Annotated in this window: 56 protein-coding genes and 1 pseudogene (1 of these 57 running past the window's edge); 29 read left to right on the top strand and 28 right to left on the bottom strand. The window is 56.5% G+C overall.

Going from position 1 to position 56813, the window contains the following annotated elements; all coding sequences use genetic code 11:
* Positions 1–189: 189 nt before the first annotated feature.
* Positions 190–954 carry a substrate-binding periplasmic protein gene (locus ACZCED_RS00825; RefSeq protein ID WP_462970660.1) on the bottom strand — a complete coding sequence of 255 codons (765 nt, stop codon included), beginning with the start codon at positions 952–954 and terminating at the stop codon, positions 190–192.
* Positions 955–1269: 315 nt separating this feature from the next.
* Here ACZCED_RS00825 and ACZCED_RS00820 point away from each other — a divergent pair, with 315 nt between their 5' ends.
* The 3 genes from ACZCED_RS00820 to ACZCED_RS00810 all read left to right on the top strand — a co-directional run bounded on the left by ACZCED_RS00820 (position 1270) and on the right by ACZCED_RS00810 (position 3961).
* Positions 1270–2016 (top strand): SDR family oxidoreductase, encoded by a 747-nt coding sequence (locus ACZCED_RS00820; RefSeq protein WP_464859996.1) that lies wholly within the window; start codon positions 1270–1272, stop codon positions 2014–2016.
* A gap of 42 nt (positions 2017–2058) precedes the next feature.
* Positions 2059–3003 (top strand): META domain-containing protein, encoded by a 945-nt coding sequence (locus ACZCED_RS00815; RefSeq protein WP_462970658.1) that lies wholly within the window; start codon positions 2059–2061, stop codon positions 3001–3003.
* 187 nt (positions 3004–3190) lie between these two features.
* Positions 3191–3961, top strand: coding sequence for a divergent polysaccharide deacetylase family protein (locus ACZCED_RS00810; RefSeq protein ID WP_464859995.1), 771 nt, complete (start codon positions 3191–3193; stop codon positions 3959–3961).
* Here ACZCED_RS00810 and ACZCED_RS00805 read toward each other — a convergent pair.
* The 6 genes from ACZCED_RS00805 to ACZCED_RS00780 all read right to left on the bottom strand — a co-directional run bounded on the left by ACZCED_RS00805 (position 3956) and on the right by ACZCED_RS00780 (position 8525).
* Positions 3956–4393, bottom strand: coding sequence for a hotdog fold thioesterase (locus ACZCED_RS00805; RefSeq protein WP_462970656.1), 438 nt, complete (start codon positions 4391–4393; stop codon positions 3956–3958). The genes ACZCED_RS00810 and ACZCED_RS00805 overlap by 6 nt on opposite strands.
* Positions 4390–5484: a strictosidine synthase family protein gene (locus tag ACZCED_RS00800; protein ID WP_464859994.1), complete on the bottom strand. Its 1095-nt coding sequence runs from the start codon at positions 5482–5484 to the stop codon at positions 4390–4392. The genes ACZCED_RS00805 and ACZCED_RS00800 overlap by 4 nt, the downstream gene beginning before the upstream one ends.
* Positions 5485–5508: 24 nt before the next feature.
* The gene (locus ACZCED_RS00795; protein WP_462970654.1) at positions 5509–6585 is read right to left on the bottom strand and encodes a DUF1786 family protein; all 1077 of its coding nucleotides are present in this window, start codon (positions 6583–6585) and stop codon (positions 5509–5511) included.
* A gap of 83 nt (positions 6586–6668) precedes the next feature.
* Entirely contained in the window at positions 6669–7397 is a 729-nt protein-coding gene (locus ACZCED_RS00790; protein ID WP_464859993.1) for an enoyl-CoA hydratase, read from the bottom strand.
* Positions 7398–7477: 80 nt separating this feature from the next.
* A complete protein-coding gene (locus tag ACZCED_RS00785) occupies positions 7478–8230 on the bottom strand; it encodes a glycerophosphodiester phosphodiesterase (RefSeq protein WP_464859992.1) in 753 nt (250 codons plus the stop codon).
* Positions 8231–8363: 133 nt separating this feature from the next.
* Entirely contained in the window at positions 8364–8525 is a 162-nt protein-coding gene (locus ACZCED_RS00780) for a hypothetical protein (protein WP_462970651.1), read from the bottom strand.
* Between the two features lie 32 nt (positions 8526–8557).
* On the opposite strand from ACZCED_RS00780, the gene ACZCED_RS00775 reads away from it, so the two are divergent.
* From ACZCED_RS00775 to ACZCED_RS00760, 4 genes are all read left to right on the top strand, one after another.
* Entirely contained in the window at positions 8558–9523 is a 966-nt protein-coding gene (locus tag ACZCED_RS00775) for an ABC transporter substrate-binding protein (RefSeq protein ID WP_462970650.1), read from the top strand.
* Between the two features lie 160 nt (positions 9524–9683).
* Positions 9684–11639, top strand: a complete 1956-nt coding sequence (locus tag ACZCED_RS00770; protein WP_464859991.1) for a methyl-accepting chemotaxis protein — start codon at positions 9684–9686, stop codon at positions 11637–11639.
* Between the two features lie 186 nt (positions 11640–11825).
* A complete protein-coding gene (locus ACZCED_RS00765) occupies positions 11826–12617 on the top strand; it encodes an HAD-IIB family hydrolase (protein WP_464859990.1) in 792 nt (263 codons plus the stop codon).
* 78 nt (positions 12618–12695) lie between these two features.
* Positions 12696–13133: a hypothetical protein gene (locus ACZCED_RS00760; protein ID WP_464859989.1), complete on the top strand. Its 438-nt coding sequence runs from the start codon at positions 12696–12698 to the stop codon at positions 13131–13133.
* A gap of 89 nt (positions 13134–13222) precedes the next feature.
* Here ACZCED_RS00760 and ACZCED_RS00755 read toward each other — a convergent pair whose 3' ends face one another.
* The 3 genes from ACZCED_RS00755 to ugpB form a co-directional block, all read right to left on the bottom strand.
* Complete coding sequence (locus tag ACZCED_RS00755) at positions 13223–14143, bottom strand: ABC transporter permease subunit (RefSeq protein WP_462967821.1); 921 nt, start codon at positions 14141–14143, stop codon at positions 13223–13225.
* A gap of 9 nt (positions 14144–14152) precedes the next feature.
* Entirely contained in the window at positions 14153–15043 is an 891-nt protein-coding gene (ugpA, locus tag ACZCED_RS00750) for a sn-glycerol-3-phosphate ABC transporter permease UgpA (protein ID WP_462967822.1), read from the bottom strand.
* 161 nt (positions 15044–15204) lie between these two features.
* Positions 15205–16527 (bottom strand): sn-glycerol-3-phosphate ABC transporter substrate-binding protein UgpB, encoded by a 1323-nt coding sequence (gene ugpB, locus ACZCED_RS00745; RefSeq protein ID WP_462967823.1) that lies wholly within the window; start codon positions 16525–16527, stop codon positions 15205–15207.
* A gap of 253 nt (positions 16528–16780) precedes the next feature.
* On the opposite strand from ugpB, the gene ACZCED_RS00740 reads away from it, so the two are divergent.
* The 9 genes from ACZCED_RS00740 (at position 16781) to ACZCED_RS00700 (ending at position 24388) form a co-directional block, all read left to right on the top strand.
* Complete coding sequence (locus ACZCED_RS00740) at positions 16781–17878, top strand: ABC transporter ATP-binding protein (protein ID WP_462967824.1); 1098 nt, start codon at positions 16781–16783, stop codon at positions 17876–17878.
* Between the two features lie 142 nt (positions 17879–18020).
* Positions 18021–19082 (top strand): branched-chain amino acid aminotransferase, encoded by a 1062-nt coding sequence (locus ACZCED_RS00735; protein ID WP_464859988.1) that lies wholly within the window; start codon positions 18021–18023, stop codon positions 19080–19082.
* A gap of 82 nt (positions 19083–19164) precedes the next feature.
* Positions 19165–20037, top strand: coding sequence for a UTP--glucose-1-phosphate uridylyltransferase GalU (gene galU / locus ACZCED_RS00730; RefSeq protein WP_462967826.1), 873 nt, complete (start codon positions 19165–19167; stop codon positions 20035–20037).
* A 293-nt stretch (positions 20038–20330) separates the two neighbouring features.
* Positions 20331–21599, top strand: coding sequence for a putative hydroxymethylpyrimidine transporter CytX (gene cytX, locus ACZCED_RS00725; RefSeq protein ID WP_464859987.1), 1269 nt, complete (start codon positions 20331–20333; stop codon positions 21597–21599).
* Positions 21596–21709, top strand: coding sequence for a helix-turn-helix domain-containing protein (locus tag ACZCED_RS00720; protein WP_464860031.1), 114 nt, complete (start codon positions 21596–21598; stop codon positions 21707–21709). The genes cytX and ACZCED_RS00720 overlap by 4 nt, the downstream gene beginning before the upstream one ends.
* Before the next feature lie 254 nt (positions 21710–21963).
* Positions 21964–22326, top strand: a complete 363-nt coding sequence (gene trxA, locus ACZCED_RS00715) for a thioredoxin (protein WP_462967828.1) — start codon at positions 21964–21966, stop codon at positions 22324–22326.
* On the top strand, positions 22296–22871 hold the full coding sequence (locus tag ACZCED_RS00710; RefSeq protein ID WP_464860030.1) for a flavodoxin family protein: 576 nt from the start codon (positions 22296–22298) through the stop codon (positions 22869–22871). Before trxA ends, ACZCED_RS00710 begins: the two co-directional genes overlap by 31 nt.
* Positions 22872–23031: 160 nt before the next feature.
* Complete coding sequence (locus ACZCED_RS00705) at positions 23032–23727, top strand: DUF1638 domain-containing protein (RefSeq protein ID WP_464859986.1); 696 nt, start codon at positions 23032–23034, stop codon at positions 23725–23727.
* 316 nt (positions 23728–24043) lie between these two features.
* Positions 24044–24388, top strand: a complete 345-nt coding sequence (locus tag ACZCED_RS00700; RefSeq protein WP_462967830.1) for a DUF134 domain-containing protein — start codon at positions 24044–24046, stop codon at positions 24386–24388.
* A 169-nt stretch (positions 24389–24557) separates the two neighbouring features.
* Here ACZCED_RS00700 and ACZCED_RS00695 read toward each other — a convergent pair whose 3' ends face one another.
* Entirely contained in the window at positions 24558–24716 is a 159-nt protein-coding gene (locus ACZCED_RS00695) for a hypothetical protein (protein WP_464859985.1), read from the bottom strand.
* Positions 24717–24755: 39 nt separating this feature from the next.
* Between ACZCED_RS00695 and ACZCED_RS00690 the strand changes: the two genes are divergently transcribed.
* On the top strand, positions 24756–25097 hold the full coding sequence (locus ACZCED_RS00690) for a DUF5320 domain-containing protein (RefSeq protein ID WP_462967832.1): 342 nt from the start codon (positions 24756–24758) through the stop codon (positions 25095–25097).
* Positions 25098–25194: 97 nt separating this feature from the next.
* On the opposite strand, the gene ACZCED_RS00685 is transcribed toward ACZCED_RS00690, so the two are convergent.
* Positions 25195–26592, bottom strand: coding sequence for a sigma-54 interaction domain-containing protein (locus tag ACZCED_RS00685; RefSeq protein ID WP_464859984.1), 1398 nt, complete (start codon positions 26590–26592; stop codon positions 25195–25197).
* Positions 26593–26800: 208 nt separating this feature from the next.
* Between ACZCED_RS00685 and ACZCED_RS00680 the strand changes: the two genes are divergently transcribed.
* The 8 genes and pseudogenes from ACZCED_RS00680 (at position 26801) to ACZCED_RS00645 (ending at position 32604) form a co-directional block, all read left to right on the top strand.
* Positions 26801–27064, top strand: a complete 264-nt coding sequence (locus ACZCED_RS00680; protein ID WP_462971178.1) for a hypothetical protein — start codon at positions 26801–26803, stop codon at positions 27062–27064.
* 284 nt (positions 27065–27348) lie between these two features.
* Entirely contained in the window at positions 27349–27747 is a 399-nt protein-coding gene (locus ACZCED_RS00675; protein WP_462971177.1) for an OsmC family protein, read from the top strand.
* A complete protein-coding gene (locus ACZCED_RS00670) occupies positions 27744–29087 on the top strand; it encodes an FAD-dependent oxidoreductase (protein WP_464859983.1) in 1344 nt (447 codons plus the stop codon). Before ACZCED_RS00675 ends, ACZCED_RS00670 begins: the two co-directional genes overlap by 4 nt.
* Before the next feature lie 258 nt (positions 29088–29345).
* Positions 29346–30977 (top strand): bile acid:sodium symporter, encoded by a 1632-nt coding sequence (locus ACZCED_RS00665; RefSeq protein ID WP_464859982.1) that lies wholly within the window; start codon positions 29346–29348, stop codon positions 30975–30977.
* Between the two features lie 273 nt (positions 30978–31250).
* Positions 31251–31568, top strand: coding sequence for a hypothetical protein (locus ACZCED_RS00660; RefSeq protein ID WP_464859981.1), 318 nt, complete (start codon positions 31251–31253; stop codon positions 31566–31568).
* Between the two features lie 55 nt (positions 31569–31623).
* Positions 31624–31997: pseudogene (locus ACZCED_RS00655) on the top strand (thioredoxin family protein).
* A gap of 13 nt (positions 31998–32010) precedes the next feature.
* The gene (locus ACZCED_RS00650; RefSeq protein ID WP_464859980.1) at positions 32011–32343 is read left to right on the top strand and encodes a 2Fe-2S iron-sulfur cluster-binding protein; all 333 of its coding nucleotides are present in this window, start codon (positions 32011–32013) and stop codon (positions 32341–32343) included.
* Between the two features lie 12 nt (positions 32344–32355).
* Entirely contained in the window at positions 32356–32604 is a 249-nt protein-coding gene (locus tag ACZCED_RS00645; RefSeq protein ID WP_462971172.1) for a hypothetical protein, read from the top strand.
* Here ACZCED_RS00645 and ACZCED_RS00640 read toward each other — a convergent pair.
* The 5 genes from ACZCED_RS00640 to ACZCED_RS00620 form a co-directional block, all read right to left on the bottom strand.
* A complete protein-coding gene (locus ACZCED_RS00640) occupies positions 32601–32930 on the bottom strand; it encodes a PilZ domain-containing protein (RefSeq protein ID WP_462971171.1) in 330 nt (109 codons plus the stop codon). The two genes, ACZCED_RS00645 and ACZCED_RS00640, sit on opposite strands and share 4 nt — an antisense overlap.
* Positions 32931–33036: 106 nt before the next feature.
* A complete protein-coding gene (locus ACZCED_RS00635) occupies positions 33037–33840 on the bottom strand; it encodes a carbohydrate ABC transporter permease (protein WP_462971170.1) in 804 nt (267 codons plus the stop codon).
* 23 nt (positions 33841–33863) lie between these two features.
* Entirely contained in the window at positions 33864–34742 is an 879-nt protein-coding gene (locus ACZCED_RS00630; protein ID WP_464859979.1) for a carbohydrate ABC transporter permease, read from the bottom strand.
* 80 nt (positions 34743–34822) lie between these two features.
* Positions 34823–36100, bottom strand: coding sequence for an ABC transporter substrate-binding protein (locus ACZCED_RS00625; protein WP_464859978.1), 1278 nt, complete (start codon positions 36098–36100; stop codon positions 34823–34825).
* Between the two features lie 83 nt (positions 36101–36183).
* Positions 36184–37245: an ABC transporter ATP-binding protein gene (locus ACZCED_RS00620; protein ID WP_462971213.1), complete on the bottom strand. Its 1062-nt coding sequence runs from the start codon at positions 37243–37245 to the stop codon at positions 36184–36186.
* An 834-nt stretch (positions 37246–38079) separates the two neighbouring features.
* Between ACZCED_RS00620 and ACZCED_RS00615 the strand changes: the two genes are divergently transcribed.
* Entirely contained in the window at positions 38080–39129 is a 1050-nt protein-coding gene (locus ACZCED_RS00615; protein ID WP_462971214.1) for a GAF domain-containing protein, read from the top strand.
* 78 nt (positions 39130–39207) lie between these two features.
* On the opposite strand, the gene ACZCED_RS00610 is transcribed toward ACZCED_RS00615, so the two are convergent.
* The 7 genes from ACZCED_RS00610 to ACZCED_RS00580 all read right to left on the bottom strand — a co-directional run bounded on the left by ACZCED_RS00610 (position 39208) and on the right by ACZCED_RS00580 (position 48669).
* Positions 39208–40065, bottom strand: coding sequence for a shikimate dehydrogenase family protein (locus tag ACZCED_RS00610; RefSeq protein WP_462971215.1), 858 nt, complete (start codon positions 40063–40065; stop codon positions 39208–39210).
* A 429-nt stretch (positions 40066–40494) separates the two neighbouring features.
* Positions 40495–40884, bottom strand: coding sequence for a response regulator transcription factor (locus ACZCED_RS00605; RefSeq protein ID WP_462971216.1), 390 nt, complete (start codon positions 40882–40884; stop codon positions 40495–40497).
* 223 nt (positions 40885–41107) lie between these two features.
* Positions 41108–42049 (bottom strand): methylenetetrahydrofolate reductase, encoded by a 942-nt coding sequence (locus ACZCED_RS00600; RefSeq protein WP_462971217.1) that lies wholly within the window; start codon positions 42047–42049, stop codon positions 41108–41110.
* A complete protein-coding gene (locus ACZCED_RS00595; RefSeq protein WP_462971218.1) occupies positions 42046–42714 on the bottom strand; it encodes a methylenetetrahydrofolate reductase C-terminal domain-containing protein in 669 nt (222 codons plus the stop codon). Before ACZCED_RS00595 ends, ACZCED_RS00600 begins: the two co-directional genes overlap by 4 nt.
* 51 nt (positions 42715–42765) lie before the next feature.
* The gene (locus ACZCED_RS00590; protein WP_462971219.1) at positions 42766–43179 is read right to left on the bottom strand and encodes a hydrogenase iron-sulfur subunit; all 414 of its coding nucleotides are present in this window, start codon (positions 43177–43179) and stop codon (positions 42766–42768) included.
* A gap of 92 nt (positions 43180–43271) precedes the next feature.
* Entirely contained in the window at positions 43272–47744 is a 4473-nt protein-coding gene (locus ACZCED_RS00585) for an FAD-dependent oxidoreductase (protein ID WP_464859977.1), read from the bottom strand.
* A 58-nt stretch (positions 47745–47802) separates the two neighbouring features.
* Entirely contained in the window at positions 47803–48669 is an 867-nt protein-coding gene (locus ACZCED_RS00580; protein WP_462971221.1) for a methylenetetrahydrofolate reductase, read from the bottom strand.
* A 405-nt stretch (positions 48670–49074) separates the two neighbouring features.
* Here ACZCED_RS00580 and ACZCED_RS00575 point away from each other — a divergent pair, with 405 nt between their 5' ends.
* The gene (locus ACZCED_RS00575) at positions 49075–50448 is read left to right on the top strand and encodes a sigma-54-dependent transcriptional regulator (RefSeq protein ID WP_462971222.1); all 1374 of its coding nucleotides are present in this window, start codon (positions 49075–49077) and stop codon (positions 50446–50448) included.
* A gap of 54 nt (positions 50449–50502) precedes the next feature.
* Here the strand turns inward: ACZCED_RS00575 and ACZCED_RS00570 are convergent, their stop codons facing one another.
* The 4 genes from ACZCED_RS00570 to ACZCED_RS00555 form a co-directional block, all read right to left on the bottom strand.
* Positions 50503–51423, bottom strand: a complete 921-nt coding sequence (locus ACZCED_RS00570) for an ABC transporter permease (RefSeq protein WP_462971223.1) — start codon at positions 51421–51423, stop codon at positions 50503–50505.
* Between the two features lie 3 nt (positions 51424–51426).
* A complete protein-coding gene (locus ACZCED_RS00565) occupies positions 51427–52509 on the bottom strand; it encodes an ABC transporter permease (protein ID WP_462971224.1) in 1083 nt (360 codons plus the stop codon).
* Positions 52496–54040, bottom strand: a complete 1545-nt coding sequence (locus tag ACZCED_RS00560; RefSeq protein WP_464859976.1) for an ABC transporter ATP-binding protein — start codon at positions 54038–54040, stop codon at positions 52496–52498. The genes ACZCED_RS00565 and ACZCED_RS00560 overlap by 14 nt, the downstream gene beginning before the upstream one ends.
* Positions 54041–54116: 76 nt before the next feature.
* Positions 54117–55295: a BMP family ABC transporter substrate-binding protein gene (locus tag ACZCED_RS00555; protein ID WP_462971226.1), complete on the bottom strand. Its 1179-nt coding sequence runs from the start codon at positions 55293–55295 to the stop codon at positions 54117–54119.
* Between the two features lie 445 nt (positions 55296–55740).
* Here ACZCED_RS00555 and ACZCED_RS00550 point away from each other — a divergent pair, with 445 nt between their 5' ends.
* A complete protein-coding gene (locus ACZCED_RS00550) occupies positions 55741–56151 on the top strand; it encodes an OadG family protein (protein WP_462971227.1) in 411 nt (136 codons plus the stop codon).
* A gap of 18 nt (positions 56152–56169) precedes the next feature.
* A protein-coding gene (locus ACZCED_RS00545) for a sodium ion-translocating decarboxylase subunit beta (protein WP_464859975.1) crosses the window boundary here: on the top strand, positions 56170–56813 show its 5' portion. Its footprint extends 484 nt past the window's final position; 644 of the gene's 1128 nt are visible here — the first part of the coding sequence; its start codon is at positions 56170–56172; the stop codon falls past the right edge of the window.

Raw genomic sequence — 56813 nt, 5'->3', positions numbered from 1 at the left:
GCGCCTGAACGCGAATCCGGTTCCGCATGGCACCCGGGAGGTCGCTAAGGCGGCAAAAGGGAGCCAAGGATGCAGTCAACGCCGGTGGCGCTTGAACCGCGATAACCGGCGAACGGGGAATCGGTTTTCATCCTCAACGGTGAGCCTTCCCCGCGGATTGCCGCGGGGAAAGGTCAATCCAGAGTTGAATCAGTCTGCAGTGGTTCCATGGATGAACGTGTCGAGGATCCGGCTGTAGGTCCCGTTTGCTTTCATTTTGACCAACCCTTGATTGAAGCGATCGAGGATATGGGTCTGTTGCGTGTGCTTGGCGAATACCAGGTGGACACTGTTGACGGCAGCGGGAAGATCGAGCGTTTCCACCTCTTCTCGCCACCCCATCTGGTATAGTATCTGCGAAAGGGACAATTCATCGATAATGATGCAATCCACACGACCCAATACGAGCTTTTTCAGGTTGGCCTGGTTGTCCGTGGCTTCCTCGGCGACGAACAGGCCCGCCTGGCGGGCGCTGTCGAAAACCTCACCATAGCTCCATCCCCGGTTGATGCCTATCCGTTTGCCTGTCAGGTCAACCACCCCGCTATAAGAAAACCCATGGCCGGCTCTAACGCAGACACGTAGCGTTTCCCTGTAAATCGGGTCTGAATAGTCGAATACCGCCATGCGCGCCAGGTTCTGATAGATCCCGCCGATGGCAACCCTCCCCTCACGGCCAAGGCTCAGAGCCCGCTTCCAGGGATATCCGGAGATGGCTACAGGAATGCCGGACAGGGAAAACGCCGTTCTGATAATCTCCGGATAAAGGCCTTTGGCAGGCGCTGTTCCGTACATGTACGGTGGATAGGCCACGTCAACGGCAACATGGATAACCGCTTCCTTGGCCAATAACGGCGTGGGCCAAAAAATCGATATCAGGGCCAGCAATATAATTGCAGGCAGGCGTTTCTTCATGGTTTGTGCTCGGGATCGAAAATCAATCCTTGCGATTCAATGGTTTCCGGTGTCGGGCATGGACGCCTGAAAGTATGAACGATTTGGAAACATCGGGCAAGAGAATTGTCGGCGCCGGCGATCGGTGTCCCAACGACGCAACGTTATGATTGCACGTTGCGCTGCCACGATGCAGGTTTTGGCATGGGCGCCACAATCGACGGAAAAGGCGCCCCCTGTCGCGGTTTTTTTAGGCTTCACTTGTGGGGATAAATGATTACCCTATCGTCATCAGCCGGACGACATCCCACCCATCAATCGTAACAGGAGACCACCATGACCGACGAACTGAACGGAAAAACCGCCATTGTCACCGGGGCCTCCCGGGGTATCGGCAGGGCCATCGCCGCGAAGCTGGGCGCCATGGGTGCATCGGTGGCCGTCAATTATCTCAACGATGAAAAAGCGGCAGCCTTGACGGTATCGGATATTGAAAAGGCCGGCGGAAAGGCTGTTGCGGTGCGGGCGGACATGCGACAGGTCAGCGACATACAACGGCTCTTTGACCGAACCATAAACCATTTTGGCGGGTTGGACATTCTCGTCAACAATGCCGGCATCCGGCTGTTCAAACCGATTGCCTCGGTGAGCGAGGCGGAATTCGACGATATTTTTGACGCCAATGTCAAAGGGGTCTTCTTCGCCTGCCAGATGGCCGCCAGACGGATGAACGATGGCGGGCGCATCGTCAACCTGTCATCCTCGGTGACCCGGGTATTGATGGCCGAATACGGTCCCTACGCCGCCACCAAAGGCGCCGTGGATCAAATAACCCGGGTATTGGCCAAAGAACTGGGCCCCAGGGGCATCACGGTCAATGCCATCTCCCCCGGGCCTACCGATACGGAGCTGTTCAGAAAAGGCAAAACCCGGGAACAGATCGAGGGCTACGCCCGGGCCGCGGCTCTGGGGCGTATCGGTACGCCGGCGGATATCGCCAGCGCCGTGTCCCTGTTGGTTGTCAAGGACGCCGGTTGGATCACCGGCCAGAATATATGCGCCAACGGCGGATTTGTGGCCTGACCGAAAGGCGCTGTCACCGATTGGGGCATAAAAGGGGTCGACGTGCAGACATCGTCGCTGTTCAGACGTATCCTGTTGACAACATTGATCGTCGCCTGTTTGTTCTCTTTTCAATGCAGAAAGGCTCCGCCAAGGGACATCCAGCGCACGACTTGGTCGCTGACGGCACTGAGAAATGCGACCTATTCGGGCCTCAAGGGCTGCCGGTCACCGGTGAAGTTGATGGACGGTCGGTGGGAAGGACCACCCTACGCAACCGGCGGAGCGTCACGGCCGTCGGTGCATTTCGTCGGCAATCTTTTCCACATCGGAAAGATCACCGATCATGAAGCGGATTCCGCTGTGGTCTTCCTCGCTGAATCATCCGGGGGATCCGGCACCTTTCTCTACCTGGCGCTGGTTGAGAAACACAACGGGGAACTGGTCAACACGCACACGGTACCGGTGGGAGACCGGGTACAGATACGCGATGTTCATATTGAAAGGGGGTCGATCGTCGTAGATGTGCTGCAAGCCGGCCCGCGGGATGCCGCTTGCTGTCCGGGAGAATTAGCCACCCGCCGCTGGCAAATGCATGCCGACCAATTGGTTGAGTCAAAAACGCCTGACCGGACAGACCGGTTTTCCCTGGATGCCATCGGCGGCGTCGTCTGGGTGCTTGGCGCATGGGATTGTGATGAACCGGCGCCCGGTGATCCGGAAATCTCGATGGAGTATGAAAACGGCCGCTTTGCCGGTAGGGCCGGGTGCAACCGCTATTTTGTGACGGTCGAAACCGGCGACAACCCGGGTGACCTTCGGCTCGGTCCATCCGGATCTACCCGCATGATGTGCCCAGAAGCCATCATGCTCATTGAGCAGCGTTTTCTCAAACAGCTCAATGGCGCAAAAAAAGTCGCGTTCCTGGCCGGGCAACTCTCTGTGTCATTCGAAATGGAGGGTAGGCCGGGAAGCATGCGCTTCGACCGAAAAAAGGGCGGTCCCTGAGAAAACCATGCAAATTACAAGAATACCTATATATAGCGTAAAAGGTTGATCTAAAACGCAACAAACGGTATAAGGAGGGCCAGGATAAGCACGACAGATCGATTGCTACGATCTGAAAAGGCAAAAAAACATCCCCACCAGAAAGGTGGCTCACCTGGCAGCAGGCTGGAGAAACGCGCAATAACGAATGGATCGACGCACCTTTCTGGCTAAAAGCGCCGCATTTCTCCTGGGCGGCCTGTTCGGTTCCGGCACACCGGTTTCGGCAGAACTTTTTCCCCCCGCCGCCAACCCGCCGCGCATCGCCCTGATCATCGATGATATCGGCTTCAATCTCAAACGCGCCGAACGCTTTCTTGATGCGGAAATTCCCATTACCTTTTCTGTTCTGCCCCGCGTTTGCTGGTCCGTAGAGTCGGCCATTGCCCTACATGCCCGAGGCCACGAGATCATGCTCCACCAACCCATGGAACCGTTCAGCACCGAGGTGGACCCGGGACCCGGTGCCATTTTTGTGGCCGACCGGCCGGAGTGCATTCACCAAGTGGTGGCCGAAAACATTGCCACACTGCCCCATGTGATCGGCGTCAACAACCACATGGGATCCAGGTACACCCAGCAGCCCCAAAAAATGGGGCAGGCCCTGCATGCGGTCAGAAACCGCGGCCTGTTTTTTGTAGACAGCGTGACTACCTGGCATTCCACGGCTTACGCCTGTGCCCGGCAGATGGGTATGTCGACCATAAGGAGGGACCTCTTTCTGGACAATCGGCGGGAGGTTGCATCGGTCATGCGGCAGATGAACCGCCTTAGAAACCTCGCCCACAAGCACGGCAGCGCAATCGGTATCGGTCATCCGCGACCGGACACCGCCGAGGGCATCATGCGCTTTCTCGATACCCCGGAGAGCCGGGATGTCGCTTTCGTCTACATTTCCCAGATGATTGATCGACTATAGCGCATCATCCGGCGTCACGAACCAGGCCTTCTTGCGATACACCAGGTCCTGGCTGCGGGCGATGAGGGTGCCGGTCTCTTCCTCGACCACCGTGATCTCGTAAAGTCCCGTCCGGCCCCCTAAATGGCACTCTTTGGCCTCGGCCACCAAATGATCACCCTCCTTGGACGGGTTGAGAAAACAGATGTTCACATTCAGGGCAACGGCCACCTGCCCACGGGAATTGCTGGCGGCGGCGAACGCCAGGTCTCCCAGGGCGAACACCAGGCCGCCATGGGTCATTCCGTGAAAATTGGTCATCTGCTCGGTGACGGTCAGCGCCACCCGGCTGTGCCCCGGCGCCACGATCGTTACGGAAGCGCCCAGAAACCGGGCAAAGGCATCCTTCTGGATGTGGGCGTCAATAGCTGCCTGGCGTGTTTCATCGGTCATTGGGGCTCTCCTCGGACGGATCGGGCAATCGCCGGCAACTGCATCCGGCAATCCAGAAAAAAAGGTTCGAAAACGCTGCCAATCAGGAGCCGGTCCCGAAAAACCGCACCTACGCTGCATCCGGAAAGCACCGAGCCGTCCTCGAGGTATCGCACCTGCAACGCATAATCGCCGGCCGGCCCGCGAGTGAGCGTGATCACCTCGCTGGGTGATCGGTATCGCTGGGATCTGGCATGCATGACAAATTGAAGCGGTTTGGGATGAGCGCCAATCCATAGCACACCGGATTCATCCAGTTCGACGTTGTCCACGCCGGTGCCACAAGCAACGGTCTGTTCGTGGGCAAGGGCACCGGATGCCGGATCGCGTCGATAAACCCGCAGCGTGCCCTCGGTGGTGGCGCAGACATAAAGCGCCTGTCCATGCGGGTCAAAGGCGATCCCGTTGGCATATCCTATCTGCGAGGCCACCTGTCTGAACCTTTGACCGTCGTAATAAACCACACCGGAACGCTTCAGGTTCAGGTAGTCCTCCAGGGTCTTTACCAGGCGGTTGCGGCTGCCGTGGTCATTGGTCACGTAAAACCGGTCTGCAGCCACGGCGGCCACATCGTTGGGGCTCACCAGTTGCGGGCCGCTGACGGATTGGCGATGCACCAGCGTCAGGCCCAGCAGATCAAAGATTTCAACGGTATGCCGCCCATTGCCGTGGTTGACCACAAACAGAGAAAGCGTATCGTTTTCCGAAGCGAACAAGCAAATCCCATGGGGCTGGAAATCGTCGGGCAAGTCGGCGTCAAGGCGCACCGGAACCGGATTTGGCGCGTTGAGGTCATAGGCGAAGATCGCTCCGGCCGAATCTTTTCCAACGGCCGCCGCCCGGCGGTTGCACACGGACATATAGGCCATGCCCGTTCGTGGATTGACGGTGATGTCCTCGACCCCCACCACACCGGAGACCACCGTGCATCTGCCGTTGAATAGCGGTTCGATGGCCCTGAACTGCCAGGCACGGTTCAGCCGTCCAACCACAAGCACGACTGCCACAACCAGGCAGGTCAGCAATATGATGATCGTTTTTCGCTTCGCCAAGGCAGCCTGCCCTTAAAAAAGCCGTTACAGGTAGTTGATCGGCGGCAGCCCTTCCCGGCGCCTCACCGCCTCCATCAGGCCCACTGTTCCGGTCATCATGTTGTCGCCCCAGGGAGCGCCGAAGGCAATGGGAAGCGTCGATTCCAGTGCCAGTCGCCGCCGGGGTCCAGTGGCCAGGATCCTTTCGACGGCGTCGAAGCCAATAGTTCGGCGGCTGTAGGCGCCGTGTCCGCCCTCGTCTAAAACCCGGCGGTGGGAGAGCGCTCCGTCGGCCAGGTCCATGAGCAACCGGTCCAGTCGTGAAGCGGTGATGTCTGCGGTGTGATACTCAAAAAATCCGCCCAGCATGCCCCCTTCCAAGGCCGCACCCACGGTATGGGAGGTGGCGATGTCCAGCACGAGGAGCCGGTTTCGATTCACGGCCAGCACATCCATGGATGCACCGAGAATGGCGGCCATCCCCGAATCCATTACGTAGACCCGATCGGTGGGCAGGGCCGTGGCATCCTTGGCGATGGCCGACAGCCGGTTCATCTGCGCCGGCACCTGATCACCACGGTAGAGCAGGGTCTCGGGAGCCGGGTGCTGCGCCAGCGCCGCCGTGAACATCCGGTGCCTGAAATCCAGGTGAGAGACCCCGGGCGGCGCCGCCCCATGATCCTGGGCGCAGATGGCCACGGCATCGAACGCGAAGGGGACGCCGATGCCCCGGACGAGGCGCTGCAGGCGATCAGGCTGAAGGTCCCCCGTACGGATGTGGTGAAATCGGGGATCGTGCGTCAACGCCTCCGCTTCTGCCGCGTCCACCACGCGGATGCCATGCGACGCCACCCGTTGCATGTCGTGGTGGATGGTGGCGGCGGCCGGTTCCGACATGTGCACGTCGGCCGTTTTTACCCGATCGATCAGGGCCTGGGAGACCGGGCCCCCGCCCATCTCACAGCCGGTGACCACTAAATTGCCGCGGGTCTGCCGGACCTCGTCAGCCAACACCCGCACCGGCGATCGGACCACCGCTTTGTAGTGAAGGTCATGGTCGGTGTCATAACAGAGCATGTCCAGGGTTCCGGCACCGATGTCCAGCAACAGGTAGCGTCCCATGACGAGATTCCTTTCCCGAAAGCCAATTTCAAAACACCCACTTTCTGCCGGTATCGCCGTTGGGCTTCGCTTTTGAAACGGGCTTAACAGGACTTTAATTTGTTGATCTGCTTCCGGAGAAACTGCTTGAAGCCGCTTCTCTCTTTAGCGAAGGCCTGCTCCAGCGGACTGCGATTGCGGTTCTCGATCAGCGTTTTAATGACGCCCAGAAGCTGAGGATCGGCCTTGACGATCTGGGCCGCAATGGTTTTCGCGCGGTCCAGCAGATGCTCCCGGGGAAGCACCTCGTTCACCAGCCCCCAGGCCAGCGCCGTGTGGGCGTATATGGGCTGGCAGGCAAAAGAGATCTGTTTGGCCCGGCGCTGGCCTACGGTCTGCTGAAGCAGCTGGGTCATTCCCCAGCCCGGATGGATGCCCACCCGGGCGTGGGTGTCCGAGAACTGCGCGTTTTCGGCAGCGATGATAAAATCGCAATTCAGGGCCAGCTCGAAGCCACCGGTAATGGCGTGCCCGTTGACCGCAGCGATGATGGGCTTGTTGCAGGCACGCATCAAATCCGGCAGGTCGCTGCCGTCTCCCCGGGGGTCGAAAAGATTCTCTCTTCCGATGGCACCCAGGTCCAGGCCGGCGCAAAACGAGGGTCCGTTGCCGGTGATGATGATCACGCGGACATCATCTCGGACGGTTACCGCATCCAGCGCGTCGTAAAGACGGATGAGCAGTTGCTGGTTGATGGCGTTACGCCGCTCGGGACGGTTGAGCGTGATCACCGCGATCTGGTGGTCAACGTCTAAAAGCACGGGTGGTGCCATGGTCTTTTCCTTTGCCACCCCGGCAATTATTGAGTTTATTGGCAATCAGACGCTGGCGATGAGCGCCCGGCTTTTGCGGATCAGGGCTGCCGCGCGGTCATCTGCCGGGGGTCGTCGACGATCAACCCGTCCACCCCCATGGCCAGCATCCCACGTGTGTCGATTTTTCCATCCACCGCATAGGGGAACACGCGCGCACCCAGATCGTGGAGGCTGTCCACCTGCTGTTGGGTCAGCACCCTGAAGTCCGGGTGCCAGGAAAACCCCTTGATCCGCCGGTACCAGTGGCGCAGGCTCTCATCCGCGGCAACGTCGGAAAGCAGGCCCAAAGCGATTCCCGGATCGAGTTTGCGGAGATTTTCGAGCATCAGCCATTCGAAGCTGGACACCAGAACCTCATCGAGCATATTTTTCTCACGCACCAGGTCCAGCACCTGCCGCTCCACGGCATCTGCCGGCCCATCCGCTTCGAAGGCTTCCGGCTTGATCTCGATGTTCACCATCAGGCGTCCTTTTACCGCATCCAGCACCTGGGCCAGGGTGGGCAGCCGCTCGGTCTTGAACCGCGGGTCGAACCAGCTGCCGGCGTCCAACCGGCTCAGCTGATCCAGGCTAAGCGCCTTGACCGCACCGGTTCCGTCGGTGGTCCGGTCCACGGTTTCGTCATGGATCACCACCAGCTGTCGATCCTTCGACAGGCAGACATCCAGCTCGATCATGTGGGCGCCGGCGTCGATGGCACCCTTGAAGGCGGCAAGGGTGTTCTCCGGATAGCGGGCGCTGAGCCCACGGTGGGCGATGAACAATGGTTGTGGCAGGTCTTTTTTCATCATGCTTGCATGCGAACGGTTACTTCACGTTGAAGTTTTGGCCCCTTTTCCGATAACGCCGGTAAATGTCCTAACCAAGTTCTGAGAAAACAGCAAGTTTTATTGAAAATCCACGTCAGCAGCCAGAAGCTGGAAATCATCCTACCGCAAATGGGAAGGTGGCGGCACTGGAAACTCGAAAATATTGCTCAGACCAAGCCGGGAATCCAGAAACAATTTTTTCTAAAGAAATTCCTCCAGCCGCCGAAAGCATCCAATCATTCAGGCAATACCCATCAACGCCATAGTTGGATTTCACCACAATCAACTTCAGCAAAGGAATTTATGATCATGCGAAAGATGTTAGTAACCGTAATGAGTTTGGCTTTTGTCCTTTCGATTTGCACACCCGCTTTTGCCGCCGGCGTGGCCGGGAAAAAAGTGCTTTTCATCGACTCCTACCATGAAGGCTATGCCTGGAGCGATGGTATCACCAACGGCATCAAAACCACCCTCGACGGCTCCGGTGTCGAACTGAAGATCTTCCGGATGGACACCAAACGCAATACCGACGAAGAATTCAAGAAAAGCGCCGCGCTCAAGGCCAAGGCGGAAATCGACGCATTCAAACCCGATGTGGTCATCGCCGCGGATGACAATGCCTCCAAATATCTGATCGAACCCTACTTTAAGGATGCCAGTCTGCCGTTCGTGTTCTGTGGCGTCAACTGGGATGAAAAGGTGTATGGCTTCCCGTATAAAAATGTGACCGGAATGGTCGAAGTCACCCCGCTTCCCCAACTGATCGAACAATTGCAGCCGTTTGCCAAAGGCAACAAGATCGGCTTTCTTGCCCCTGAATTAGCTACCGCCAGAAAAGAGGCCCAAAATCTCAAGACGGTTTTTGGGATGACGCTTACCGAGTATTTTGCCAAGGATTTTGACGACTGGAAAAAAGGTTTTGCCGAACTTCAGGGCACGGTGGATATGCTCGTGCTGGACAGTGACGGCGGGCTTTACAAGGATCAGGCCGCTGACATGAAAGCCTTGGTCGAAGGCGGCTCCAAAATTCCCTCCGGATCGACCTATGACTTCATGGCTCCCTATGCATTGATATCCTACGCCAAATTGGCCGAGGAACAGGGGGCCTGGTCAGCTGACGCCGCCCTAAAAATATTAGGCGGAACTTCCCCCGCCGATATCCCGGTTACCAAGAATACCCAGGGCAAGCTGTTCGTCAATGCAAGAATTGCCAAGGCGTTAGGTGCGGAACTTCCCTTCGAGATCATTCAATCGGCCGATCAGGTAATTGAATAACCTGATGTAACAACCATCTTCGCCCACGTTAACCGGCGCTTTCCTCGGTCTGTTTCGGGGAAAGCGCCGGATCGACAGGTCCTATCGGCTGTCTGATCCGCAATGTTGTCAACCAGCGCCGAAAGGACCTGCGAATTTCGGTAAGAAAAGGATTCTACCCATGCGATTTAACATCAGAAACAAATTTCTTGTGCCCATGGTCATCCTGGTCCTTCTCGGCATGGGCGGATCATCGATTATATCTTACACCCTATCCAAGAATTCCCTTAAAACAGCCTTGACCGGCCAGATCAGTCAGCTTGCGGACTCGACCGAGGTCATCATGCAGGCCTGGGTCAGGGACCGTACCCTCGATGTCGCCAACTGGGGGGTGCAAAGCGTTTTCAGCACAGCCCTGAAAGATTCCTTTGTCGGCAAAGCCGCCCGAAAATCCGCCAGCGCGCAACTCGCCGGCATGAAAGAGGACTACCAATACTACGAAAGCATTGGGCTCGCCGATGCCAACGGCGAGATCGTTGCCGCGGCCGACGAAGAGATTATCGGCAAAATAAAAATCGACGACCGCACCTACTTTCAGGAATCCATGCAGGGCAAGACCCATGTCTCCCAGGTTATCAAAAGCAAGCAGAGCGGCAGTCCCGTGTTCGTGATCTCCGCTCCGGTCAAAGACAAGGATGCCGTCACCGGGGTTCTTTTCTCCGTGGTGAACATGTCCGCTTTCAGCGCCAAGTTCGTCGACACCATCAAAGTCGGTCAAACCGGCTACGCCTTTATCTTCAACAAAGATGGTCTGATCATCGCCCATCCCGACAAAGCCAACATTCTCAAGATGAACCTCAACGACCTCGACTTCGGTCCGAAAATGATGGCCATGAAGCAGGGATTGCTTGAATACGAGCATAAGGGAGACTCAAAGATTGTTGCTTTAAAGACCTTCGAGCAGATGGGATGGACCATTGCCGTTTCAGCAATGAGCAAGGAGATCTTCGCATCGGTCGGCCATCTGGGAAGAGTCAATCTGATCATGGTTACGGTGGTCGTACTGGTGGCGGCGGTGATCATTTTTCTGATTGCCAACACCGTGGCCAAGCCGATCAACAATGTGGTTGCCGGACTCAAAGATGCGGCGGAAGGTGAAGGCGACCTGACCAAACGCCTTGACGTGAAGAGCCGCGATGAAGTCGGCGAACTGAGCAAATGGTTTAACGTGTTTATTGAAAAAGTCCAGGTCATCATCAAGGACGTTGCCGGCAATGCCGATCAATTAACAGACTCGTCGCGCAATCTCTCGGCCATCTCGGGCCAGATGTCGGCAGGTGCCGAACAGACAACCCTCAAGGCCCGGACCGTGTCGACCTCATCCGAAGAGATGAGCGTGAACATGAATTCGGTTGCAGCGGCCATGGAACAGGCATCAACCAATGTGCAGCTCGTGGCGTCTGCTGCAGAAGAGATGACCGCAACCATCAACGAAATTGCCGGCAACACCGAAAAAGCCCATACGATTACCAATGATGCGGTGACGCAGGCGGAAAAAGCCTCCAGCCAGGTCGGTGACCTGGGACAGGCTGCACAGGAGATCGGCAAGGTGGTCGAGGCCATCACCGACATCTCGGAACAGGTCAATCTTCTGGCGCTCAACGCTACCATCGAAGCGGCCCGTGCAGGAGATGCAGGAAAAGGATTTGCCGTTGTGGCCAACGAGATCAAGGAGCTGGCCAAACAGACGGCGGCCGCCACCGGCGAGATCAAGCAACGCGTGGAGAGCATTCAGACCTCCACGGATGGGACCGTGTTTCAAATCGGTCATATCACCAAGGTCGTCAACCAGGTCAATGAAATTGTGGGTGTTATCGCCACAGCCGTTGAAGAACAGTCGGTAACGACAAAAGAGATCGCAGGAAACGTGGCCCAGGCCTCCCAGGGGATCAACGATGTCAATGAAAACGTGGCGCAAAGCAACAGTGCCGTCACCCTCATTGCCAAGGAGATTATGGAGGTCACCCAGTCTGCCGACGAAATGTCGAACAGCAGCTCCCAGGTCAACTTGAGTGCTGAAGAACTGGCCGGGTTAGCCGAAAAACTGAATACCATGGTTCGCAAATTTAAAACCTGAAGTGACCCGATTTAGCCTGACCGAATTACCAGCAGGGCCAATTTCGGCCCTGCTTTCATTGGTGCCTTTCATTTTCTCGCCGACTTTATCCCTTCGTTTGACAGTGTGCCCCTTCCCGTTTATATCACCAGAACCGGTTCAAGGCGTAAGATACCATCTGGGACAAACTTGAAAAGAAGGGCTTCGATGAAACCGATCGACACGTTTCGACGGGTTGACAAGAGCGGCATCCGCTACTTGCTCACCGACATTGACGACACCCTCACCGTAAAAGGCCGGCTGCCGTCCGTGGTATTCGCCGCCCTGGAGGACCTTCAGCGGTCCGGCATCCGGGTGGTCCCCATCACGGGGCGCCCGGCCGGCTGGTGCGACCACATCGCCCGGATGTGGCCGGTTGACGGGCTGGTTGGAGAAAACGGCGCCTTCTATTTTCGCTACGATAGCCGCGAAAAAAAGATGACTCGACGCTACTGGAAGTCAAAGGAAGAGAGACGCGTTGATCGGGCCAGGCTCGACGCCATCCGGGAGAAGGTGCTGACCGGCGTTCCCGGCTGTGCCGTGGCTGCCGACCAGGCTTATCGAGAGGCGGATCTGGCCATCGATTTCTGCGAAGACGTGCCACCTCTGCCCATGCCATCGGTACAGGCCATTCAGGCGATTTTCCAGAACGCCGGGGCCACCGCCAAAATCAGCTCCATCCATGTCAATGGATGGTTCGGCGATTACGACAAGCTGTCCATGTCCCGCTTATTTTTCAAGGAGGTCTTTAAGAAGGACTTGGATGCCGTGCGGGACCAGGTGATTTTCTGTGGCGACTCGCCCAACGATGCACCCATGTTCGGCTATTTCCCTCACTCGGTGGGGGTCGCGAATGTACGCGCCTTCGAAGCCCAGCTGGAAGCGCCGCCGACCTGGGTGACCCGATACGAGGGCGGAATCGGGTTTGCCGAAATGGTGAAGATTCTTCTGGATCGATGAGGAAAGATACGGATACTCAATCGCCGAACATTTATCAAAAGGACCCTGCCGGCCGGTGTTGCTTTAGGCAGCGGCGCCATGTTTAATGGCTGCGCGGGGTGGACGCGTAACGATTTCACCGATTTTCAAGAGACCAACGGACCGACAGCCAATCTGGACAACACGGCGTTGACCATCCTCCATCTCGCCGGCCTGGCTCCCAGCGGGCATAACAGCCAACCTTGGCGGGTTCGAATTGAAAGTCCCGACAATTGGATCATTGAAGCCGAACGACATTGGGATGGTCTGTCCACCGAAGGCATGGAGATACGGGGCCTAAAGGGGTGGTTCGTGCGCCAATTTGTTCAGCCCCACGATTTTCTGGAGGAAAATAGCGGCATCGAACAGATCGCGGGGTTTCATGACAGCGGCTTTTTTCTACAGTTTGTCTTGCGCGTCGGTTATCTCAACGCGTATCCGGAACCGGTAAGCCTGCGCGGACCGGTGGAATGGTTGGTAACCCGATCAATGAATTGAGGGCCTTCGAATTGGGGGATCCGGGGATTTCGACCACATGGAATGCCTTCAATTCATTAATTCCAGCATTCCCTATCCCTTAATAGCTGCTACTTTTCCCGTTCGACCAATCCCTTGACAAACCAGCGCTGCATCATCAGTACAACCAGGATGGGCGGCATCATCACCAGCAGCGAGCCGGCCATGGCGACGTTCCAGTAGGGCACGTCGTCCACCTGGGGAATCAGGTGCTGAAGGCCGATGACCGCCGTGGTCATATCCGGATTGGTGGTGATCAACAGCGGCCAGAGGTACTGGTTCCAGCCGTAGACGAACTCGATGACCACCAGGGCGGCAATGTTCGTTACTGAAAGGGGCAGCAGGATCTTGCGGAAAAACATCATGGCCGAAGCGCCGTCCAGCTTGGCCGCCTCGCACAGCTCTTCGGGGACGGTCAAAAAAAACTGCCGGAACAGGAAGGTGCAGGTGGCCGAGGCCACCAGGGGAAGAATCAGGCCCGTGTAGCTGTCCAGCAGGCTCCATTCCAGGGCAATTTCGAAATCGTTGCCCACCCACCACTGAATCAGGCTGTTGAGGTGCAAGGTGTCGATGAGCCACTGCAGCGGGCCGAAAATGTTGGCCGCAATCTCGTAGGTGGGCAGGATGCGAACTTCCACCGGCAGCATCAGGGTGCAAAAGACCGTGGCAAAGGCCACCTTTCGGAAGCGGTAGTCGAAGTAGACAATCGAAAAGGCGCCCAGCATGGAAACGACGATCTTGCCGATGGTGATGCCCGATGCCATGATAAACGAGTTCATCAGCTGGCGCCCCAGGTTCCCCGTTTCCCAGGCCGTGTTGACGTTCACCCAGAACTGGTCGCCGGGGGTAAGGGGCATGGGCACCTTGGCAACCTCTTCTAAGGGCAGCGACGCCGCCACCAGGGTATAGAAAATCGGAAAACCCACGATGCAGATGCCGAGCATCAAAAATGCGTAGGTCAGGGCGTCGAGTATGGGGGTTCGTTCAACCATTTAAATCCATTACACCGTATAGTGGACCTTGCGCTCCACGAAACGGAACTGGAGCACCGTAATCGTGATGATCAGGATCATGAGCACCACGGACTGAGCCGCGGAGGACCCTAAGTTCAAGCCGATAAAACCGTCCTGGTAAACTTTGTATACCAGGGTGTTGGTCGCCCCTCCGGGCCCCCCCTGGGTGACCGTATGGATCACCCCGAAGGTTTCAAAAAAAGCGTAGATCACATTCATTACCATCAGAAAAAAGAACGTGGGCGAAAGCAGGGGGAACGTGATCGTCCAGAAACGCCGAAATGGCCCGGCCCCGTCCATGGCCGCCGCTTCGATGAGTGAGTGGGGAACGGCCTGGAGTCCGGCCATGAAGAAAACGAAGTTGTAGCTCACCTCTTTCCAGGCGCTGGCCAGGACCACCATGATGAAGGCGTCGGTGCCGCTGAGCACCGGGTTCCAGTCGATGCCCATCTTATTTTGAAGAAAATACGCCAGCACACCAAAAGAGGGATGCAGCAGGAAAAGCCAGAGGATGCCTGAAATAGCCGGCGCCACCGCGTAAGGCCAGATCAGCATGGTGCGGATCAGGGCCTTGGCCCGCAGGGCCCGGTTGGCCAGCGAGGCGATGAACAGGCCGAAAACAATGCTGGTAGCGGCGGTCGCCAGGCTGAAACCGAGGGTAATGCCGATGGATTTGAGGTACAGCGGATCGGTAAAGATGGTGATGAAGTTGTCGAACCAGACGAAGCGGCTGCGCTGGCCGAAAGGGTCGCTGAGCATGACCGACTGGAGCAGGCCCTGGGCGGCCGGCCAGTAAAAAAAAGTCAGGGTGACCAGGATCTGCGGGGTAATCAGCAGGTAGGCCAGGGTCCGCGAAGTGAAATGGGATCGTTTGATCATGGTTTCCGGTGTTCGATTCCGGTGTGAGGGCTCGAGCTTGGTTCGCTGATGCCATGGCTGTCATGGCCACTCGGGTCAAAACGTCTTGCGGCGCACCGGAGCGGAGGTTCGCGCATCGGCCGGTGCACCGCAAGGAGTATAGCGTTGTTTTTTGGCAATGTCTACTTGTAGGTTTTTTCGAACTCGCGCAGCTTCTCGTTGCTGCGGGATACCGCGTCGTCCATGGCTTGCTGCGGGCTCTTGGAACCGTTCCAGAGCAGCTCCATCTCTTCGTTGATGATATTGCGGATCTGGACGAAATAGCCCAGGCGGAGCCCCCGGGAGTTCTTGGTGGGCTTGCGGCGGGTCATCTGGTTGATGCCCACCTCCTGGTATGGATTTTCGTTAAAATAGCCTTTTTTCTTCAGGGACTCATAGGCCGTGATGGTGATGGGGAAGTAGCCGGTTTCCATGTGCCACAGCTCCTGCATGTCGTTCTGGGCCAGAAAATCCATGAAGGCGGCCACGCCCTTGTACTCTTTCTTGGGATGACCCTTCATGACCCATAGGGAGGCACCACCGATGATGCTGTTTTGGGGCTCCTTCATGCTGGCTTCCACGGGCAGCGGGGCCAGGTCCCAGGCAAACTGGGCATTTTTCTTGACATTGCCGATGCCGCTGATGGATTCCATCAAGATGGCGGCATCCCCGCCGACAAAAGCGGCCTGCGGTCCCTGGTATTTCTGGCCTTCGTAGGAAAAACGGTTGTCCGCCATCCAGGATTTAAGCCGCGCGAGGTGGTTGACCACCTGGGCATTGTTGATCTGCAGCTCGCAGTCCAGTCCCTCGTAGCCGTTGGCCTTGGAGGCAAAGGCCAGGTCGTGGATGGCGCTGTAGTTCTCCACCTGGGTCCAGGACTGCCAGGAGGTGACCATACCTTTTTTCACACCTGAGGCCACCAGCTTGGCCGTGATGTCGCCCATCTGGTCCCAGGTCAGCGGCTCGGTCTTGGAAGGCAGGTCAATGCCCGCCTTTTTGAACAGGTCCACGTTGTAATACATGACCGGGGTGGACGAGTTGAACGGCATGGAAAGCAGGTTCTCGTTTTCGTCCACGTAATAGGAAAGCACCGGCTGCAGGTAACTGGACCAGTCGATTTTATAGCCCTGGTCGGCCATGAGTTGGTAGACTGGATAAATGGCTCCTGAGAGCATCATGGTGAGCGTGCCCACTTCGAAGGACTGCAGGATGTGGGGGTGCTTTTTGGCCCGGTAGGCCGCCACACCGGCATTGACCGTCTCGTCGTAATTGCCCTTGTTGGTCTCCACCACCACGTAATCGCTCTGGGATGCATTGAAGGCATCCACGATCTTTTTCAGGGTTTCGCCCCGGGCGCCCCGCATGGCGTGCCACCAGTGGATTTCAATGGGTTTTGCAAAAACCTGATCGGCGGCAAACACCGCCAGGATCACCAGTACCATCAACATCATGAGTTTTTTCATCATGGCTGCACGCTCCTCCCAGTTTTATGTAACGGTTTGAAATAGATAGGAAAGTATATATCTCCTCCCGAGATGAAACAAGAGTAATGGGTAAGCTCTCATGAGTCAAGCATTTATTGGAAGGGCGCTGCGAATTGAACGGCGGCACCCAATCGGTTTGTGAAAAACATGGCTGGCGCTTAAAGAGTGCTTGACTTGAACCGGAAAAGCGTGGTCATTTTCTCCTACCCAACTTACCATTCAGAATAGGGATTCCATGGCACAGGTCATTATCAGGGACATCGTCAAAAAATTCGGCAAAACTGAAGTGGTTCACGGCATCAGCCTGGACATCGAGGACAAGGAGTTCGTGGTCCTGGTCGGTCCCTCGGGATGCGGCAAATCCACGGTACTGCGCATGGTGGCCGGGCTGGAGAAAATCACCTCCGGCACCGTCAGCATCGGTGACCGCATCGTCAATGAGATCGCCCCCAAGGACCGGGACGTGGCCATGGTGTTCCAGAACTACGCCCTTTATCCGCACATGAACGTCTTCGGCAACATGAGCTTCGGGTTGAAGCTGAGCAAAACCCCCAAGGCGGAGATTCTCGAACGGGTCAACGAAGCGGCCGCCATCCTGGGTCTGGAAGCGCTGCTGCACCGCAAACCCCACGAGCTCTCCGGCGGGCAGCGACAGCGGGTGGCCATGGGGCGTGCCATCGTGCGCAAACCGTCGGTATTTCTCTTCGACGAGCCCCTGTCCAACCTGGACGCCAAGCTGCGGACCCAGATGCGTGTCGAAATCAAACGGTTGCACCAGAAGGTCCAGTCCACGGCCATCTACGTCACCCACGATCAGGTGGAAGCCATGACCCTGGCCGACCGCATCGTGGTAATGAGAAACGGGAACATCGAACAGGTGGGTCAGCCGATTGAGCTGTTCCAGAACCCGGCCAACACCTTCGTCGCGGGCTTTATCGGCAGCCCGCCCATGAACCTGGTTCCCGCCCGCATCGTCAAGGTCGACGGGGCCCTGATGATCCGCCTGAACGACGAGCTTAGGGTGCCCATCCCCACCAAGGCGGACATGAACGTCCGGGAAGAGACGGATGTGATCATGGGCCTGCGAACCGAGGATTTTACCGTGGACAACGGCAACGGCGACTATCCCGACGAATGGAAGCTGGACGGCTCGGTGGAGGTGGTCGAGCCACTCGGCGGAGAAACCCACATGCACATGAATTTCAAAGGCATCACCTTTATCGTCAAAAGCGAAGGTCGCCGGATCTTTCACCCCGGCCAGCAGTTGCGCATGGGCATGAACCTGAATCATCTTCATCTTTTCGATGCCGGCACCACCCGCTCGATTTATTGATTGGCTTGATTCACGTGTAAAATAGGTGTACCTATAACCGGTCAGCCTGTCTGTCTGTTTTTCCTGAACTGTTTCATTTTATTTTAGTTTTCTTGATCCGGACGCCGGACCGAGACCGTCTTATCCCCGAGGAGGACCCATCATGCAAGTGACCATCACCAACGCCGAACGACTGAAAGCCAAACCGGATGAAAACAAGCTGGGGTTCGGTACGATTTTCACCGATCACATGTTCAACATGGACTACAGCGTGGAAAAAGGATGGTACCATCCGCGTATCGAGCCTTACGCACCCCTGGTGATGGAACCGTCCACCATGGTCCTCCACTATGGCCAGGGGGTCTTCGAAGGCATGAAAGCCTACCGCAACCAACAAGGCGGTGTTCAACTGTTTCGCCCCCGGGAGAACTTTAAGCGCCTCAACGCGTCCAACCGCAAGCTCTGCATACCCGAAATCGACGAAGCCTTTGCTTTAGATGCCCTCAAGCAACTGCTCACCGTCGAAAAGGACTGGATACCCAGCGCGCCGGGAACCTCGCTCTACATCCGGCCGACCATCATCGCCACCGACCCCTTCCTGGGCGTGCGGGCTTCTTTTACCTACCGGTTCTTCATTATCCTCAGCCCGGTGGGGGCCTACTACGCCGAAGGGTTCAACCCGGTAAAGATCATGGTCACCAAGGAGCATGTGCGCGCGGTGCGCGGCGGCGTGGGCGACACCAAGACCCTGGGCAACTATGCGGCCAGCCTGCTTGCCGGCGACAAGGCCCACAAGGCCGGCTACACCCAGGTGTTGTGGCTGGACGGCGTGGAGCAGAAGTATGTGGAAGAGGTCGGAGCCATGAACATCTTTTTCGTCATCGGCGACGAACTGGTCACGCCCATGCTCTCCGGCAGCATCCTGCCCGGTATCACCCGCGATTCGGTGCTCGAACTGGGACGGTCCTGGGGGATGACGGTGACCGAAAGAAAAATCAGCATCGACGAAGTGATCGACGCCCACGCGTCGGGCCAATTGAAGGAGATCTTCGGATCCGGCACGGCCGCCGTTATCTCACCGGTGGGCGAGCTCAAATACGAAGATACGGTCATCACCATCGGCGACGGCCGGGTCGGCCCCCTGGCCCACAAGTTTTTCCAGTCCATCCAGGCTATCCAGTACGGCAGCATCGAAGGCCCGTCGGGCTGGGTGGAGAACGTCTGACGGGTTAGGTCATCGCGTTGAAGGATCCTTTCTGTTGCACCAAAAACCAAACGGTTATTAATATTTCAACCGCGGAGGTTTCATGAAAGTCAGAAAAGCCGTTTTCCCCGTCGCCGGTCTGGGTACCCGATTTCTGCCGGCCACCAAGGCCATGGCTAAAGAGATGCTTCCCATCGTGGACAAACCATTGATCCAGTATGCCGTGGAAGAGGCATATGCCTCGGGCATCAGGGAGATCATTTTCGTCACCGGTGCCGGGAAAAACGCCATCGAGAACCATTTCGACCACTCCTGCGAACTGGAGCACATGCTCATGGCCCGGGGCAAGGACTCCCAGCTGAAAATGGTTCACTCGTTGATCCCCGAATCCGGCTCCATTATCTACACGCGCCAGAACGAGCCGCTGGGGCTGGGGCATGCCATCTGGTGCGCCCGGAACATCGTGGGCAACGAACCCTTTGCGGTTCTGCTGGCCGACGACCTGATCAAAGCGGAAAAACCGGTGCTGAAACAGATGATGGAAACATTTGACGAGCTGCAGTCCTCGATTGTTTCGGTCGTCGAAGTGGACCCTCAAGAGACCAGCAAGTACGGCATCCTGGATGCAGACCCGCTGGTCAACGGCATTACGAAGATTCGTGGTCTGGTGGAAAAACCGAAACCGGAAGAAGCGCCCTCGAACCTGGCCATCATCGGCCGATATATCCTGACTCCGGAAATTTTCAGCATCCTCCAGGGCAAAGAAAAGGGCGCCGGCGGTGAAATCCAGATCACCGATGCCATGGCCCGGTTGCTCAAGACCCAGGATATTTTCGGTTACCGCTACCAGGGCACCCGTTTCGATTGCGGCAACAAGGCCGGCTTTCAGATGGCCAACCTGTCGTTTTCATTGGACCGGCCCGACATGCGGGACCGGCTGCTGCCTTTTATCAGGGATCTGATTAAGAAGTATTAGACCGATCGGCTCGCCCGCAGATTGACAACCCTGTGAGGGGGGACAAACCGTTGGATCTTTTCAACCGTCCGACTGAAGGCTCTGGCGAATTTAGCGACTCGGCAAGATCGTGCTGACCCTCTTTTTTGGTCTTTTGTCCCGCCGATGGCGCTGCACCCTCCGATTCGGAGCCAGATAAGGATCAGCGGGCCTACCTTCTATTTCCAATAAAAGCCGGCACAAAATTATTCACTTTTTTTCCTGCCGCAGTCCTGATTTTCAACCAGCGGTGTCTTTAATGATTGGAAACCATAATGGATATTAAGCCGATTGGTGCATCGGAAAGAAATCTGAACGGCATCGATTATTTTCTCCTGTGGGCGGGAGTGGCGATTTCCCTGGCCGAAATCTGGGCCGGCGGATTTCTGGCACCCATGGGATTTTGGGCCGGCTTTTTCGCCATCGTCCTGGGCCACCTGATCGGCAACACCTTGATGGCCCTGGGGGGCGTCATCGGCTCGCAGTACGGCATCACTTCCATGGTCTCGGTTCGGCCGGCCTTCGGCATCCGCGGCTCCAACCTGCCGGCGATCCTGAACATCATCCAGCTGATCGGCTGGGCCTCCATCATGCTGATCATCGGCGGCCGCGCCGGTGCCATGCTGGGAGCGCCTTTCGGAGGGATCCTGGCTTCCAGCCAGTTCTGGATCGTGCTGATCGGTATAGGGACCTTGCTGTGGGCCCTTGGAACCGGCAGATCGATCTGGAAAATTCTGCAGACGACAGCGGTGATCGCCCTCTTGCTGGTGATCGTCCTGATGAGCGGGGTCGCCTTCGGTGAGTTCGGCAGCGGTGTGACGGCAGCCGGCACCGGCCAGATGCCGTTTATGATCGGCCTCGACCTGGTGATCGCCATGCCCATATCCTGGATGCCGCTGGTGGCGGACTACGCGCGCTTTGCCAAGAAGAGCGGGCCGGCGTTCTGGAACACCTGGACAGGCTATTTTATCGTGTCTTCCTGGATGTACCTGCTGGGGTTGATGGCCACCCTGGTCACCGGCGAGACGGATCCGGGCGCACTGATCCTTCAGACCATGGGAAAAATCGGGTTCGCGGTGCCGGCACTGGTCATGGTGGTTTTTTCCACGATTACCTCCGATTTTCCGGATATCTATTCCGCCACCTGCTCCATGATGAACATTTCCCAGAAGATCAAGGCCAACACGGTCATGTGGGTGGCCGGGATCCTGTCCATCGTGGTTGCCCTGGTCTTTCCCATGGAGCAGTATGAAAACTTCCTGCTCTTCATCGGCGCCATGTTCATGCCGCTGTTCGGCGTTGTGCTCACCGACTATTTCCTGCTGCGCAAAGGCCGATTGGAGATCGAGGCCATCGACACCGTCGGCGGGCCGTACTGGTACTATAAAGGCGTCAATATCATCGCCGCGGTGGCCTGGGCGGCTGGATTCGTGACCTTCGAGACGATCGCGCTGATGAATTATCCGGTCGGCGGATCGATTCCCTCCATGCTGGTGGCCGGACTGATCTATTTCTACATGACCCGGGGCAGAGGTGACGGCTGATCGCGGCCCTGAAACGGGCCAATAGCAACCGCTCCCAAGCCGCCCGCCTGCTGGGTATCTCCCGAACCAGCGTGTGGAACCAGATCAAAAAATGCAACCTTTCCCGGTGAGCGTACCAACCGAGGCAAACGCTGGCATACCAGTTGCTAAATCAGCCGGCAGAGTAGGCAATCAATACCTCAATTTTGATTCACTCAACCTTACTCTCACCTCCTGGAGCCCCGGAATGATGACATGCATGCCCATCGTTCCGGAGGTTCCTCTTTTTGGCACATATATTGATTTGAGGAGAAAAACGAACGCCACCAGCATTGATTCAAGGCTGCCGGAATTACACCAACACCGATAAAGAAGGAGTGGAATCATGTCCCAGTTTGTCACCGAAATCGAAAACAACCAGTTCGACCAGCAAGTGCTTCAGCAGACCAAACCCGTCATCGTCGACTTCTGGGCCCCCTGGTGCGGCCCCTGCAAAGCCATGGCACCGGCATTTGCGACTCTGGCGGAGACTTACAATAATCAAATGATTTTTGCTAAATGCGATGTCGACAGCAACACGGCCGTCGCCGAGCGATATGGCATCAAATCCATCCCCACCCTGATGATTTTTCAGGGGGGCAAAGCCATTAATTCCATAACGGGAATGGTATCCCAGGGTGTTCTCGAAGATGCGATCAAAAAGGCCCTTGCGGGAGAATCGATGCCGGCGCCGTTTATCGTAACTTAGCACCTAAGAACGGAGAATATACAAAAAACACGATTGTTGTTTATTCCAGTCAGACTGGAAATACAAAAAGGCTCGCCGAAACCGTGTGCGAGGCGTTGCCGACAGGTACGCAGATGTGCCTGGTCGATGAAGCACCGGACCCAACCGACTACGATCTGGTCGCCCTTGGTTTCTGGCTTCAAGCCGGAAAACCGGATCCTGAATCCGCAAGCTACCTGGCACGACTGAAGGGGCACAAAAAAGTGTTCCTCTTTGCCACCCACGGTGCCCGGCCGGGCTCTGATCACGCCGCCCGTGCAATGGCCCACGCCCAAACCTTGGCTGAAGGGGCCACCGTCGTGGGATCGTTTAGCTGCCATGGAGAAGTCAATCCAAAAGTGCTGGAGAAGGTCAAAGCCAAGCCCCAGCCACAGGTATGGTTGGATGACGCCGCCGACGCGGTGGGACATCCGGATGCATCTGACATGGACATCCTGCTCACGACGCTCCAGGCCGTGCTTGAACCGCGACAGCAAGCGCTTACCCCGCTGCTTGCAGCGGGGTAAGCGAGCGAACTGAAAATCGATTTTTTTATCCTTACGGTGAAGATTCCCCGCGGCTTGCCGCGGGGAGGGTTCAATAAAATCAGTTGACCCATCATGGAATTCGACCCCCATCGGATTGCGTTACCTAACGCTACATAACGTTACCAAAGCAGTTGTCATCATGAAATCACCGGGCCTTGCAGGCATGGCGATCGTTTCTCGCGAAACGCTGAACCTCGAGTTGAACCACCTCAGAACCGACGGGTTTCTGGATACAGAGCATCTATATGTCACGACGCCGGGACTTCATGAAGACATCCATGAACTGGAGCGTCAACTGCTCGATCGCATTAACCGGGCCAAGGAAAAAGCGAACACGGTGCTGGTGGTCTACGGCGGCAAATTCTGCTACGTCAATGCCGAGCAACCGACCCGCACCATGCAGCAGATCATCGCCGAGCAGGGAGCCGGCGTGGCTCGGATTCAAGCCACCCACTGCATGGACATGATCGCCAGTGAAGCCGAACGGGAAAGGATTGCCGCCGAAGTGGCCGGTGGCGAAAAGGTCTGGTGGATGACGCCCGGCTGGATCAAGTTTCGCCACCAGGTTTTCAAGGGGTGGGCCAAGGGACTGGCCAACGAAAATTTCCCCAGGCATTCCGGCGGTGCCGTGGTTTTGGATGGCATCGGCTATCTGGACACCTATATGGCCGAACACCCGCAAGACTTTCTGGATTACTCCGACTGGATGGGCATTCCCATCATCCCCTATCCGGTGACCTTGGACCGGATAAAAATGCTGCTTGCCGAGCAAGCCGACAACCTACACGGCAACGGTGTATATGGGTATACTGCCGATGCTCTCCGACAGCCTTAAGGACGCCCTGATGATCAAGGCGTTCAACCTCGTATTTGGACGAGGTGTGGATGGAGAGCTTCTGTCATCGGGACGTCGATGGCATGCGATCATACCGTCCCGGTGAAGCTGGACCGTTTCAAATCAGCGTTTGCCGATGCATAACCCCGTCCCGCATCCAGGGAAATTTTTCATCATCCTCATCACCCCTCAATAGTCAACATCCCCGTGTATACTCGGGGATGTTGAATTTAGTCAAATGACTATAATATTGCTTGACAGCTTATTTTATTGAGATTATATTTTAGTCAAATGACCATTATGATGAGATGACATCGTGCCGAGACCCAAAAAACCAAGATTCGTATCCGGTTACCCCACCATCGCCGCCTTTGTCCCGCAGGGCGTGCCGATCACCGGGGAAGTGATGCTGTCGGTCGAAGAACTGGAAGCGATACGATTAAGCGATTTCGAGCATCTGGACCAGGAATCGGCGGCCAACCTCATGCAGGTGTCCCGCCAGACCTACGGCAGGATTCTATTCGCTGCCCGCGGTATCGTCGGTGAAGCACTGGTCACCGGTAAAGCCCTGAAAATTGCCGGAGGCAACTATGCCATGCGCGGTGGTGGCAGAAGGCGCCGAGGCCGGGGTCGGCGGGGCCGCATGGGCGGGCAAGAATAACATGCGCACGCCGGCAACGGATAACGATGGGTCCTTCTTTTTGAGAATTTAGACGTTTCAAAAACAGTGACGGATGAACCGATAATGGTGAACAGATACCCGACACAGAAGGGAGGTGAAAAACATGCCCCGAGGAGATGGGAATGGCCCGGACGGACAGGGCCAGCAATCAGGCAAAGGACGGGGTCCCTGCGGCCAGAACAACCAAGCGCCGCGATCGCAAGGTCAAGGCGGCAGGCGTGGCGGTCAAGGTGCCGGCCAGGGTAAAGGCAGGCGTGGCGGTCATGGACAGGGACAAGGTGGCGGTTCGGGAGGCGGTCGCGGTCAAAACCGTTGAACAAAAAACCCAAACAAGGAGGGTAGGATCATGCCAGGATTGGACAACAGCGGCCCGATGGGGGCCGGACCCATGACCGGCGGTCGCAGGGGAATCTGCGGGCGCCCAGGAGGACCAGCCGACCTGCCCGTTTACGGCGGCAATGGCAGGGGTCTGGGCTTCAGACGCGGACATGGCAGGGGCCGTGGTTACGGGTACGGCCCGGGCTTCGCCGGGTATCCGTATCCGCAGGCCTATGGAAAAGGTTCGCGGTATCCGGCAAGCAGCACCAATGAAATGGACATGCTAAAGGCCGAGGCCGAGGCCATTCAACAATCACTGGACGCCATCCAGCGGAGAATCACCGAACTGGAAAAGGAAGCGTCCGCATAACAACGCATGCGGGGTACCGGCCTGACGGGAGTTCACATCCAATCCCTCGCCTGCCCGGTACCCCACACGGGCTCGCAGCCAGAGTCACACCCCACGGCTATTCTTTTCGCTGAAGAGGGATATCCCACTTTTTCATATACTTCCAGATGGCCGTCCGGCTCAGGCCGACGCGCCGCCCCACCTCTGCCTTGTTCCAGTCGCACTCCTCCAGAAGCGCAATCAATGCCGCATGGGTCAGTTTCGTTCGCGGCCGCGCCTTTACGTAAGGGACGTCATAGCAGGCTTCCAAACGGTTCGGTTGCCGGATTTCAACAGGAAGATCAACGGCGTCGATCTCCTTGCGGTTGCACAGCACGAAAGCATGTTCGATGGCATTTTCCAGCTCGCGGACATTTCCCGGCCATGGATGATCCATGAAGATACGCATGGCCGCCGTCGAAAGGCCCGTGATCGGCTTGCCCGTTTTTTTGTTCATGCGTTTAATGAAGTGGTCGGCGAGAATCGGGATGTCCTCCCGGCGCTCGCGCAAGGGCGGCAGGTGGATGGGAAAGACCTTCAACCGGTAGTACAAATCCTCTCTGAAGAGCCCTTCCCGCACCCGGGCGTATAAATCCTTGTGCGTGGCCGTAATTATGCGGATGTCGATCTTGCGTCTGCGCGAATCGCCCACCCGTTCGACCTCTCTTTCCTGCAGCACCCGCAAAAGCTTCACCTGGATATAGGGGCTCAGTTCACCGATTTCATCCAGAAAGATCGTGCCGCCGCTGGCTTCTTCAAAGCGACCCATACGGTCCCGGTTGGCACCGGTAAAAGCGCCCCTGACGTGGCCGAACAGCTCGCTTTCCAGCAGGTTTTCGGACAGGGCGCTGCAGTTGACCGCCACCAGGGGGCCTTCCCGACGGTCGCTGTTGAAATGGATCGCGCCGGCAACCAGTTCTTTGCCGGTGCCGCTATCGCCTTGAATCAGGATGGTCGCCTCGCTGGCGGCGGCCGCACGGATCGCCTCGAAGACCGTTTGCATGGCCCGGCTTTTGCCGATGATGTTGTCCATGCGGTGGATCTCCCCCAGCCGGTAAACGGCTTCCTCGGCCTCTTTGCGCGCCCGAATCAGTTCGGTCATGTCGGTGACCGTCTCGACGATGCCGATCACCTGGCCGTCATCGCTTTTCACGACGCTGGCATTTTTGATCACCGGCACATCGTGGCCATCCTTATGCCGCAGATGGCACTCTTTGGCTTCCGACTGCCCTTTCTCAACGATCCGGCATTTTTCAATGCTGGCCGGGCAGTTCTTGCCAAAACAGCGGCTGCACTCGAGCAGCTGGCAGGTTTTCCCCAGCGCCTCCTTGGCGGTATATCCGCTGATCCGTTCCATGGAGGGGTTCCACGAAGAAATGCGACCGGCTGCATCCATGGTGAAGACGCCGTCGGCCATCGAATCGATGATCCGGTTGACGAACCGTACATTCCAGATCTCATGGATCTTGTCATTCATCGTCGTCTCCCGAGCCGATCACTGCGTTACGATAACGTTACCAACCGTTAATTTTTTCATAAACAACAATCCGTCTCCCGGGTCAAGCCAAAAGACCGAGGTGGGCAATGGCGACTCGGCCGCAGCGATGGCCCGTTCAAGTGTTTGGCATCCAACATGCACTGTGGAATGGATACGGACGGACAACCCCTAACCCGAGGAGGTGCCTATGTATGCATTAATTTTTGACACCCATGACGTGGACAAGCCGTTTAAAAAGGTGCTTTCCGTACACAGAACCCGGCAAACCGCCGACCGCGTATTGGAGATCAGAATGGCCCGGTTAGGCAAAAAAGTGTGGGCGTGCGACACGCGAATTGTGTGGCTCAAAGCACGCGCACAACGCGGTGACACGGTTACACCGAAACAATTTTCAACCTGGCGTCCGGGAGAAAAAATTCCATACGGTGAGCTTCACCCGGACGGCGACTGACGAAAACGTGCAGCAATGCGGTGCTCTCCCTGTTTACCGCTGACCATGCGGGTTCATCACCCAACCGCGCCTTGACCTGAAGCGCCCGGTAAATTATACATTCAGCGTACCCGTCCGTTGGGTGTTACGACGCACGGCGGGTGTCACATCTGTCGAACCGCGATAGCGAGCAAGCGGGAAATGGAATTTCATCCTTACGCTGAATCCTCCTCGCGTCTCGCCTCGGGGAGGATTCAATTCGACGAGTCCTTGCGACCACCACCCTATTGGAGAGATGACAGACAATGGAGATGCGGATTGATTTTCCCGGCGGAAAGCGCGTAACTTCGACCTACAAGGGATTTACCGTTGAGACGGACCAACCGAAAAGCGAAGGCGGCGATGACTCCGCACCCGAACCCTATGATCTGTTTCTTTCTTCCATCGGCACCTGCGCCGGCGTTTATATCGTCTATTTCTGCGAGAGCCGCGACATCCCCACCCAGGACATCTCGATGACGCTGCGTTTCGAGAGAAACGAGACATCTCACCTGATGGAGAAAATAACGATCGAGATTCACCTGCCGCCCGCTTTCCCGGACAAATACCGCAAGGCTGTGATTCGGGCGGCGGAGATGTGCACGGTGAAACGCACCTTGACCCATCCGCCGGAAATTCTGGTGACAACCACGGGTGAACCATGAAATTTGTGATCATCGGAGGAGATGCCGCCGGCATGAGTGCCGCCAGCCGGGCCAAACGACACATGCCGGAGATGGACGTCATCGTTCTGGAAAAAACCGAAGACGTCTCCTATAGCGCCTGCGGCATGCCCTATAACATTGCGGATTCGGCACGCGACATCGACGACCTCGTGGTCAGAACCGCCGACGTGTTTCGTAAAAAGCAGGGGATCGATCTGCTCACCGGCTGTTGTGCCGAGGCCATCGACGTAAAAAATGGTTCGGTCTCCGGGACCATCGACAATGGTGATTCGTTTCGGTTTTTTTATGACCGCCTGTTAATCGCCACCGGTGGGCGGCCGATCATTCCGGACCTGCCCGGGTTCGATCTGCCCGGGGTGGTGGCGTTGAAAAGCCTCGCCGATGGCAGACGCATCAAAAATCAGATCACGGCCGACAAGGTTAAGAAAACGGTGATCATCGGCATGGGCTATGTCGGGCTGGAAATGGCTGAAGCCCTTCGGGCCAGAGGCCTGTCGGTCGAGATGGTCAAGCCCGGCCCCGATCTCCTGCCATGGATGCCGCGTGAACTGGCCCGGGCAGTGGAGCGGGAACTGGACGTAAACCAGGTCGAGTTGCACCTCGGCTGCGAAATAAAAAAGATCGACCCAACCGCCGACCATCTCTCCCTCGTCTGCAATGACCGGACCCTGAATGCAGACATGATTGTGGTCGCCGTCGGTATCGAGCCGAACAGCCGGCTGGCCGCCGATGCCGGCATCGAAACGGGGGTCGGCAACGCCATCGCCGTCAACCCTAATTTACAAACCTCGGACAAACGGGTTTATGCGGCGGGTGATTGTGCGGACGCCTATCATGTGGTTACCGGCCAGAAGGCCTGGATTCCGCTGGCGCTGCGGGCCAACCGGGCCGGCTGGGCCGTAGCGGACAACGTCTGCGGCAAGTCGACCCAACTTGAAGGAGTCGCCGGCACCGCCGTTTTCAAGGTATTCGATCTCGAAGTGGCCCGTTCCGGATTGTCCCTGGCGGAATCCCGTCGTTACGGGTTCGACCCGGTGGGGGTCACGATTCAAACGCGATCCCGTGCCCACGCCCATCCCGGGTCGGAAACGATTTGGGTTCACATGATTGGCGACCGCCGGTCGGGAAAGCTTCTCGGCGCCCAGATGGTGGGCCGCGAAGGTGTCGCCCACCGCATCAATGCCATCGCCGTGGCCCTTCACAACCGGATGACGGTGGCCGGCTTTTCACAGGCGGACCTGGCCTATGCGCCGCCCTTTGGACCGGTGTGGGATCCGCTGCTCACCGCCGCCAACCAGTTGGTGAAAAAGCTGGATTGATCGCACCGCTCAGGTTACCATAGCGTTACCCTCCGCCAAAAACTGCAATCCGAGTAACGGTTTTTCCGCGTCAGCCCCTTCACCACAAGATCCCCCCAAAGATAATAGTTTTTAACCATTTGTATTAAATAATAAAAACAGGTTTGAGAGATCGGCTCGCCACGCTGGCACGATTGTTGATCCATCCCTTTTTCAGTTCTGCCCCCGACTATAACCGCGTTGGTTATGACCGGTTAACAAAGGAGATCAACATGTGGCGTGCGCTATCATTTCTGCAAAAAAAATCTGGTCTGGTCGATCCCGACGTCCATGGCCGTCGGTTTGCTGTATGGCTATTGGTTCGACGCCGGCCCTCTCAAATCGTTCATCATCCCGGTGACGTTCATCATGGTGTATCCCATGATGGTGACCCTGAACGTAAAAACCATCTTTAAAGGGCAGGACTATAAGCTTCAGGTCACCACCCAGATCATCAATTTCGCCCTCGTGCCACTGCTGGCCTTCTACACCGGCAAATTGCTTTTCGCCGGCGGGCCGGAGAAATATGGCCTGTGGGCGGTCGGGTTGTTTCTTATCGGCGTGCTGCCCACATCGGGGATGACCATTTCCTGGACCGGGTTCGCCCGGGGCAACAAGGAAGCCGCCATCAAAATGGTTGTTTTCGGGCTGGTGCTCGGGGCCCTGGCGGCACCGGTCTATACCAAAGTCTTCATGGGGGCCACCATCGATGTGGACATGCTGCACATGTTCAGGCAGATCGCCCTGTTTGTCTTTGTGCCGCTGTTCGCAGGTCTGCTGACCCAGTATCTGGCCATTAAAAAAGTCGGCCACCAGGCCTGGAACGATCGCATCAAACCGAAGTTTCCTCCCTTCTCGGCCCTGGGTGTCATCCTGGTCGCCTTCGTGGCCATGTCGCTGAAAGCCAGGCATATTATTGCCAACCCGTCAGATATTCTCACTATCCTGGCTCCCCTGGCTGTGTTTTATCTGGTTCCCTACGGGTTGCTGTCCGTTGCCGGGCGGCTGTTCTTTAAACGCGAGGATGCCATCGCCATGGTTTTCGGGGTGGTCATGCGAGATCTGTCCATTGCCTTGGCCATCGCCATGACCGCTTTCGATAAACAGGGCCTCACCATCGCCCTGCTGGTCGCCCTGGCCTACGTGATCCAGATCCAGACAGCCGCCTGGTATGTCCGTTTGGTCGGGAAAATCTTCGGCGATGCCCACCCGCAATCCACTCCGCAAGTCGATGGCCTCGCCACCGAAAAGCGAACCACGGTCACCGAACTTCCCCGCCGGCTGACGCGCGTGGACGAGCCGATGGTTCCGTCGATTCGCAGGATCCTCTATGCGACGGATCTCTCCGATACGGCCCGCCATGCCGTCCGCTATGCCTGCAGCATCGGAAACCGTTTTGATGCCTCGGTAACGTTGCTTCACGTCATCCCGGACGTCCTCGAGGCGCTCTCCAGGGAGGCCGGCATCGACCGGGTTGACCATATGGGGAGAAAAGCCTGGGCCGATTTCCATATCCATGGCATCGAAAAAGCCAAAGACACCCTGTATCAGCGTATCCGGGAGACATCGCGACAGGTATCCAGGGAAATTCCCTCCTGCCCGCTGAGCGAAGCGAACGTCATGGTCAAGGTCGGCAACCCGGTCAAACAAATTGTAGCGACCGCCCATGAAGGCGACTTCGATCTCATCATTATGGGCACCCACGGCCACGGAAAAATAGAGGAACGCATCATCGACAGCACGGCCAGCGATGTGATCCGGCTGAATGATGTACCGATGACGGTCATTCGCCTGCCCCGGGAAAAAAGCCGTTCGAATCCTGCAAAACCGTCCAAGACGGTCAATTTCCAGCAAAACAGAAGCAACCCATGATCACGGTCACCGATGCGGCTACCAGAGAATTGTCCCGATATTTCGAATCGCGGGACCCATTGCCCACACGGATTTTTTACAATGCCGGCGGCTGAGGCCCGCCGTCACTGGCTCTGGCTCTGGATGAGCCCAAGGAAAGTGATGAAACCTTCACGGTAGCCGGTCTCACCTATATCGTCGACCAATCGCTGATCGCCGGGGTAATGCCCATCACGATCGATTTTACGGCCTGAGGGCCACTGCGAAAAGCCATCATTGCGAAAGGAGACCGTCATGAAAGCAAAGAACGGCTGCAAGACCATGGAAATGGAACTCACCGGCTGGAAGGCCATCGTCTATGACATCACCCGTAAAATGGAGGCCCTGCCTGGGGGCGAAAAGGAAAAAATTCTGCCCAACATCGAGGACCTGCATATCCTCATCGCGGAAATGGACGACCGGATCGATCAGATCCGTGAAAACTGCAGGCCGGAAACAGGCATGGACGACATTCAGGCCGAACGGGCGGCCTTTAACGCCTCTGTGACCTCGCTTCGGGTCAGCACCGAAGAAGCCATGCGGGGATTGGGCGGCGGCAATTTCGGCGGTTGATCGTGAAGCGAAGACGAACCAGGGCGGCGGCCGCCATGGCCGCCGCCCTCCATCGATGGTAGCTCCAAGGAGAATGGCGATGGCTGCAAATCGGTCATTGGAAACAAACGTTGACCTCTCCATTTCCAACGGCGTCACGCTGGTGGATTTCAATGCGCCCTGGTGCAAGCCGTGCCGTGCCCAGGAACCCATCATTCGTGCGCTAAAAAAACCTACCGCGGAGCGGCCAATGTGGCCATGCTGAACATCGACGAAAACCGGGAGATCGCCTATAAATTGGGCATTCAGAGCATCCCCACGATCATCATTTACAAGGACGGCACGGAAATGAACCGCTTTATCGGGCTTCAAAACAATGACACGCTCGACAAGGCGCTGCAGCGATTGGTCGACCAACCCGCTCAAGGCCGTTCATATCCGAACCACTAAGGAGATCTTCTGCATGGGAACCTGTATCAACCACCCGGATCGCGAGACCCCCTACATCTGCATGAAGCATCAAATTTACCTGTGTGAAGCGTGCCTGGCATGCAGGGATCCAAAGATCTATTGTAAACACCGGTCCGCCTGCCCCATCTGGTTCATGAGCAAGCGCAAGGCCGGCTGGGAGGCCGAAGACAGACAGGCAGCGGCCGCGGCCCCCCATACGGTCACCTTTCTGCCCGACGGCCGGACGGTATCCGTGCCCGCCGGCAGCACCCTGCTGGAAGCGGCCCGGGCCGCCCAGGTCCATGTCCGCGCCTCGCGCAGCGGCAACGGTTCCTGCAAAAAATGAAAGCTGGTGGTCGTGGAGGGTCAAGCAGAAACCGCGCCCACCCCCTTGCTGACGGACGGTGACGCGGCCAAGGGCTATGTGCTGGCCTGCCAGAGCAAGATTACCGGCAATGTTTCGGTGCGGATTCCAGAGGAGGTCCTGGCGCGCAAACTGAAAATCGAGCTTATCCTTACGGTGCTGCGCAGCACCGCCGCTACCAGCGAAACCTTCCCCGCGGCTTGCCGCGGGGAAGGTTCAATGGAAAAACGCCGACAACGCTAGTAAGGCACCAGATTCATCGCTCCTATCTTATGGATGGGAAGTCCCTGCCTCGTGATATCCTCACACCATTTGACCGTCACCAGCCCCATCGTCGGTGGCTGACAATCCGCATCGGAAGATAAATGCCGATAGTTCTCCATCGATATCCGCACCATTAAATCGGTTCCTGGTGTAAACGCCTTTTGACTGAGAAAGCATAAGCCTTGTTCACTGAAGTCAATCAGTCGTGCGGTTGTCATTCCGCTTCTGGCAAACGGTCGCTCGATGGTGATTTCGCCGTCACAAGTAAATCGTGCGGTTTGACGCCTTTCCTGGATCTTGGCCATTGGTGCCTCCTTTTCCGGCAGAGGCCATTGGGTAAAGCTCTCATCAAACAAACATGTTACTCAAAAGACGAGCCGGCATAAAGCACACCGTCTTTAGGAAGCGGTACTATTTGATACCCGCATACATGAACGACTGCACGAACTGCCGCTGAAAAAGCAGAAAAGCGATGAGCAACGGCGCCACCGAGAGCAGGGTCGCGGCGGAGATGACGGACCAGTTCACCCCGGATTCGGGTGCGCCGAAGATTCCCAGACCAACGGTCAGCGGCCGGGTTTCCACCGAATTGGTCACGATCAGGGGCCAGAGGAAATTGTTCCAATGGTGGCTGATGGAGACCAACGCATATGCCAGATAGGTGGGACGGGCCAGGGGCACATATACCCGCCACAAGACCCCCATGGTTCCGCATCCTTCCAGGCGGGCGGCCTCTTCGAGTTCCTTGGGGGTTGATTTGAAGGCCTGCCGCAGCAGAAAAATCCCGAATGCACTGGCCATGTATGGCAGGCCGATGCCTAGTATCGTGTCAACCATGCTGAACCGTGCCAGGGTGCTGTAGTTTTCGACGATCAGAATCTCCGGGGTAATCATCAGTTGGACCAACACCAGGGCAAAGGCAATTTTATGGCCGCGGAAGCGATACCGTGCAAACGCGTAGGCGGCCAGGGTGCACAGCACCAGTTGGGCAGCCAGAATCGTGCTGACCAGAATGAATGTATTCAGGGCGTACCGGGGAAACGGCGCCTGGGAAAGCGCTTCACGGAAGTTGTCCAGCGTCAGCGGCGCCAGCAGATCAAAATTGACTGCATATTCACCCGGATGAAAGGCGGCCCAGAAGGCGTATACCAGGGGCGAAATCCACAGCACCGCCAGCAGCCATGCGGCGCCGGTCTCCAAAGACGTTTGAACCATCTGAGAATACGACCGTGAAGGGCTCATCGATAGTGCACCCGTTTATCCAGAATGAAAAACTGCAGCAGCGCCATGACCCCCAGTAAAATCAACAACACCATTGTCAGGGCGGCGGCAAAATGCGTTTCAAAATATGAAAAGGCGGTTTCAAAGATGTAATATAACAGAAGGTTGCTGGCATTGTCCGGACCGCCCTTGGTGAGCACGAACAAATGATCCACCAATTTGAACGAATTGAGCACCGCATTGATCAACACGAACAAGGTGGTGGGCATGAGCAGGGGGAACATCACCCGGCGGAAGTAATACCATCGCGTGGCCCCTTCCAGCTGCGACGCCTCCTCTAACTCCGGTGGGATGTTCTGCATGGCTGCCAGGTAAAAGATCATGAAAAAGCCGGCCTCTTTCCAGACCGTCATCACCATGATGGCCGGCAGCACCGTGCTCGGGTCCCCCAGCCAGTTGTGCCCGGAAAAGCCGAACCCGCCCGCAATCTGATCGATCAGGCCAATATCCGGCGTATAAAAGAACAGCCAGATATTGGCCACGGCGATCATCGGCAGGACCGTCGGCGTAAAGTAGGCCATGCGCACCAACGATCGGCCCGGAATGGAACGGTTCACAAAAAGCGCCATGAGGATGGCCAACGCGATGGAGGTGGGGATGGTTCCCAAGGCAAACCAGGCGTTGTTGGCCAGCACTTTCCAGAAAATGGGGTCGTCCAGCATGCGTTGATAGTTCAGCATGCCCACAAAGCGGGAGGGACGGATTGCCGTCGCCTTGGAAAAAAGACTGTCGATCACCGTCGCCACGGTCGGGTAGTGGGTGAAGGCGATCAGCAGAATCGCGGCAGGCATCAGCAGGAGCCAGCCGTGGACATTTCTCGAAGCGGTTGTTCGCATTAACTTTTCTGAAAGCGAAGAACCGCAGTGAACGGCGGGTAAGACACCCCCCGCTCGTTCGCTGCGGCTTGGTTTTGTGGTTACCGGTACTGTTTCAGCAGCCGGTCGGCCTGCGCCTGGGCTTCTTTCAGCGCCGATTCGGGCGTCTTTGACCCGGTCAGCGCGGCCTGAATGGCATCATCCAGCCCTTTTCGCACACGGCCGGTCTGATAGGTGGAAAGCTCGGCGGTGGCATACTGGAGCTGATCCCGGGCCACGGCAGCATAAGGGAAGCTCTTGACATACGCCTTGAGCTTCTCCGTCTCGTAGGCCGCCGGGCTGACCCCCATGTACCCCGTTTTCATGGACCATTCGGCCGAACTCTCCGGACTGGTCATGAACTTGATCAGCCGCATGGCCGCTTTTCGCTCCGCCGGGGAAGTTTTTTTGAAAATATAGAAATTTCCGCCGCCGGTGGGAGTGCCACGGCGCTTGCTGGCCGGCAGCATGGCCACGCCGAAGTCGAACTTGGCGTTGTCTTTGACTGCCGTCAGGTTGCCGGTGGAGTGCCACATGATGGCGGTTTTGCCTTCAAGAAAATTCTGCCTCAGGGTGCCCCATTCAATGGTGCCCGTGGGCATGATCCGATGCTTTTCTCCCATATCCTTCCAGAACTGCAGGGCATCGACCACTGCCGGATGGTCGAAGTAGGTGGTATCCCCGTTTTGATTCATCAGCACCTGGCCGTTCTGCATGGTCAGGGCGCCGAACATCCAGTACGGATATCCCGTGGATGGGATCATGGCGCCCCACTGGGAACCGTCGGGCTTGGTCAGTTTTTTGCCCATGGCGACCAGTTCATCCCAGGTTGCCGGTGGCTGGTCCGGATCCAGTCCCGCAGCCCGGAAGGCGTCCTTGTTATAATACATGACGATGGTGGAGCGCTGAAAAGGAATGCCCCAGGTCTTGCCGGCGGTGCGTCCGTTTTCCATGAGCGTCGGGTAAAAGGACTCAAGCCAGGCCTTTTCTTCGGCCGTCTCCACCACGTCGTCGAAGGCAACGATGGCATCCTGCTCGATGAGCTCGTAGATATCGATGGAGAACATCACCGACAGCTGGGCCGGCTGGCCGCTCTTCAATGCGGCCAGCGCTTTGATGCGCGCGTCATTGTAGTTGCCTGCATAGATGGCCTTGACCGTGACATCCGGGTTTTGTTTCATGAAATCGTCGACAATCCCGTCGACGACCGTGGTCAGCGGTCCGCCAACGGCGACCGGATAATACATGGTCAGCTCAACGGCTGAGCCGGACGTAACGGCCGCAATCAACAACGCCGTTGCCATCATCCCAATACATAGCCATTTGATTCCTTTGAACATAATGATCCTCCTCGTTGTCGATCGGGTTCGATTGGTTGCCCGCCGGAAGGCGGACCGGGTTACCGTTCTTCAGGTTCACCTGCTCAGGACGAAACCCTTTTCGGGTCTTCGATTCGGCGGCCATCGGGGCCAAATCGGTGAACCGCCTCTGCAGGCCAACAGACATGCAGCTGTTCCCCGGGCGCATAACGGCGGTGGCCACCAATCTTGCCAAACAGGGTCTGTTCGCCATGGGCCATTCGCAGTACGGTTTCCGCCCCCAGGTAATCGGTTGCCGAAACGCGCACCGGCAAGCCGACGTCCCCCACCCGGACATGTTCGGGCCGCACTCCGATATAGCCGCCGGTCAACCCGTCTGCCGGTAGAGTGCCGCCGCAGGCTGCAGCCAGTGCAGAACGCGCTTCAATCAGCTCGAGTTGCAGCAGATTCATGGGCGGCGATCCCATGAACTGGGCGGCAAACGTCGTTTGGGGACGTTCGTAGAGGTCGTGGGGTCGTCCGGTCTGTTCAACGCGTCCTTTTTTGAGCAGCACCACCTGGTCGGCCATGGTCATGGCCTCCACCTGGTCGTGGGTGACATAAACCATGGTCAGGCCCAGTTTTTGCTGCAGGGAGCGGATCTCGTCACGCATTTCCGCCCGGAGCTTGGCATCCAGGTTGGACAGCGGTTCGTCCATGAGACAGACCCGCCGCCGCGACACGATGGAGCGTGCCAGCGCCACGCGCTGCCGCTGGCCGCCGGAAAGCTGGGCAGGCTTGCGGTTCAACAGCTCTTCGAGGCCAACCATGCGTGCGGATTCCTCGAGGCGGGAGCGCCGGTCCGACGGGGAAATCCCCCGCACCTTCAGTCCGAAAAGGATGTTTTCCCTGACATTGAGATGGGGAAACAGGGCATAGGACTGAAAAACCATGGAAACCCCGCGCCTGGCCGGGTCCAGGTGGGTCACTTCGTTTCCACCGATGGCGATGGATCCCGAGGAAACCGCTTCCAGGCCGGCGATGAGGCGCAGGATGGTGGATTTACCGCAGCCGGACGGCCCCAGCAGCACGGTCAGGCTGCCTTCGGTAACCGTGAAGGAAACCTGGTCGACGGCAACGACAGGACCCCATTGCTTGGCCAGTTCTCGAATCTCGATGCGGCTCATGGGGCTAGATCTCCTTTGAATATGATCAGCTGGGCGTCGGGTTGTTCCAGCTTGGCAAGCATGGCCATATGAAGCTGTGGGTAAAGATCCGCGGACGCAGGTGCCTCAAACGCCCTTCGGAAACGATTTCAGGAATCGTACCGATGCTGAACGCCAGGGAAGACGCGTTTGGACACGAGGCGAGCGACGCCCCGGGTAAGGTTCTGCAGGGCTTCGCTGCAGCGCGTCTGTCTCCATGCAGAAGCGACACTCCCGGGAATGTTCATCCGTTGAAATCCTCCATGCAACCGCCGCGCGGATGAAATCATAGTGGTGGATCATTTCAGCAATCGGTACCTGTCGATAGGAAAGAGGAATCGATTGGCTTAGCAAACGGGTTGACAGTGAATGTTCATTTGAACATAAATTTCTTTGGACAACAAGATCGAAGCTTGATTGATTAATTATCGAATCCTTGATTCTCATTTGCATCTGATTCGATTTCAGTTAGAAATGAACGCAACCGCGAAGGAACCGATTGGCTGAATCGCTATAAAAGCATGTCGGGTGCAAAAAAAATATGCGCCCCGGGGACGAGCCCGCCATGACACAGTCAGGGATTTGCCAAACCCAAAAAACCTTGCAACCATACAGAATTTCTCACATTCTGTTTTAATTGCATGAACGGCACCTCGCGCTTTTATTCCCAGGCATGCTAATTCGCGCATCATGTCCGATGGAATTTTTTTTGCATGTATCCGATGTGGCAACGCGCCGACTCCGCCCCCGGCCGGTTCCTTTACCGCTCGAATCGGCGAACCCACCAACCACACGTCTTTAAAAGGAGCGCACATAATGATGAAGCAACAGGGCGACTATCTCCGGCTGTTTCTGGATATCACCAAAGCCATAACCGCCTCATTGGACCCCAAGGAGGTCTTTGAACTGATCGTAACCAAAATCCCTCAAGTCGTTCACGTGGATGCCGCAACTATCCGCCTGCTCGATCCGACGCGTCAGAAGCTGGTACTTGAGGCCGCCTCTGGATTGAGCGAGACCTACCTGAACCGCGGGCCTGTCGATGCGGAGGAAAGCGTCTTATCGGCCCTGGAAGGAACATCGATCGCCATCCGCGATGCGGCCAATGATTCCCGTATCGACTATCCCGAGGCTGCGCGCCAGGAAGGCATTCAAAGCATACTGGTGGCGCCGATTCCCATCCGCGGAAAAATCACGGGCATCCTTCGGCTGCTCAGCCGCACCCAGCGGGAATTTAATTCATTGGAGATCGAATTCGTCGCCGCCCTGGCAGAGCAATGCGGCATCGCCATCGAAAATGCGCGGATCTATGACGAGCAGCAACGACAGTTGAACTACTTCAAAGCGGTTTGTGAAATCGGTCGACTCATCGGGGAAACCCGGGAATTGGACACGGTGCTCGACCGGATTGTCTCCAGGCTGCCTGAGGTGATGAACCTCAAAGCATGCACGATCCGCCTCATCGAATCGGCAAAGGGAAAGATGGAACTCAAGGCCGCTTTCGGATTGAGCCGGCATTACCTGGAACGGGGACCGTTAGACGACGAACTGGCCACCTATTTTATTCTCAAGGGTGAACCGGTGGTCATCCCGGACGCCACCACAGATGTCCATACCCTCTATCATAAGGAAGCGGCCAACGAAGGTGTCGGCAGCATCCTTGCCGTACCCATTTCAGTCAAGGGGGAACCCATTGGTATGCTGCGGCTGCTCACCGCTGACGTTCGTTTTTTCTCCAGCGCCGATATCAACTTCGCCATGACCGTTGCGGAGCAAGGTGGCGTGGCCATACAAAATGCCATCGACTATCAAATAATGCGGGACCTGCTGAGCGAATGCAAGCGTTCAAAATCAGGTCAGAAATGACCCGCTTCGCGAACCAATCAAAATAGCGGAAGGCGTGCAGATTCGATCAAACGGAAAATCGCGCCAGGGTTAAGGGTTTTAAGCTTCCAGCGCCTTTAAAAACTCTGCCTGCGGAACCTCCTGGCCGGTCCAAAGCAGGAAGGTGCGCCGGGCCTGGTAGGCCAGGGCGGAAAGCCCGTCCATGAAACGGATGCCGCTCTTTTCGGCCAGGGATTGCCAGATATTCTCCCTGTGACCGTAATTGAGATCGAAAACCAGCTGGCAGCCGTTGCTCTTTAAGCCGTCGACAATGCCGGTCAACTCGCTGGATTCGTCACGGCTGGAAATGGAGGTGGCGTTGACGATCAGATCCACGTCGATGGGAAAATCGGCCAGATCCTTCAGCGACCGCGGCGTGCAACTGAAATGACCGGCCAGGCGGCAGGTTTTATGGTTGTCTCGGCCAGCCACGACAATCGATTCGGCCCGCAGCCAGTTGAGAATGAACACCACGGCCCTTGCCGAGCCGCCCGTCCCGATCACCAACGCCTTTTTTCCGGCAATATTGAAGTTCACCTCGTTGAGGGCATCCATGATGCCGATGGCATTGGTGTTGTAGCCTTTGAGTTGCCCCCCCTTGCAGACAATGGTGTTCACGGCACCGATGATATTGGCCCCTTCGGAAAGCACATCCAGGTAGGGCAGCACCTTTTCCTTGAATGGCGCGGTAATGTTGGCCCCGGCGATGTTGAGCACCCGGAGGCTTTCCAAGGCCTTGCCGATATTGCAATCGTCGACCATAAAAGGCACATAAACCCCTTTTAGCCCTGTCCGGCCGAGCACCGTGGTAAATATTGCCGGCGACCGGGATCTAAACACCCGGTGATCGCTGATGATGCAAAATACCTTTGTCTGGAGCGCGAGTGTCGCGTCCAGAAGTCCTGAAGGCTGATTCATCTGGCTGGGTCTCGGTTGCTGACGATCAAAGCCCCGCCAAAATTTATGGCCGCCGCGTTGATCTATGTCTGTGTGTCAATTTGACTGCAGGATAAACACCCGCCCCAATTTTCCGAAAACGCTGATCTCTTCGGATAAAAGTGGCCGCTCGAAACGCCCGTGGTTCAAGTAAAAATGCTTCCGAACCCAACGCACCCAGACCCCAATTGATTTCACCGCTGTGTCTGTTGCGGAAAACACAGCCAAATCACTTGCTTTTCATTCCGATGCGCGGATTCGGAAGCACCCGCGGATGACCGGCGCCCCTACCCCTTTAGGGTCGCAATGGCCAGAGCACGGGATGCGGGCCTTCCGGCGGCGGCTGAGTGCATCGGTGATCCGACCGATACGGACAGCCGCTGCGGGCAACCCGTCTCGCCCAAGGCAAGGCTACATGTTCAGCAGCCCCTTCAGGCTTTCAGTGATCTCTTCCGCCGAGGCCGGTTTGGGAAGATAGTCGTCGGCTTCCATACTCATGCCGTCATAGTGGGAGTATCGGGTGGAAGAGACATGGGATGCCACGGCGGTGAGCATTACAATGGGAATATCGGCGTATTTTGCATCGCCCTTTAACTCCTTGCACACCGCGTATCCGTCTTTTTCCGGCATCATCACATCCAGGACAATGGCATCCGGCGGATTGGCCTTCACCTTCTCCATTCCCTGCACGCCATCATAGGCCACCTCCACATCGAAGCCTTCCTTTTCCAGGTTTCCCTGTACGATGGAGCAGAAATCGGGCTCGTCGTCCACCACTAGGATTCGTTTTTTATCGCCCATTTGAGTTCTCCTTTATACATAGCTGATTGTTAATAAATCAGCAGCCTGAGCTTGTTTAAATGGCCGGGCATGTCGGTGGTGAAAAAATTTCTCCCGACCCCGCATTCCGGATCCATGCACGGATGCGTTCCCGCGGTGGTCCGCAAAAAATTCTCGGCCTTTAAAAGCCGTGCTTCGCAGCACCGTAATAATTTTTAATCAAACGTCCGCTCGCTGTGGCCGTTCAATCTACCTGGGGCCTGGGCAGCACCTTGGCCCGTTCGGCGATTTCAGGGACTTTGTGCTCCCATTCGATGGCCATGAGGTGAACACCGGCAACCCCTTCCATCTCCTTGAACTCTTCGATCTGTTCGATGGCGAACTTGATGCCTTCTTCGGCCTGCTTGCCCTTGCCCGCACCTTTTAAGCGTTCGATCAGCTCTTCAGGGACATCCATTCCGGGAACCATTTTGGCCATGTACTCAGCCATGCGTGCGCTTTTCATCGGCGTGACGCCGGCAAGGATGTAGGCCTTTTCTGTCAGGCCCATCTCCACGGCTTTTTTCATGAACTCCCTGAAGCGGGGCATGTTGTAGATACACTGGGTCTGGATGAAATCCGCTCCGGCGTCGATCTTGTTGGCCAGGCGGTAGATCCGGTATTCATGAGGGTCGCCGAAAGGATTGGACGCAGCGCCGATGAACATCTTGGGTGGCACGTCAATATCATCCTCATTGAGGAACTTGCCTTCATCGCGCATTTTCTTGACCAGGGCGATGAGCTGCATGGAATCGATGTCGTAGACGTTCTTGGACTGCGGGTGGTTGCCGAACTTCTGGTGGTCGCCGGAGAGGCAGAGCATATTTTTAATGCCAAGGGAATAGACCCCGAGAATGTCGGCCATCATGGCCAGGCGGTTTCTGTCACGGCAGACCATCTGGAAGTTGGGCTCGATGCCGTTGGCCACCATGATGGCCGAGGCGGCCGCACTGGACATGCGCACCACGGCGGTCTGGTTGTCGGTGACATTCACCGCATCCACGACACCCCGCAGGTGTTCGAACTTCTCTTTGAGATGCTCCACATTGGCACCCTTGGGCGGTCCGCATTCACCGGTAAAGGCAAAGTGGCCAGCCTTGAGCACCTTTTCCAGATTACTTCCTGATTTCAAACCATTATCGCTCATTGAACCAACTCCTCCCTTATGCTTTTACGGGGACCGCCGTCCCTTGCCGTCGTCCAGTCCTTCGCCGCCCGAATGATTCGAAGATCGTCGAGCCGTCCCTGCTCGATTTTCTTTCTGACGATGGTGTCCCAGATGCACTCCACATCCTTGGCGATTTCACACTTGCCGTCGGCGCTGCCGCCGCAGGGACCGTGCTGGATGCTTTTCGAACAACGGGCGATGGGGCACAACCCGTCGTAAAAATGAATCACGCATGTACCGCAGCCGGCGCAGCGCTCCTCCCAGATACCGTGCTGCACGGCACCGCCGAAGAACTTGGTGTTCACTGCCGGAAAAAATTTCTGGCCCGGATAGGCCTCGGAGAGAAACTGGGGCCCGACGCCGCAAGCCATGGAGACGACGGCATCGTATTGGTCGTAGATGTCCCGAATCTGCTCCACATATTCAGGGTCGCACTGGCGCTCCAACGTTTTCTCGTCTATTTCGATGGGGTTGCCGTCTTTCTTGCGTGCGATTTTCAAGGTAGCGGCCAGAATGCCGACCTCCTTGGCGCCGCCCACATTACAGACGGTTACACACCCCTTGCACCCCACAAGAAGGATTTTCTTATAGTCCTTGATCATGTCCTGTATCTCTTCCAGAGATTTTCGATCCGCAATTATCATATGTTCACCTCTTCGGGTCCAAGGACGGTTGCATCCGTCTCCTGGCCGTGGTTAAGAATTCACCGGGCTGGGTCCCAGGGCCTTGATCTTATCCGTCATCTCGGTTGCGATTTCGGCAAAGCGGGGCCCCTGGGCCGAAGACAGATTGTACATTTGCACCCGCTCCGGCTCCATACCCAGCTCTTTTAGGGTTCGCTGCACGTATTCGACTTTCCGTCTGGTTTTGAGATTTCCTTCCAGGAAATGACATTCACCTTCCAGTCACCCGGCCACGTACACGCCGTCCGCCCCTCCTTCGAAGGCGGTCAGCAGATGTAGGATGTCCACCCTGCCGCTGCACGGCACCTGAATCACCTTCACATTGCTTGGGTAGTTCAAGCGCATGGATCCGGCCAGGTCGGCCGCTGCATAAGCACAGTATTTGCAGCAGTACGCCAGGATCTGGGGTTCAAAGGTTTCATTCATGTTCTCTCTCCGATGATGTTGAGGTAGAAAAATAATTCGGGCGCCCGGAGTTCTCAGGCTGCCGTTGATTCTGGCGCCCGTATTCCACTGGGTTACGCCGCCGCCCCTTTTTTCTTTTCAAAAAGGGCCGCTGTCTTGGCAACAATCTGTTCGTCGGTAAAATGCTTGAGCTGGATGGCCTTTCCCGGGCATTCGGCGACGCAACTGCCGCAGCCATGGCACTCGGCCGGTTCGATTACCGCATGCCCTTCATCCCCGATATAGGGAATGTGATAGGGGCAGGTCCGTACGCAGGTCACGCACACGGCACACTTGTCCGGGTCCACTTCCGCCACCACGCCGCCCACCAGGATCGAGTCCCGGGAAAGGATGGTCATGACCCGCGACACCGATGCCCGGGCCTGGGCGATGCTTTCGTCCAGCGCCTTGGGGTAATGGGCCAGGCCGGCCATGAAGATGCCCTCGGAGCCGAAATCCACGGGACGCAGCTTGGCGTGGGCCTCGACCAGGAAACCGTCGGCATTGATCGGCACCTTGAACAGCTCGAACAGGTCCTTGTTTTCATTGGGCAGCACAGCCGTCGCCAGTACGAGCAGGTCCGGGTTCAGTTCTACCGGCATCTGGAGCACATGATCCCTTACGGTCACACTCAGCTGGCCGTCGGCTTCCTTGACATCGGGCAGGTTGTCTTCCAGGTTGTAGCGCATGAAAATAATGCCCTTTTCCCTGGCCTTTTTATAGAGCTCTTCGCGGAACCCGTAAGTGCGGACATCCCGGTAGAGCACATAGATATCCAACTCCGGGTTGCGCTCCTTGAGGGTCAGGGCACTCTTGACGGTGTGGGTACAGCACAGCCGGCTGCAGTATGGCCGCTCCTTGGTCCGCGACCCCACGCACTGGATAAAAGCCACGCTCCGGGCACTGGACAGCCGGGGGTCGTCAGCATCCATGGCGGCATCCATTTCGAAGTGGGTGAGCACGTTGGGATTCTGGGCGTACAGGTACTCGCTGGGGATGTACTCCTTGCCTCCGGTGGCGATGATGGTGGCACCGTGTTCGACCACCGTCTCGGTGAGGGACTCGCCGGAGGTCATGAGCGTGGTGGTAAAGTTGCCCATGATACCGGTGGTCTCCACCGGCTCCGTCTTCATCAGCACCCGAATCTTTTCATGGCTGCGCACCCGGTCGACCAGGGAATCCAGGTATGGTTTAACCGGCTCCCCCTGCCAGGTGGTGCGCAGTTTGTGGGCCACGCCGCCGAGTATGTCACCGCGTTCCACCAGGTAAACCTGGAGGCCCTGGTCGGCAACGCCCAGCGACGCCTCCATTCCGGCTACTCCGCCGCCAATCACCAGCACCTTCTGGGTGACTTCAAGCCTTACCTGGTGCAGCGGTTCGATGTAGGCCGCCTTGGCCACGGCCATGCGGACCAGGTCCTTGGCCTTAGCCGTGGCCCGTTCCGGGTTGTTCATGTGCACCCAGGTATTCTGGTCACGGATGTTGGCCATCTCGAACAGGTACTTGTTCAAGCCGGCGTCCCGGATAGTCTCCTGGAACAGGGGTTCGTGGGTCCGGGGCGAACAGGAGGCCACCACCACACGGTTGATGCCATGTTCCTTGATCACCTCTTTCATCTTGTCCTGGGTATCCTGGCTGCAGGTGAACAGGTTGTCCTCCACATGCACCACGTGGGGCAAGGTGGCGGCATACTCCCTTACCGCCGGCACATCGGCGACGCCGCCGATATTGATACCGCAGTTACAGACAAATACGCCGACCCGCGGTTCCTGCCCGGAGACGTCGATCTCCGGTGGCAGCTCCTTGGTCTTGATCAGTGATCCTCTGGCGGTCGCCAGGGAGCGGGTGGCCGATGCGGCAGCGGCGGACGCCTCCATGACCGACTGGGGAATGTCCTTGGGTTCCTGGAAGGCGCCGCATACGAAGATACCCGGCCGGCTGGAACTTACCGGCTCGAGCGTCCGGGTGGCGGCATGCAGGTCCTGATTGAGATCGATGCCCATCTTTTTGGCCAGGTCCACCGATTCCTTGTTGGGGGCCAGGCCGACGGCCAGGACCACCATATCGAAGGTCTCTTCGACCAGTTCACCCTCCTCGGTGATATATCGCAGCCGCAGGTTGTCGTCCTCCACCGGATCGATGGTGTGCACTTTTGACCGGATGTAGCGAACCCCTTTTTCATCCTTGGCGCGCATGTAGTATTTTTCGAACTCCTTGCCGTGGGTCCGCATATCCATGAAGAAGACGGCCGTATCCAGTTCTTTGTCACTGTGCTCCTTGGCGATGATGGTCTGCTTGTTGGTGTACATGCAGCAGACCGAGGAGCAGTAGCTGTGGTCGCTGCAGTTGATGTCCCGCGACCCCACGCACTGAAACCAGGCGATCTTTTCCGGCTCCTTGTTGTCCGAAGGCCTGACGAGATGGCCGGCATAGGGGCCTGAGGCGGAAAGGATCCGCTCCATCTCCAGGCTGGTGACCACGTTAGGATGGTTGGCATACTGGTACGTTTTGTGTTCGGTGGGGTCGAAGGGGGTGAAACCGGGAGCCAGGATGATGGCACCCACGTTGATGGTTTTATGCTCGGCCACCATGTCATGGTTGACCGCATTGGCCAGGCAGGCGTCGACGCACTGGTAGCATTCGGAGCAGAGCCCGCACTTGAGACATCGATCGGCCTCGGTTTTGGCCTCTTCCTCGTTGTAGCCGAAGGAGACCTCCAGGAAGTTGCACTCCCTTGCTTCAGGATCGAGGCACCTGACCGTTGTCCGTTTTTTGTTGGGCTCACCGCTCAAATCCTCGGGTTTGACGAATTCCCATTCTTTCTGTCGGCCGTCCGTGAGATCCAGGCCGTTAATGAAACGGTGGATGCTCTCGGCGGCTTCTTTGCCGCAGGCAACGGCGTCCACCACCGATTTGGGACCGTAAAACGCGTCTCCGCCGGCAAAAACCCAGTCGATAGGGGTTTGCAGGGTGACCGGATCGGCCTCCAGGCCGCCAGGCCGCGAAATGGCGACACCCTGCTCCTTGATACCGTCCAGGTTGGTGCTCTGGCCGATGGCGACGATGATGGTGTCACCGAAAAAGGGCTGGCATTCCGCCTCGTCGTAGGCGGGGTTGAAGCGGCCATCTTCATCGAACACCGCCGTACAGGTCTTGAATTCGATGCCCGACACGCGCTTGCTTTTGTCTATGTAAAAAGACTTGGGGCCGAAGCTGTTGACGATATTGATCTCGCTTTCCAGGGCCTCTTCGATCTCGTGTTCCCAGGCGGGCATCTCTTCGCGCTTTTCAAGGCAGATCAAGGTGACGTTCTTGGCGCCTTTGCGTTTGGCGGTCAGGGCCACGTCAATGGCCACGTTGCCGCCGCCGACCACGATGACATCCTCGCCGAGTTCGATATCCTTGCCCATGGCGGCATCCCGCAGAAAGTCAACGCCCTGGAGCACGCCCTGGGCATCTTCATTTTCCACGCCGAGACGGCGTCCGCCATGCAGCCCGATGGCCATGAAACACGCGCGGTACCCGTCTTTTTTCAGGCTTTCCAGGGTAATGTCGGATCCAAAGGTCACCCCGCACTTGATCTCGGCGCCCATTTGCCGGACGATATCGATTTCGCTGGCCAAGATGTCCCGCGGCAGACGGTATTCGGGAATGCCGTAGCGCATCATCCCGCCCGGATCGGGCATTTTTTCGAAGATGGTCACCGAGTAGCCCTGCTGGAGCAGGTAGTAAGCCGCCGTGACACCCGCGGGGCCGGAACCGATAACGGCCACCTTCTCGTCCCGCGGTTCGGCCGTGATTTCCGGGACGTAGGTCTCACCGCTCTGCTTTTCATAATCGGCCAGAAAGCGATGGAGCTCGCGGATGGCCAGGGGCTGATCCACGTCGTTGCGCGTGCAGGCACTTTCACAGGGGTGATGGCAGACCCGACCGCAGACCGCCGGGAAGGGGTGGTCCTGCCTGAAGAGCTTCAGGGCTTCTTTGTAGCGGCCGTCATTGATCAGCGCGATGTACCCCTGAATGCTCACATGTGCCGGACAGGTAGCCTTGCAGGGCGCCGTGCCTCGTTTTTCGATGGCATAGGCGCTGGGCATTCCCTGGGGGTAAAGCTTGAAGGCCGCCTTGCGGTCCCGAAGGCCCTCGTCGAACAGGTTGGGGGTGTCGATGGGGCAGGCTTTGGCGCATTCACCGCAGGCCGTGCACTTGTCCATTTCAATGTACCGTGCATTCTGGCGCAGCTTGACCGTGAAGTTTCCAATCTCGCCGGTGACCTCTTCGATTTCGGTCAGGGTCATCAGGTCGATGTTCAAATGCCGCCCGCACTCGACCAACTTGGGGGAGATAACGCACATTGAGCAGTCGTTGGTCGGAAAGGTCTTGTCCAGCTGAGCCATCACCCCGCCGATGGCTGACTTGGCCTCGGTCATGTGAACGTAATAACCCGAATCCGCCAGATCCAGGGATGCCTGTATGCCTGCAATGCCGCCGCCGACCACGAGTACGGAACCGACGACATCCTTGCCTTGGGTATTTTCTTTTTCTGCCATTACACATTCCTCATGAAAGTGTTCGTCATAGAACGTTTCTCTTCGATCCGGCCGGCCATCAGACCATATCCAGCAGCTTCTGCAGCTTATCCTCCCAGCCCATGGCGGAAATCAGCACGCCGGCAAAACCGGCCTCTTCCAACGCCGAGATGGTTTTGGCGGCAATCGACAGACTTTCCACGGCTTTGTCCGGAGCCCGCATCAGCCGTTTGATCAGGTCCTGGGAAATGGTCACGTTCAGGTGCCGGTCCAGGTAGCGGGCCATTCCCACGGATTTCAGCAGCATCACGGTGGGAATGATCCTGGTCTTTTTGAGATCGACCTTTTCCAGAAACGGGCCCATGGCCCCAAGGTCGAATACCGGCGGCGCAATGAAAAAATTCACCCCGGCAGCAGCTTTTTCAGCCATCCTGGAGAGCACTTTTTCAAGCTCGTCACCGGTGGCCCGGGCATTGACGGTAGCCCCGACCAGAAACGACGGTGCGCCGGTCAGTTCATTGCCGGCCAGATCTTTGCCGGTCTGGAGGGTGGAAATGGCCTTGAACAGCGTCACCAGATCGATATCGTTGACCGCTTTGGTCTGGTGATGATCGCCCAGGCCGGGATCTTCACCGGAAACCCCCATGACATTGATAATGCCCCCGCCATAGGCGGCCAGCAGGTCCGCCTGAAGCGCGATGCGGTTACGGTCCCGGCAGTTCACCTGCATGATGGTTTCCAACCCCTTTTGCTGAAGAATCATGGCCCCGCCCAACGAACTCATCCGCATCACGGCGTTGCCCATCTCCGGCACGAGGAAGGCATCCACCTGGTTCTGCACGCGGACGGCGTTGTTGACCATCGTTGACACATTCACCCCTTTGGGCGGCTGCATCTCCGCAAGAATGGTGAACTTGCCGACATCGAATTTGTTTTTTAAATGCATAAGCCAATCCCCTCATGGTCGCTGCGGAAAGCACGCGGTAACAGTTAATAAAAAAAAGGCGCGTCGAATCGGTCTCTGGTACGGGAAAGCAGCGGCCGCATCCCGGAAAAGATGATTGTTGAAATGGATGCCGGCCAAATTGTTTCATTTTCTTGCCATATTGGGATAGCAAACCCTGTGCCAGAACATGGAAGCCTCGCTTGTAAAACGATTATTAGCTATGATATTAGTCTATTACCAAGTCTGCAAACATTTCTCTTATCGGTTCCGGATCGCAATAAAGGTAGACAACTATGCCAAAATGGACTATAAACACTGTAAAAGATAAAAATATTAGCCGCTTAAATGAGCCGCTCCAATATGGAGTGGTCCATTATGGCACACGATGAAAGATGGTGATGATCGATGAACAGTCATGTGTTAGTCGTTGATGATGACCGAGACTATCTGGAGGTTCTGGGAAGAAAGTTGTCGGATCTCGGCTTTAAACGAGTCCGCCTGGAGGACAATTCGGTAAACCTGGCAGAAGAGGTGGAAAAGGGGCTTTCTTTCGACATCGCCCTTATCGACATGACCATGCCGGAAATGGATGGCATGGCCCTGCTGGAAAAAATAAAGGCCAATTCTCCGTCCACGGAGTGCATCATGGTAACGGCGATCAACGAGGCGCGCATCGCGGTGGAATGCCTGAGCAAGGGCGCCTATGACTATCTGGTCAAGCCGGTGTCCACCGAAGATCTTTCGTTGTCCATCAAGCGTACACTGGAACGAAAACGGCTTCTGGATCTGCTGGATATAGAGAAGCGGGACGATTTGCCGACGCTTGAAAACGAAGAACCGTTCCGGCCCATTGTCACCCAGTCCAAGAAAGTCCTGCGAATCCTCAAGGAGGCGGAGCTGCATGCCTCCAGCCTTGTTCCCGTTCTAATCACCGGCGAAAGCGGCACCGGCAAGGAGCTTCTGGCTCGCGCCATCCACGGTGCCAGCCCCCGGGCCCAGTATCCATTCAGCCCCATCAACATGTCCTCCCTGTCCAGTTCACTGTTCGAAGCTGAGTTTTTCGGTCACACCAAAGGCGCCTTCACCGGAGCTGAACACGGCCGGGTCGGCTACCTGGAACACACGAACAAGGGCACCCTTTTTCTGGACGAAATCGGAGACCTGCCCTTATCCCTCCAGGGGAAGCTGCTGCGGGTGTTGCAGGATGGTGAGTTTTCCAAACTCGGATCGAGTACCCGACAGAAGGTTGACCTGCGCTTTATCGCCGCCACCAATGAAAACCTTGAACAGATGATGGCCCAAAAACGTTTTCGTAAAGACCTTTATTACCGCATCCGCGGTGGCTGGCTACACCTGCCCCCGCTGCGCGAACGCCAGGAGGACATTTTTCTGCTGGCGCGTAAATTCCTGGAGAAGTATTACGATGTGAACAAGCAGGGCTTTATCGAAAAGACGGCGCTGGACCTGTTGATGCGCTATCACTATCCCGGCAACGTCCGGGAGTTGAAATCTATTCTCCAGTCGGCGGTCAACCTGGCCCGCGGTGAACCGATCCGGGAAGCCCACCTGCCCTCGCATATCACGGCAGCCCTAAAAACATGTGACGATCAGGATGTGGCCGCCGGCACGTCACGCATCAAACCGCTGGCTGAGGTTGAAAAGGCGCACATATTAAACGCGTATACACAATCAGGAGAAAACAAGTCCAAAACCGCCAGGAGGCTGGGTATCGGCTTGAACACGCTGCGGCGCAAGTTGGCCAGCTATGGCATACAGTAATTGACGAACCCGTATGGAGTGTGACTTTTTACAGGGAGGGCTTCAAGACTTGGGTTATCGCTCCCCCCGACGGTAGGGCTCCGCCAGCATGGCCGGGGCGTTGAGACGACGACTGTCCCGAAGCCCCCCCACCAATAGCACCAGCAGCGTGGCCAGATAGGGCAGCATGGCCAAAAAGTTAGGAGAAATGCCCAGGGGTTGGAGCATATACTGAAGGACGAAAATCCCACCGAAAAGAAACGCGCCGACCACGGCCCGCATGGGGTTCCACAGGGCAAAAATGGTCAGGGCGATGACGATCCAACCACGCCCGGCAGTCATCCCCTCGATCCATGACTTGCTGTAGGAGATGGACAGGTGGGCGCCGGCCATGGCCGAAAACCCGCCGGCGAGGATCACGGACAGATAGCGGATCAACGAGACATTGACACCTTGGGTTTCCGTGGCTTTGGGGTTCTCTCCGGTCGAACGGATGCGAATGCCCAGCAGCGTGTGCTCGAGCATGAACCAGACGCCAACAGCCAGGAGTATCGCCATGTAGAAGAAAGGACTCTGGTTGAAAAGCACCGGCCCCACGATTGGGATATCCGACAGGAAGGGGATGGGCACGGCGTTGATTTTGATGGCCAGCGGCTTTCCCACATAGGGCTTTCCCAACAAACCCGCCATCCCCAGACCGAGCATGGTCAGGGCCAGTCCGGAGACCACCTGGTTGGATTGAAGGCTCACCGATGCAAACGCATGAACGATGGAAATCAACATGCCTGCAGCAATGGCTGCACAGAGCCCGAGCCAGGGGCTGCCCGTATGGTGCGTGACGATAAATGCGGTTACCGCACCGACGGCCATCACCCCTTCCACGCCCAGATTAAGGATTCCGGACCGCTCAGAGATGATCTCGCCGACGGTGCCGAGCAGCAGGGGTGTTCCGGCAACCAGCGTGCGCTGAACCACAGAAATGATGATCTCCTCCATGGGTTAGGCCCTTTCCCCCACCAGTATGCGAACCTTGTTCTTGGTAAAAAAATCACCCATGATCAGGAAGATCAGCAGGGTTCCGTTAAAAACAGCCACCGTCGCCGCCGGCAACCCGAGCGAAATCTGAATTGCATCTCCTCCTACGAGGATACCGGCAAAAAAGATGCCTGAAAGGATCACGTAAATCGGATTCAGCTTGGCCAACCAGGCCACGATAATCGCTGTAAAACCGTAACCGGAGGAGATGGAATCCGGATAGCTCAAGTAATGGTGGATCCCCGCCACTTCGCCGACCCCGGCCAGGCCGGCCATGCCGCCACTGATGGCCATGATGAGCAACGTCGTTCGGGAAAAATCGATGCCCGCATATTTGGCCGCATCAGGATTTTCTCCGATCACCCGCACCTCATACCCGAAACGGGTCTTGTAAATGACAATGGTCAGCACCACGACGGCAACGACCGCCACGATTAATGTGGCCATGTGAATTCGTGATCCGGGCAGCAGGGACAAAATGGCCGAATCCGGAAGATCGTCGGTATACGGAAAACCGAACTTTTTGGCACTCTTCCAGGGTCCGACGATCAGCAATGTGAGAAACTCCGCACAAATGTAGTTGAGCATCAGCGTGGAGATCACCTCGTTGATGGAAAAACGGAGCTTGAGGATGGCCGGAATCAGCCCCCACAGGGCACCGCCGATGAACCCGGCAAGAAACATCAAGGGAACGATTACCGGAGAGGGAAGCGACGGCCCCCAGTTCAAGCCCACCCACGTGCCGAAGATGGCGCCCATGAGGAGCTGGCTCTCGGCACCGATGTTCCAGAATTTGGCTTTGAACACCAGGGCAAGCCCGCCGCCGATAAGAATGAGAGGAATGGCTTTGGTAAGTGTCTCCTTGAAACCGTATAGGCTGCCAAAGGAACCGCTGAATATTTTCTTGAAAGCAAAAACCGGGTCCACGCCGCTTAAAATGAAGATAAGCCCGATTACCGCCATACCGGCAGCCAATGAGAAGACCAGGGTCAAAAAGGTACCGAGGGCGGAAATCTGCTCGCGGTCCGAGACGCTAACGTGAAGCATCGGCCCTCTCTCCCGTCTTTGGGTCAATAGTGCCAGCCATCATCAACCCGATATCCGCAATCCGGGAATCATCCGCTTCCAGAATTCCCATAAAAAGCCCTTGAAAAATAACGGCAATCCGGTCGCATAGCTCGAAAATCTCATCCAGGTCTTCGGAGACCAGAAGGACGGCACCGCCTTCTGTGCGCCTGCGCAGCAATTGGTTGCGCAGATACTCAGTCGCCCCCACATCCAGACCGTAAGTGGGATGAGAAGCCACCAGCAGGTCCGGTTTATCCGCAATTTCACGGCCAAGGATCAGCTTTTGAATATTTCCGCCGGACAGATTTTTCGTCTGAACATGGATGGACGGTGTCGCCACTTGAAAATCCTTGATCAGCTGGCGGGTATGCGCCTTGATTCGACCATAGGCCAGAAAGGCCCGCCTTGAAAACTTCTTCTGGTGATGTTGTTTCAGGATCGCATTTTCGTATAAAAAGAGGTTCGGTGCGATGCCAAAACGAATGCGTTCCTCCGGCACATGGGAAACGCCAGTATTGTGGATTGTCCGTGGGGACTGGTTGGTTATGTCTATGTCGTTGATCCGAATCTGGCCGTGGGTCACCATCCGCAGACCGGTGATGGCTTCTACCAGCTCACGCTGCCCGTTTCCAGAAACACCGGCAATACCGAAAATCTCGTTCCTGTACACGTCAAAGGAGATGCCGTTAACCACCGGATAGCCCTTGTCGCCATTGACCCGGACGTCCACGACCTCCAGGACCTTCTCTTTCCTGGGCATCTTTTCCCTGGAAAAGGAGAAGATCACGTCCCGACCAATCATCATGCGTGCGAGGGCGCGTTTGTCAAGCTGTCCAGCGTCCGCATGTCCGACCACCTGGCCTTTTCTAAGAACGGTTACCCGGTCACACAGTCTTTTGATTTCATCCAGCTTGTGGCTGATGAGAATAATCATCTGTCCGGCTTTTCTCATCTTCTCCAGGACCTGAAAAAAATCCCGAGTTTCCTGAGGCGTGAGAACAGACGTCGGCTCGTCAAGAATCAGCAATCCGGCGCCATTGATCAGGGCTTTGACAATCTCCACCCGCTGCTGTTCGCCGGCGGACAGCTGCCACACTTTTTTTTCGGGATCGATGTTGAAGTTGAATTTTTCGGAGAACGAGACGATGCGCTGTTTTATTTTTTTTTGCGGGAACAGCCCGGGCGCATGCGCATATCCCAGGGCGATATTTTCGATTACCGAATGGTTTTGCACCAGCATGAAATGCTGGTGCACCATCCCGATCCCATGGTCGATGGACGCCTTGGGAGAATCGATTGAAATCCGCTGGCCATTGACCCGGATCTCTCCGGCGTCAGGCTGATAAATGCCATAGAGGATATTCATCAACGTTGTTTTTCCGGCACCGTTTTCACCCAACAGGCCCAGAATTTCGCCGGAAGAGACATGCAGGTTGATGTGATCGTTTGCAAGAACACCATGAAATGACTTGGAAATATTTATCATTTCAAGTGTTTCGATTTTTTTCATCGTAGCCGACATCCAAGAATACAAAAGGGGGCCGGACGACGGCATCCAGCTCCCCTTCGTGTTTATTACAAGCCGCTTATTTTGGAATACTTCCCACCACGTTGTCTACATAGTACATGATACTCAACAGGTCTGCTTTGGATGCTTTTTCACCTTCCTTGATCTGCAACTTTCCGGCATTGTCTGAAATGGGTCCCGTGTATGGATCAAAAAGGTCCGTGCCTTTTTTCATCTGTTCATAGCGCTTGAATACCAGATCATAAACGGACAACGTTCCAAAGTCTGTCGTATCCACGGAAATGGCCTTTAACGCATCTACGAACTTGGGATTGATCGGCTCCTCGAATGAACCGCCGAGGATCGCCGCTTTCTCGGCAACCAGCCACCACTGATCGTCGCTCGTCCAGGATCCTTCATGAAGGTCCGTGAGAATCTTTTCGTACATGACGCCCCAGTCCACCAGCTGCCCGGAGACCACCGAGTCTTGCCCATACGGCTGCATGGGGCTGTAATGGCTGAAGGTATAAATCTGCTTGCCTTTTTCCGTATGTTCCTGGCCGACTTCAATAACTGCCGGCGTATCCTCCGTGAATGCCAGGGAATCGCAGCCGTCGGCGATCAGGGCCTCGGCCGCCTCTCTGGCCTTGTCCGGCCCGTACCAGGCATAGGTCCAGCGCACATGCACCTCCGCCTTGGGATTCACGGCCTTGATGCCGAGGGCGAAGGCATTGATGTGCCGGACCAGCTCAGGAATGGGAAAGGCCGCCACATAGCCGATCTTATTGCTCTTGGTCAACCCTCCGGCCATCAAGCCGTTTAGGTAATAGGTCTGGTAGAGGTCGGCAAAATAGGTTCCCACATTTTTGGTCTGTTTGAAGCCGGAGCAGTGCATAAAATGCTTATCCGGATATTTATTGCCCGCCTTGATGGTGTCGTCCATGTATCCGAAGCTGGTCGTGAAGACCACGTCGCATTTTTCTTCCTGAATGAATCGGTCGATAATTCTTGCGGAATCCGCTTCGGCCACGGATTCGATATAAACGGTTTTCAACCAGGGAAGCTGCTTTTCGGCAAATTTTCTTCCAACGTCGTGGGCATGCGACCACCCATAGTCGCCAACAGGTCCGACATAAACAAAGCCGGCCTTCAGCTGTTTTTCAGCGGCCGTAATCGGCCCGGGTCCAGAAAGGGTAAGCAGAACGACACATAAACCGACCAAAATCAAACGCTTACGCCAGATTTTAACGCCCCTCATTTGTGCCTCCTTCTCTTGACAGAATTGTGTTTTCGTGTGTTGGCTAACTCAAGTTGGACATTTAACTACGATGATCCGATTCCTTAAGTCAACAACAGTGTTTTTGAACCCTCCCGCCGGCAAGCTGCGGGGAGTGTAATGAAAGTCTATATTCATTTCACTCGCCAACCCAGCCGCCATCGACGGCGGATGCGCGCGCTATCGGGATTCAAATCCGCATCGGGCAAGGGCTGGTTTGTTGACTCATTCACCGCGTCGGCTTCGATGTAAGAAATATTCTGATTCTACCCCTATTTTAGATTTATCATTGACTTTGTCAGGGTGGTGTGATTGCTTAATTATTTTGGTTCTTTATGTAGAATCACGGTTGAAATCGTTTTCAACAAGAGGCAACTTACACCTTGTATCCATCAGAGGCTGACAGCATCAGCATCAGGAGGAAAACATGTACGGTTTAGCGGCCATTCAGCAGGCCAACGGGTGGGCCATGGCAGGCGCAGGCGCCTGTATTGTTCTTGTAGGCTTGGCGGTACTTTCTTTTTTAATATCGATGATTCCTCGCCTTACCGGCTTTTTTGAAGAAAAAACCCAGCCGCCTGCCGAAAAACAGGAACCGGCAACCCAGTCGAAAATGATCGTTCCAGACAAACTGCCGGAAGACCTCGATGCTGCATCAACGATTTATATCGCCTTGACCGAGGACTTGGGCGAGGAGTTCAACCTAATCGACCTGCACCGTAAATCCAAGGAGATCGGTCTTCCCCATCCCCATCTTTCGATTAATCGCTTCCGAGAGGCAGGCGTACTGGTGGCGGTTGGTGAAGGACGCTTTTCCTGGCAACCCCTTTCCGAATAGAGAAGAAGGACCGAATCAATGGAACTATTACTGCAGTTTCTGACCAATACCGGGTATTACCTGGCCGATTATCGGCACTTTTTAATGTGGGGCATTGGCATTCTCTTCGTCTACCTGGCCATCGGCAAACAGTACGAACCATTATTGCTGCTGCCCATCGGCTTCGGCGTGTTGGTTGGAAACGTACCTTTTTTTAAGGGCTTCGGCCTGGGCATTTATGAACCGAACAGTGTGCTTCACTACCTTTATTTTGGCGTCACGACCGGTGTTTACCCATCCATCGTGTTCCTGGGTCTGGGCGCCATGACCGATTTTTCATCGCTGCTGGCGCGACCCAAATTGATGCTTCTGGGTGCGGCCGCCCAGATGGGCATCTTCTTCACCTTGCTCAGTGCCCTGGCCCTGGGTTTTTTGCCAAAAGAAGCGGCCTCCATCGCCATCATCGGCGGCGCAGATGGTCCGACCTCCATCTTTTTAACAGCCAAACTGGCGCCTCACCTGATCGGCCCGATAGCCATTGCCGCTTACTCATACATGGCCCTGATTCCGATCATCCAGCCGCCGATCATGCGGCTGTTGACGACGAAAGCTGAACGCCGGATTCACATGCCAGATCCGCGCCCGGTTTCAAGAAAGGAACTGTTGATTTTTCCTGTGATCGG

The organism is Desulfosarcina sp. (genome assembly GCF_055467485.1).
The sequence above is the reverse complement of the archived record's forward strand: the minus strand, read 5'-3'. Positions and strand labels throughout refer to the sequence as shown.

What these genes read in the sequence shown, in the direction of transcription:
- trxA (WP_462967828.1), top strand. Translation starts at nt 21,964, where the DNA reads ATGTCCCAGTTTGTCACCGAAATCGAAAACAACCAGTTCGACCAGCAA.
- ACZCED_RS00685 (WP_464859984.1), bottom strand. Translation starts at nt 26,592, where the DNA reads ATGAATGACAAGATCCATGAGATCTGGAATGTACGGTTCGTCAACCGG.
- ACZCED_RS00620 (WP_462971213.1), bottom strand. Translation starts at nt 37,245, where the DNA reads ATGAGCCGCATCGAGATTCGAGAACTGGCCAAGCAATGGGGTCCTGTC.
- ACZCED_RS00580 (WP_462971221.1), bottom strand. Translation starts at nt 48,669, where the DNA reads ATGCATTTAAAAAACAAATTCGATGTCGGCAAGTTCACCATTCTTGCG.
- galU (WP_462967826.1), top strand. Translation starts at nt 19,165, where the DNA reads ATGAAAGTCAGAAAAGCCGTTTTCCCCGTCGCCGGTCTGGGTACCCGA.
- ACZCED_RS00575 (WP_462971222.1), top strand. Translation starts at nt 49,075, where the DNA reads ATGAACAGTCATGTGTTAGTCGTTGATGATGACCGAGACTATCTGGAG.
- ugpA (WP_462967822.1), bottom strand. Translation starts at nt 15,043, where the DNA reads ATGATCAAACGATCCCATTTCACTTCGCGGACCCTGGCCTACCTGCTG.
- ACZCED_RS00625 (WP_464859978.1), bottom strand. Translation starts at nt 36,100, where the DNA reads ATGTTCAAAGGAATCAAATGGCTATGTATTGGGATGATGGCAACGGCG.
- ACZCED_RS00550 (WP_462971227.1), top strand. Translation starts at nt 55,741, where the DNA reads ATGTACGGTTTAGCGGCCATTCAGCAGGCCAACGGGTGGGCCATGGCA.
- ACZCED_RS00805 (WP_462970656.1), bottom strand. Translation starts at nt 4,393, where the DNA reads ATGACCGATGAAACACGCCAGGCAGCTATTGACGCCCACATCCAGAAG.
- ACZCED_RS00560 (WP_464859976.1), bottom strand. Translation starts at nt 54,040, where the DNA reads ATGAAAAAAATCGAAACACTTGAAATGATAAATATTTCCAAGTCATTT.
- ACZCED_RS00585 (WP_464859977.1), bottom strand. Translation starts at nt 47,744, where the DNA reads ATGGCAGAAAAAGAAAATACCCAAGGCAAGGATGTCGTCGGTTCCGTA.
- ACZCED_RS00595 (WP_462971218.1), bottom strand. Translation starts at nt 42,714, where the DNA reads ATGATAATTGCGGATCGAAAATCTCTGGAAGAGATACAGGACATGATC.
- ACZCED_RS00740 (WP_462967824.1), top strand. Translation starts at nt 16,781, where the DNA reads ATGGCACAGGTCATTATCAGGGACATCGTCAAAAAATTCGGCAAAACT.
- ACZCED_RS00755 (WP_462967821.1), bottom strand. Translation starts at nt 14,143, where the DNA reads ATGGTTGAACGAACCCCCATACTCGACGCCCTGACCTACGCATTTTTG.
- ACZCED_RS00735 (WP_464859988.1), top strand. Translation starts at nt 18,021, where the DNA reads ATGCAAGTGACCATCACCAACGCCGAACGACTGAAAGCCAAACCGGAT.
- ACZCED_RS00680 (WP_462971178.1), top strand. Translation starts at nt 26,801, where the DNA reads ATGTATGCATTAATTTTTGACACCCATGACGTGGACAAGCCGTTTAAA.
- ACZCED_RS00555 (WP_462971226.1), bottom strand. Translation starts at nt 55,295, where the DNA reads ATGAGGGGCGTTAAAATCTGGCGTAAGCGTTTGATTTTGGTCGGTTTA.
- ACZCED_RS00775 (WP_462970650.1), top strand. Translation starts at nt 8,558, where the DNA reads ATGCGAAAGATGTTAGTAACCGTAATGAGTTTGGCTTTTGTCCTTTCG.
- ACZCED_RS00770 (WP_464859991.1), top strand. Translation starts at nt 9,684, where the DNA reads ATGCGATTTAACATCAGAAACAAATTTCTTGTGCCCATGGTCATCCTG.
- ACZCED_RS00640 (WP_462971171.1), bottom strand. Translation starts at nt 32,930, where the DNA reads ATGGCCAAGATCCAGGAAAGGCGTCAAACCGCACGATTTACTTGTGAC.
- ugpB (WP_462967823.1), bottom strand. Translation starts at nt 16,527, where the DNA reads ATGATGAAAAAACTCATGATGTTGATGGTACTGGTGATCCTGGCGGTG.
- ACZCED_RS00670 (WP_464859983.1), top strand. Translation starts at nt 27,744, where the DNA reads ATGAAATTTGTGATCATCGGAGGAGATGCCGCCGGCATGAGTGCCGCC.
- ACZCED_RS00600 (WP_462971217.1), bottom strand. Translation starts at nt 42,049, where the DNA reads ATGAGCGATAATGGTTTGAAATCAGGAAGTAATCTGGAAAAGGTGCTC.
- ACZCED_RS00690 (WP_462967832.1), top strand. Translation starts at nt 24,756, where the DNA reads ATGCCAGGATTGGACAACAGCGGCCCGATGGGGGCCGGACCCATGACC.
- ACZCED_RS00605 (WP_462971216.1), bottom strand. Translation starts at nt 40,884, where the DNA reads ATGGGCGATAAAAAACGAATCCTAGTGGTGGACGACGAGCCCGATTTC.
- ACZCED_RS00675 (WP_462971177.1), top strand. Translation starts at nt 27,349, where the DNA reads ATGGAGATGCGGATTGATTTTCCCGGCGGAAAGCGCGTAACTTCGACC.
- ACZCED_RS00760 (WP_464859989.1), top strand. Translation starts at nt 12,696, where the DNA reads ATGTTTAATGGCTGCGCGGGGTGGACGCGTAACGATTTCACCGATTTT.
- ACZCED_RS00705 (WP_464859986.1), top strand. Translation starts at nt 23,032, where the DNA reads ATGAAATCACCGGGCCTTGCAGGCATGGCGATCGTTTCTCGCGAAACG.
- ACZCED_RS00565 (WP_462971224.1), bottom strand. Translation starts at nt 52,509, where the DNA reads ATGCTTCACGTTAGCGTCTCGGACCGCGAGCAGATTTCCGCCCTCGGT.
- ACZCED_RS00650 (WP_464859980.1), top strand. Translation starts at nt 32,011, where the DNA reads ATGGGAACCTGTATCAACCACCCGGATCGCGAGACCCCCTACATCTGC.
- ACZCED_RS00610 (WP_462971215.1), bottom strand. Translation starts at nt 40,065, where the DNA reads ATGAATCAGCCTTCAGGACTTCTGGACGCGACACTCGCGCTCCAGACA.
- ACZCED_RS00820 (WP_464859996.1), top strand. Translation starts at nt 1,270, where the DNA reads ATGACCGACGAACTGAACGGAAAAACCGCCATTGTCACCGGGGCCTCC.
- ACZCED_RS00615 (WP_462971214.1), top strand. Translation starts at nt 38,080, where the DNA reads ATGATGAAGCAACAGGGCGACTATCTCCGGCTGTTTCTGGATATCACC.
- ACZCED_RS00570 (WP_462971223.1), bottom strand. Translation starts at nt 51,423, where the DNA reads ATGGAGGAGATCATCATTTCTGTGGTTCAGCGCACGCTGGTTGCCGGA.
- ACZCED_RS00825 (WP_462970660.1), bottom strand. Translation starts at nt 954, where the DNA reads ATGAAGAAACGCCTGCCTGCAATTATATTGCTGGCCCTGATATCGATT.
- ACZCED_RS00790 (WP_464859993.1), bottom strand. Translation starts at nt 7,397, where the DNA reads ATGGCACCACCCGTGCTTTTAGACGTTGACCACCAGATCGCGGTGATC.
- ACZCED_RS00660 (WP_464859981.1), top strand. Translation starts at nt 31,251, where the DNA reads ATGAAAGCAAAGAACGGCTGCAAGACCATGGAAATGGAACTCACCGGC.
- ACZCED_RS00810 (WP_464859995.1), top strand. Translation starts at nt 3,191, where the DNA reads ATGGATCGACGCACCTTTCTGGCTAAAAGCGCCGCATTTCTCCTGGGC.
- ACZCED_RS00795 (WP_462970654.1), bottom strand. Translation starts at nt 6,585, where the DNA reads ATGGGACGCTACCTGTTGCTGGACATCGGTGCCGGAACCCTGGACATG.
- ACZCED_RS00765 (WP_464859990.1), top strand. Translation starts at nt 11,826, where the DNA reads ATGAAACCGATCGACACGTTTCGACGGGTTGACAAGAGCGGCATCCGC.
- ACZCED_RS00635 (WP_462971170.1), bottom strand. Translation starts at nt 33,840, where the DNA reads ATGGTTCAAACGTCTTTGGAGACCGGCGCCGCATGGCTGCTGGCGGTG.
- ACZCED_RS00630 (WP_464859979.1), bottom strand. Translation starts at nt 34,742, where the DNA reads ATGCGAACAACCGCTTCGAGAAATGTCCACGGCTGGCTCCTGCTGATG.
- ACZCED_RS00785 (WP_464859992.1), bottom strand. Translation starts at nt 8,230, where the DNA reads ATGATGAAAAAAGACCTGCCACAACCATTGTTCATCGCCCACCGTGGG.
- cytX (WP_464859987.1), top strand. Translation starts at nt 20,331, where the DNA reads ATGGATATTAAGCCGATTGGTGCATCGGAAAGAAATCTGAACGGCATC.